Source organism: Nonomuraea sp. NPDC049421, assembly GCF_040677005.1.
In the GTDB taxonomy this organism is placed as follows: domain Bacteria; phylum Actinomycetota; class Actinomycetes; order Streptosporangiales; family Streptosporangiaceae; genus Nonomuraea; species Nonomuraea salmonea.
Genome location: NZ_JBFAQA010000039.1, coordinates 55,790 through 101,120 on the forward strand (window position 1 = coordinate 55,790; position 45,331 = coordinate 101,120).

The 45,331-nt window shown below is 71.9% G+C and carries 42 protein-coding genes and 2 pseudogenes (1 of these 44 only partly in view); 20 read left to right on the forward strand and 24 right to left on the reverse strand.

The window, feature by feature from the left end; genetic code table 11:
• Positions 1 to 2, reverse strand: a 2-nt sliver of a protein-coding gene (locus AB0K18_RS44015) for a phosphotransferase (protein WP_364927237.1). Its footprint begins 913 nt before the window's first position; a 2-nt sliver of its 915-nt coding sequence is all that appears in the window; its start codon straddles the left edge of the window (only 2 of its three bases are visible, at positions 1 to 2); the stop codon falls past the left edge of the window.
• Positions 3 to 149: 147 nt separating this feature from the next.
• Between AB0K18_RS44015 and AB0K18_RS44020 the strand changes: the two genes are divergently transcribed.
• Both AB0K18_RS44020 and AB0K18_RS44025 read left to right on the forward strand, forming a co-directional pair.
• Entirely contained in the window at positions 150 to 458 is a 309-nt protein-coding gene (locus AB0K18_RS44020) for a CPBP family intramembrane glutamic endopeptidase (RefSeq protein WP_364927138.1), read from the forward strand.
• Positions 455 to 1,447, forward strand: coding sequence for a histidine kinase (locus tag AB0K18_RS44025; RefSeq protein ID WP_364927140.1), 993 nt, complete (start codon positions 455 to 457; stop codon positions 1,445 to 1,447). Before AB0K18_RS44020 ends, AB0K18_RS44025 begins: the two co-directional genes overlap by 4 nt.
• A gap of 88 nt (positions 1,448 to 1,535) precedes the next feature.
• Here AB0K18_RS44025 and AB0K18_RS44030 read toward each other — a convergent pair whose 3' ends face one another.
• The 4 genes from AB0K18_RS44030 to AB0K18_RS44045 all read right to left on the reverse strand — a co-directional run bounded on the left by AB0K18_RS44030 (position 1,536) and on the right by AB0K18_RS44045 (position 6,586).
• Positions 1,536 to 1,715: a hypothetical protein gene (locus tag AB0K18_RS44030; protein ID WP_364927143.1), complete on the reverse strand. Its 180-nt coding sequence runs from the start codon at positions 1,713 to 1,715 to the stop codon at positions 1,536 to 1,538.
• 410 nt (positions 1,716 to 2,125) lie between these two features.
• Positions 2,126 to 2,359: a DUF6289 family protein gene (locus tag AB0K18_RS44035; protein WP_364382761.1), complete on the reverse strand. Its 234-nt coding sequence runs from the start codon at positions 2,357 to 2,359 to the stop codon at positions 2,126 to 2,128.
• A 295-nt stretch (positions 2,360 to 2,654) separates the two neighbouring features.
• A complete protein-coding gene (locus AB0K18_RS44040; protein WP_364927147.1) occupies positions 2,655 to 5,981 on the reverse strand; it encodes a family 16 glycoside hydrolase in 3,327 nt (1,108 codons plus the stop codon).
• Positions 5,982 to 6,274: 293 nt separating this feature from the next.
• The gene (locus tag AB0K18_RS44045; RefSeq protein ID WP_364927150.1) at positions 6,275 to 6,586 is read right to left on the reverse strand and encodes a helix-turn-helix domain-containing protein; all 312 of its coding nucleotides are present in this window, start codon (positions 6,584 to 6,586) and stop codon (positions 6,275 to 6,277) included.
• 199 nt (positions 6,587 to 6,785) lie between these two features.
• Here AB0K18_RS44045 and AB0K18_RS44050 point away from each other — a divergent pair, with 199 nt between their 5' ends.
• Both AB0K18_RS44050 and AB0K18_RS44055 read left to right on the forward strand, forming a co-directional pair.
• Positions 6,786 to 7,181: an STAS domain-containing protein gene (locus AB0K18_RS44050; protein WP_364927239.1), complete on the forward strand. Its 396-nt coding sequence runs from the start codon at positions 6,786 to 6,788 to the stop codon at positions 7,179 to 7,181.
• 138 nt (positions 7,182 to 7,319) lie between these two features.
• On the forward strand, positions 7,320 to 8,324 hold the full coding sequence (locus AB0K18_RS44055) for a LacI family DNA-binding transcriptional regulator (RefSeq protein WP_364927152.1): 1,005 nt from the start codon (positions 7,320 to 7,322) through the stop codon (positions 8,322 to 8,324).
• Positions 8,325 to 8,334: 10 nt separating this feature from the next.
• On the opposite strand, the gene AB0K18_RS44060 is transcribed toward AB0K18_RS44055, so the two are convergent.
• Complete coding sequence (locus AB0K18_RS44060) at positions 8,335 to 9,168, reverse strand: alpha/beta hydrolase (RefSeq protein ID WP_364927155.1); 834 nt, start codon at positions 9,166 to 9,168, stop codon at positions 8,335 to 8,337.
• A 93-nt stretch (positions 9,169 to 9,261) separates the two neighbouring features.
• Here AB0K18_RS44060 and pta point away from each other — a divergent pair, with 93 nt between their 5' ends.
• Positions 9,262 to 11,385, forward strand: a complete 2,124-nt coding sequence (pta, locus tag AB0K18_RS44065) for a phosphate acetyltransferase (protein WP_364927158.1) — start codon at positions 9,262 to 9,264, stop codon at positions 11,383 to 11,385.
• A 118-nt stretch (positions 11,386 to 11,503) separates the two neighbouring features.
• Here pta and AB0K18_RS44070 read toward each other — a convergent pair whose 3' ends face one another.
• Genes AB0K18_RS44070 through AB0K18_RS44085 form a run of 4 tightly spaced genes read right to left on the reverse strand, consistent with a single transcriptional unit; the run spans position 11,504 to position 15,735 of the window.
• On the reverse strand, positions 11,504 to 12,673 hold the full coding sequence (locus AB0K18_RS44070; RefSeq protein WP_364927161.1) for an acetate kinase: 1,170 nt from the start codon (positions 12,671 to 12,673) through the stop codon (positions 11,504 to 11,506).
• 13 nt (positions 12,674 to 12,686) lie between these two features.
• Positions 12,687 to 13,523 (reverse strand): carbohydrate ABC transporter permease, encoded by an 837-nt coding sequence (locus tag AB0K18_RS44075; protein ID WP_364927164.1) that lies wholly within the window; start codon positions 13,521 to 13,523, stop codon positions 12,687 to 12,689.
• The gene (locus AB0K18_RS44080) at positions 13,520 to 14,401 is read right to left on the reverse strand and encodes a sugar ABC transporter permease (RefSeq protein ID WP_364927167.1); all 882 of its coding nucleotides are present in this window, start codon (positions 14,399 to 14,401) and stop codon (positions 13,520 to 13,522) included. The genes AB0K18_RS44075 and AB0K18_RS44080 overlap by 4 nt, the downstream gene beginning before the upstream one ends.
• Positions 14,398 to 15,735, reverse strand: a complete 1,338-nt coding sequence (locus AB0K18_RS44085; RefSeq protein WP_364927169.1) for an extracellular solute-binding protein — start codon at positions 15,733 to 15,735, stop codon at positions 14,398 to 14,400. Before AB0K18_RS44085 ends, AB0K18_RS44080 begins: the two co-directional genes overlap by 4 nt.
• A gap of 142 nt (positions 15,736 to 15,877) precedes the next feature.
• On the opposite strand from AB0K18_RS44085, the gene AB0K18_RS44090 reads away from it, so the two are divergent.
• The 3 genes from AB0K18_RS44090 (at position 15,878) to AB0K18_RS44100 (ending at position 19,479) form a co-directional block, all read left to right on the forward strand.
• Positions 15,878 to 16,882, forward strand: coding sequence for a LacI family DNA-binding transcriptional regulator (locus AB0K18_RS44090; RefSeq protein ID WP_364927172.1), 1,005 nt, complete (start codon positions 15,878 to 15,880; stop codon positions 16,880 to 16,882).
• 224 nt (positions 16,883 to 17,106) lie between these two features.
• Positions 17,107 to 18,540: a cellulase family glycosylhydrolase gene (locus AB0K18_RS44095; RefSeq protein ID WP_364927174.1), complete on the forward strand. Its 1,434-nt coding sequence runs from the start codon at positions 17,107 to 17,109 to the stop codon at positions 18,538 to 18,540.
• 81 nt (positions 18,541 to 18,621) lie between these two features.
• A complete protein-coding gene (locus tag AB0K18_RS44100) occupies positions 18,622 to 19,479 on the forward strand; it encodes a universal stress protein (protein ID WP_364927177.1) in 858 nt (285 codons plus the stop codon).
• 9 nt (positions 19,480 to 19,488) lie between these two features.
• Here the strand turns inward: AB0K18_RS44100 and AB0K18_RS44105 are convergent, their stop codons facing one another.
• Together AB0K18_RS44105 and AB0K18_RS44110 are read right to left on the reverse strand one after the other, a co-directional pair.
• Positions 19,489 to 19,992, reverse strand: a complete 504-nt coding sequence (locus tag AB0K18_RS44105) for a sigma factor (protein ID WP_364927179.1) — start codon at positions 19,990 to 19,992, stop codon at positions 19,489 to 19,491.
• 41 nt (positions 19,993 to 20,033) lie between these two features.
• A complete protein-coding gene (locus AB0K18_RS44110; RefSeq protein WP_364927181.1) occupies positions 20,034 to 20,645 on the reverse strand; it encodes a helix-turn-helix domain-containing protein in 612 nt (203 codons plus the stop codon).
• Between the two features lie 106 nt (positions 20,646 to 20,751).
• Between AB0K18_RS44110 and AB0K18_RS44115 the strand changes: the two genes are divergently transcribed.
• Both AB0K18_RS44115 and AB0K18_RS44120 read left to right on the forward strand, forming a co-directional pair.
• Positions 20,752 to 21,180, forward strand: a complete 429-nt coding sequence (locus tag AB0K18_RS44115) for a hypothetical protein (RefSeq protein ID WP_364927184.1) — start codon at positions 20,752 to 20,754, stop codon at positions 21,178 to 21,180.
• Positions 21,177 to 21,671: a nitroreductase family deazaflavin-dependent oxidoreductase gene (locus AB0K18_RS44120; RefSeq protein ID WP_364927186.1), complete on the forward strand. Its 495-nt coding sequence runs from the start codon at positions 21,177 to 21,179 to the stop codon at positions 21,669 to 21,671. Before AB0K18_RS44115 ends, AB0K18_RS44120 begins: the two co-directional genes overlap by 4 nt.
• A 79-nt stretch (positions 21,672 to 21,750) precedes the next feature.
• Here the strand turns inward: AB0K18_RS44120 and AB0K18_RS44125 are convergent, their stop codons facing one another.
• Positions 21,751 to 22,344 carry a hypothetical protein gene (locus tag AB0K18_RS44125; protein ID WP_364927188.1) on the reverse strand — a complete coding sequence of 198 codons (594 nt, stop codon included), beginning with the start codon at positions 22,342 to 22,344 and terminating at the stop codon, positions 21,751 to 21,753.
• A gap of 115 nt (positions 22,345 to 22,459) precedes the next feature.
• Between AB0K18_RS44125 and AB0K18_RS44130 the strand changes: the two genes are divergently transcribed.
• From AB0K18_RS44130 to AB0K18_RS44150, 5 genes are all read left to right on the forward strand, one after another.
• Positions 22,460 to 23,173 carry a response regulator transcription factor gene (locus AB0K18_RS44130; protein WP_364927190.1) on the forward strand — a complete coding sequence of 238 codons (714 nt, stop codon included), beginning with the start codon at positions 22,460 to 22,462 and terminating at the stop codon, positions 23,171 to 23,173.
• On the forward strand, positions 23,163 to 24,968 hold the full coding sequence (locus AB0K18_RS44135; protein WP_364927193.1) for a HAMP domain-containing sensor histidine kinase: 1,806 nt from the start codon (positions 23,163 to 23,165) through the stop codon (positions 24,966 to 24,968). Before AB0K18_RS44130 ends, AB0K18_RS44135 begins: the two co-directional genes overlap by 11 nt.
• 70 nt (positions 24,969 to 25,038) lie before the next feature.
• Positions 25,039 to 26,712, forward strand: a complete 1,674-nt coding sequence (gene ctaD / locus AB0K18_RS44140) for a cytochrome c oxidase subunit I (protein ID WP_364927242.1) — start codon at positions 25,039 to 25,041, stop codon at positions 26,710 to 26,712.
• A 22-nt stretch (positions 26,713 to 26,734) separates the two neighbouring features.
• Positions 26,735 to 27,031 (forward strand): DUF3040 domain-containing protein, encoded by a 297-nt coding sequence (locus tag AB0K18_RS44145; RefSeq protein WP_364927196.1) that lies wholly within the window; start codon positions 26,735 to 26,737, stop codon positions 27,029 to 27,031.
• 39 nt (positions 27,032 to 27,070) lie between these two features.
• Entirely contained in the window at positions 27,071 to 27,379 is a 309-nt protein-coding gene (locus tag AB0K18_RS44150; RefSeq protein ID WP_355426191.1) for a MiAMP1 family antimicrobial peptide, read from the forward strand.
• Positions 27,380 to 27,421: 42 nt separating this feature from the next.
• Here AB0K18_RS44150 and AB0K18_RS44155 read toward each other — a convergent pair whose 3' ends face one another.
• A complete protein-coding gene (locus tag AB0K18_RS44155; RefSeq protein ID WP_364927198.1) occupies positions 27,422 to 28,633 on the reverse strand; it encodes a PP2C family protein-serine/threonine phosphatase in 1,212 nt (403 codons plus the stop codon).
• Between the two features lie 179 nt (positions 28,634 to 28,812).
• Here AB0K18_RS44155 and AB0K18_RS44160 point away from each other — a divergent pair, with 179 nt between their 5' ends.
• Positions 28,813 to 29,817: a LacI family DNA-binding transcriptional regulator gene (locus tag AB0K18_RS44160; protein WP_364927201.1), complete on the forward strand. Its 1,005-nt coding sequence runs from the start codon at positions 28,813 to 28,815 to the stop codon at positions 29,815 to 29,817.
• Between the two features lie 28 nt (positions 29,818 to 29,845).
• On the opposite strand, the gene AB0K18_RS44165 is transcribed toward AB0K18_RS44160, so the two are convergent.
• The 4 genes and pseudogenes from AB0K18_RS44165 to AB0K18_RS44180 all read right to left on the reverse strand — a co-directional run bounded on the left by AB0K18_RS44165 (position 29,846) and on the right by AB0K18_RS44180 (position 31,351).
• Positions 29,846 to 30,052 (reverse strand): hypothetical protein, encoded by a 207-nt coding sequence (locus AB0K18_RS44165; RefSeq protein ID WP_364927203.1) that lies wholly within the window; start codon positions 30,050 to 30,052, stop codon positions 29,846 to 29,848.
• 496 nt (positions 30,053 to 30,548) lie between these two features.
• Positions 30,549 to 30,615: pseudogene (locus AB0K18_RS44170) on the reverse strand (DUF664 domain-containing protein); the annotation flags it as partial.
• A gap of 12 nt (positions 30,616 to 30,627) precedes the next feature.
• Positions 30,628 to 30,789 (reverse strand): annotated as a pseudogene (locus AB0K18_RS44175) (DUF664 domain-containing protein); the annotation flags it as partial.
• 34 nt (positions 30,790 to 30,823) lie between these two features.
• Positions 30,824 to 31,351 (reverse strand): helix-turn-helix domain-containing protein, encoded by a 528-nt coding sequence (locus tag AB0K18_RS44180; RefSeq protein WP_364927205.1) that lies wholly within the window; start codon positions 31,349 to 31,351, stop codon positions 30,824 to 30,826.
• 59 nt (positions 31,352 to 31,410) lie between these two features.
• On the opposite strand from AB0K18_RS44180, the gene AB0K18_RS44185 reads away from it, so the two are divergent.
• Entirely contained in the window at positions 31,411 to 32,676 is a 1,266-nt protein-coding gene (locus AB0K18_RS44185; RefSeq protein ID WP_364927207.1) for an erythromycin esterase family protein, read from the forward strand.
• On the opposite strand, the gene AB0K18_RS44190 is transcribed toward AB0K18_RS44185, so the two are convergent.
• Positions 32,663 to 33,985 carry a DUF6596 domain-containing protein gene (locus AB0K18_RS44190; protein WP_364927210.1) on the reverse strand — a complete coding sequence of 441 codons (1,323 nt, stop codon included), beginning with the start codon at positions 33,983 to 33,985 and terminating at the stop codon, positions 32,663 to 32,665. The genes AB0K18_RS44185 and AB0K18_RS44190 overlap by 14 nt on opposite strands.
• Positions 33,982 to 34,320, reverse strand: a complete 339-nt coding sequence (locus tag AB0K18_RS44195) for a YciI family protein (RefSeq protein ID WP_364927214.1) — start codon at positions 34,318 to 34,320, stop codon at positions 33,982 to 33,984. The genes AB0K18_RS44190 and AB0K18_RS44195 overlap by 4 nt, the downstream gene beginning before the upstream one ends.
• Before the next feature lie 91 nt (positions 34,321 to 34,411).
• On the opposite strand from AB0K18_RS44195, the gene AB0K18_RS44200 reads away from it, so the two are divergent.
• A complete protein-coding gene (locus AB0K18_RS44200) occupies positions 34,412 to 35,659 on the forward strand; it encodes an acyltransferase (RefSeq protein ID WP_364927217.1) in 1,248 nt (415 codons plus the stop codon).
• Here AB0K18_RS44200 and AB0K18_RS44205 read toward each other — a convergent pair.
• The gene (locus AB0K18_RS44205; protein ID WP_364927220.1) at positions 35,577 to 36,140 is read right to left on the reverse strand and encodes a TetR family transcriptional regulator; all 564 of its coding nucleotides are present in this window, start codon (positions 36,138 to 36,140) and stop codon (positions 35,577 to 35,579) included. The two genes, AB0K18_RS44200 and AB0K18_RS44205, sit on opposite strands and share 83 nt — an antisense overlap.
• 137 nt (positions 36,141 to 36,277) lie before the next feature.
• Between AB0K18_RS44205 and AB0K18_RS44210 the strand changes: the two genes are divergently transcribed.
• On the forward strand, positions 36,278 to 37,321 hold the full coding sequence (locus AB0K18_RS44210) for an aldo/keto reductase (RefSeq protein ID WP_364927223.1): 1,044 nt from the start codon (positions 36,278 to 36,280) through the stop codon (positions 37,319 to 37,321).
• 26 nt (positions 37,322 to 37,347) lie between these two features.
• On the opposite strand, the gene AB0K18_RS44215 is transcribed toward AB0K18_RS44210, so the two are convergent.
• Positions 37,348 to 38,910: a polysaccharide lyase family 1 protein gene (locus AB0K18_RS44215; protein ID WP_364927226.1), complete on the reverse strand. Its 1,563-nt coding sequence runs from the start codon at positions 38,908 to 38,910 to the stop codon at positions 37,348 to 37,350.
• Positions 38,911 to 39,347: 437 nt separating this feature from the next.
• Here AB0K18_RS44215 and AB0K18_RS44220 point away from each other — a divergent pair, with 437 nt between their 5' ends.
• Positions 39,348 to 39,692 carry an STAS domain-containing protein gene (locus AB0K18_RS44220; RefSeq protein ID WP_364927229.1) on the forward strand — a complete coding sequence of 115 codons (345 nt, stop codon included), beginning with the start codon at positions 39,348 to 39,350 and terminating at the stop codon, positions 39,690 to 39,692.
• 68 nt (positions 39,693 to 39,760) lie between these two features.
• Here the strand turns inward: AB0K18_RS44220 and AB0K18_RS44225 are convergent, their stop codons facing one another.
• Together AB0K18_RS44225 and AB0K18_RS44230 are read right to left on the reverse strand one after the other, a co-directional pair.
• Complete coding sequence (locus tag AB0K18_RS44225; protein WP_364927231.1) at positions 39,761 to 40,273, reverse strand: hypothetical protein; 513 nt, start codon at positions 40,271 to 40,273, stop codon at positions 39,761 to 39,763.
• Complete coding sequence (locus tag AB0K18_RS44230) at positions 40,270 to 45,177, reverse strand: NUDIX domain-containing protein (RefSeq protein WP_364927234.1); 4,908 nt, start codon at positions 45,175 to 45,177, stop codon at positions 40,270 to 40,272. Before AB0K18_RS44230 ends, AB0K18_RS44225 begins: the two co-directional genes overlap by 4 nt.
• Positions 45,178 to 45,331 lie beyond the last annotated feature (154 nt).

A 45,331-nucleotide genomic window follows, 5' to 3' on the forward strand; every position in this document is an offset into this window, starting at 1 on the left:
ATAGACACGGGGAAGACTCTGCCAAAAGCGCTGTCCCCCATGCGAGCTACCCGCGAATGTCCTCCGTACGGTGACGATCGCCGCCCCTCCGATCTCTAGCGTCTTCCTCGTGGCCACAGCGGCCGCTCGGATCTCGTCAGGGAGTCATCATGCGACTGGTCAAGCAGCTCGTGGCCGTAGCGGCCGTGGCCTTCGCGGGCAAGGCGCTCGTGGGAGCGGTGTCGAGGAACGCGTTCTTCACGCTGATCTTCGGGTTCATGGCCGCGGCGGCGGTGACCGAGGAGCTGGTGTTCAGGGGAGTGCTGTTCAGAATCGTCGAGCAACGCACCGGTACGGTGACCGCGCTCGTCGTCACCGGGCTGCTGCCGACCGGCGTGTTCCTGTACGTGGCGCGCCGGCGCGGCAACCTGGTCCCGCGCCGCCGGCGTACCGACGCGACCCTTGTGCAGACCCCGTGAGCGAGGTCCGGCGCAGTCGCTCACCGTGGCGCGAGGAGATCGTGGTGCTCTGCCTGATGCTGGCCGGCGCGTGGGGGCTCAGGGGCTGGCTCCGCCCCCACCGCCCCACGGCCCACCGCCCCACCAACGACAGGCCCACCAACGACAGGCCCACCAACGACAGGCCCACCAACGACAGGCCCACCAACGACAGGTCCACCGCTGACCGCCCGACCGTCCCCGCCCAGCATCGTCCTGACGCCGAACAGCACACCGCGAACGCTCGATGCGCCGGCTCTGACACACCCCGGCCCGCCGAAGGGGCCGCATCCGTCGGCGACGGGGATCCTGAGGCCGTTCCCGCCGCCGAGCGGGCCCGCATCGTCCGCGACCTGCACGACGTCGTGACCCACAACGTGGCGGCGATGATCGTGCAGGCGGAGGCGGCCCGCTACCTGACCGGCGCCCCCGACCGCCTCGACGCCACCCTGACCACCGTCACCGACACCGGCAGGCGCGCCATCGCCGACCTCCGCCACCTGCTCCACCTCCTCACCCCCGTCCCCGGAGACCCCCAGGACCCCGCCAGGCCCGCCGCCACGGAGACGCCCTGCGCCGGTGACCTGCACGCGCTGGTCGAGGAGATGCGGCTGGCGGGGCAGCCGGTGGAGTTCGCCGAGGCGGGACAGGCGGAGCCGGCGTCCAGGGCCGCCGAGATCGTCGCGTACCGGGTCGTCCAGGCGGCCCTGACCGACGCACTGCGGCACGCGCCGGGCAGCCGTACCGTGGTCGAGGTGCGGCACGCCGAGAGCGGGATCACCGTGCAGGTGCGCACCGACGGCGCGGTCTTCCACGCCGCCACCGGCCGCGACCTCGCGGAGGTGCGGGCGCGGGTGGAGGCGCTGGGCGGCGAGTTCCACCAGGAACGCCACCAGGACGGCACCTTCCTCATCCGGACTCTCATCCCGGCCGGCGCGTTGCGCGACAGGAGCGACCCGGCCGGCGAGTGACGCGACTGCGGCGGTGCGCGACTGCGGCGGTGCGGGACTGCGGCGGTGCGGGACTGCGGCCCGCACCGCGTCGCGGTTCATCGGACGGTCACGCGATGGTGCCCGTCTGATACCGCACGTAAACGTAGTCGACATCGAGCGGGTTGGGCCCGCGCTTGTCGAGAATGACGAAACGGTAGTCGCCCCTCGGCAGCCTGCCGTGCCAGAACGCGTCGGTCGCATTGAGGCACCACATGATTTCCTCGACCACGATCCGGCCCGTGCTCACGTTCTGAATGCCGACGCGCGGATTGCTGGTGCAGCCACTGAAGTGAATGAGGCCGTCGGTGGCGTCGTCGTTCAGGTCGGTCCAGGTACGGGATGAGAACCCGTTGTTGGCGCCCTTGATGTAGCTGGTGAAACCGCCGTCCCGGGCGCCTGCGGCGGTGCTCGCGGCCGCCGCGCCCTCACCCTGTTCCGCGAGTTGGGCGACCGCAACGGGCAGGCCGCGTCCTTCGACGGGCTGGCGAGCCCGCCTCCTCGAGCGACCGCTGGCGGCAGGCCCTCGTCATCCTGGACGACCTCGCCCACCCGGACGCCGGTCATGTCCGAGCACAGCTGGCCGCCACCGCGCCGGGCGGGTTGTACTGGCCGCACCGGTGACCGGGGCCGCCGGGGTGACGGCCCCGGTCATCGGGGTCAGCAGGGGCTCTCGTAGAAGTCGATGTAGCCGCTGCGGACTCCCCACATGTCCACCGCTCCGTTGCAGTCCTCGTACTTCTCCCCGACCACGGTGGTGCGGGTGGAGTCGCTGTAGTAGATGGTGGCGCAGGCGTGGTTGATCTTGCAGGCGCGGGCTTCGGCGGGGCTCGCGGTGACGACGGTGACGGCGGCCACGGCAAGCACGGTGGCGGGCAGCAGACGGCGGATCATGATGCCTCCGGAGGGGGTGGGGAACGCTGCTTCGATGGTCGGCTCCCACAGCCGCCCGATCAAGAGCCCACCCGCCCCGACAACCCTTCGCCCGACCCCGCTCAACCCCGCCCGACCAACCCGCCCGACCAACCCGCCCGACCAACCCGCCCGACCAACCCGCCCGACCAGGTTCGCCCGACCAGGCTCGCCCGCCCCTGCCCGGTTGGGGCTGGGGGTTAGTGGGGCAGAGGGCCGCAGAAGACCTCCGCCCTGCTGAAGCCGCCCGGCCCGCTGAGGCCGGGCGGCTTTGTGGTCAGGTGATGGGTTGGAGCCAGATGTTGCGGAAGCGGGGGTTTTCGCCGGGGTCGCCGTGGTCCTGGAGGCGGATGCCGGCGGTGGCCGCGTTCTCCGGGATGCTGTCGCCGGTGCCGCCGTCGACGGCGACGTCGTCGTGCACCACCGTGCCGTTCCAGACGACCGTCACCCGCGCGTCGTCCACCTTGACGCCCGCGCTGGTGAACCGGGCCGCGCGGAACGTGATGTCGTACGTCTGCCACGTGCCGGGCGCGGTCGCCATGTTGCGGTCGGGCGCCCGCTTTGAGTAGATCGAGCCGGCTCCGTCGGCGGCCGGCGTGGTGTCGCCGGACGACTCCAGCACCTGCACCTCGTACCGCTCCTGGAGGTAGACGCCGCTGTTGCCGCGCTGCTGCCCGGTCACCTCGGGCGGATAGTCCGGCTCGTACCACTCGACGTGCAGCGTGAAGTCGCCGAACGCGCGCCGGGTGCGGATGTCGCCCCCGTACGACTCCATCGACCCGTCGGCGACCGGCCACGTCGCGGCCCCGCCTGACCGGCGCTCCCACGCCGCCAGGCTCGACCCGTCGAACAGCGTGATCCGCTCGGCCTTCGCGACCGTGACGTGGTCAAGGCCGAAACCGCCGCCGTCCCCGGCGCCGTAGCGGTAGGTGACGGTGTTCGCGCCGCGCCGCAGGGGCAGCGCGTCGGTCTGCACCTCCCAGGCGTCCCGCCCGCCGGTGGCCGCCAGCCGTACCTGACGGATCTTCTTGCCGTTGACGTGCACGCTCACCGACGTGCCAGACCCGGCCGCATAGCGCACTCCGACGTTGTACGTGCCGGCCGCCTCGGCCCGCACGGAGAACGACGTGCTCGCGCCGGGCGCGGTGTACCCGTCGACGTAACCGGTGCCGGTGAAGCCCTGGTGGGCGGTGCCGACGGTGGCGCCGCCGCGCAGCGTGGCCCGCTCCGCCTCCAGCACCGGCCGGGCGGCCACGGTGATCGCGTCGAGGTTGACGTTGCCGAGGTCGCCGGAGTCGTACCGGTAGGCGATGGTGTTGACGCCCGCCTTCAGCGCCAGCGGCTCCACCCGGCTCGCCCACAGGTCCCACGTGCCCGTGGACGGCAGCGGCACCTGCCTGACCTTGGTCCCGTTGACGTACACGCTGAGCGACTTGGCGCCGGGCGCGGGGTCGGGGCCGTTGGAGTAGCGCAGCCCCACGTGGTACGTGCCCGCCGCGTCCACCCGCACCGCGAAGCGCGTCGTGGCGCCCTGGGCCCAGTAGCCGTCCACGAACCCGGCCCCCGAGTAGGAGGGATGGTCGGTGTTCAGCTTCGCGCCGCCGCTCTGGGCCGCGCTCTCCGCCTCGTACACCGTCTCGGAGGAGGTGCCGCCGGGCAGCGAGTTGAGCGTGTACCAGGCTTCGGTGCTCCACAAGGGCTCCCCTGACGCCGAGGCGAACGGGCGCGGCGAGCGCAGGTGCACCACCCGGCCCGGCTTCAGCCCCGCGACCTTCAGCGTGACCTTCTTACCCTTCACCGTGGCCGAGGTGACGGTCAGCGGCTCCTCGTCCACCTTGGGCCCGCCGTAGGTGACGGCGGGGACGTAACGCCACTGGGTGAGCTGGTAGCGGCCCTCAAGGGAGCCGGCCGGCAGCGGCTGGGTGTACTCCAGCTCGAAGCCGCCCTCGATCGCCTTCATCTTGAGGAGGTCGAACGCCTTCTCCGCGCCCGGCGTCAGCTTCTGCAGTCCGTACGTGAGCTTGCCCGGCTGCCCCCAGTTGCCGCCCGCGCCCAGACCACCGGCGTAGACGGCCCCGTCAGGCCCGAGGCTGATCCGGTTGACCCCCGCCTCGAGCCCCTGCGTGAACCGGAACACCGCGCCCTGGTAGGCCCCGTTCACCTTCTCCAGGTACGCCCGCTGGATCCCGCCGTACGTGACGTCGCCGAACAGCAGCTGCCCCGCGTATCTGCCGCGCTTCATCAGCAGCGGCGTGCTGGGGGAGTTGGCGATCTCGTTGTGCGGCAGCCACAGCACCGGCGGGCTCACCACGCCCGCGTCGAACGGCCCCTCCGGCGTCGTGAAGTGGTTGAAGAAGCGGCCCTTCTCGACGTGCACCAGCTTCGAGGCGGGCAGCCAGCCGCCCTGGTTGTCCATGACGAACAGGTCGTCGCCCGGCCCCCACCCGATGCCGTTCGGGGTACGCAGGCCGCCCGCGAGATAGTCGAGTTTCCCCGTCCTCTTGTCGATCTTGACGGTGACGCCACGGCCGGGGGCCGGCTGCGGGACGGTGGTGGCGCCGCCGTAGTCGATGGCCACCGACAGGTTGAGGTAGAAGTGGCCGCCCCGGTAGAGCAGGCCGAAGGCGAACTCGTGGAAGTTCCCGCCGAACGGCCAGGTCGCCACCGTCCTGAGGTCGTCGGCGACGTCGTCCCCGTTCGTGTCGTTCAGCTCAACCAGGCGGGACTTCTCCGACACGTACAGCTTGCCGTCCGCGTACGCGATGCCCATGGGCTCCTGCAGCCCCTCGGCGATCTTCTTGTACGTCACCCGCGCCGGCGAGGTGGCGCCGGTCACGCCGCTCAGCAGGTACACCTCGCCGAGCCTGGTCTCCGAGCCGCCCCACGTGGTGATCGCCAGCCGGTCGTCGGGCAGCCACGCCATCGCGGTCACCTGCGGCTCGAACCCGGCAGGGCGCAGGTCGGTGAGCGTGAGGTCGGGGTGCACGTCCTGCAGCGGCAGCCCGTCGCCGGGCGAGTCGGCGCCGCTCTCGCACTCCTTGCGGCCGGGCGAGGTGACCCGGACGACGTCGGCGTCCGTGCTCAGCGCCTCGGCCGGCACCAGCGTGAACGCCTGCGCGCCCGGCGGCTTCCACTCCAGCCTGAGCTGCTGGCCGTACAGGTGCTCGAAGTGGTCGATGCGCAGCGGGTGGTGCCCGGCGGTCAGCGTGATCGTGCCGTCCACCGGGATCGGCGCGTGCCGGCCGTCGTTGACGATCACGACGGTGTCGCCGATGCGCAACCGGGAGCCGTCGTCGCTGGTCAGCCGGAACTCGTAGGTGCCGGCGGCCGGGGCCGACAGGTTGCCGGTGACCTCGGTGACGAACATGTCGGTGAGCCCGAAGTCGGCGTCCGACGTCCAGTCGATCGTCGGCATCAGCTTGTCCACGTTGGGCGTCTGGCCGGGCTTGAGCGTGCACAGCTTCGACAGCTCGATCTGGACGTCGTACGTGCGCAGCGTGACGCCGGGCACCTGCGGCGGCAGGTCGGCCCGCGCGCCCGCGGGGACGGCCAGGAAGGAGAGCGCGATGATCAGGACAGCGGATAAGAGGGGTAACCTCCGCATGACTCATCCCATCTCGAGAGGGCGCGCCCTGGTGCGGCGCCGGTGGGGGTGCGGCACCGCCGGGCCGGCCGTCGGCGGATGCCGGGTCTCGTGAGCTGGTAAGTACGGGGGGATAACGCCGTTCTGCGCCGTAATATAAGGCGAGATTTCCGACTTGCCCATACTCTTTCGCCGAAAATCGATAGAAGTCGGCCCACGGCTCGTTCGAACGGCTGGTCGGCCGTCTTGCCCGAGGCCAGGCCGAGCGCGGCGTGCAGGGTGATCGCGGCCTCCAAGCTGAGCAGCCTGCGGCGTCAGTTCGCGCCCGGGTCCGGCAGGTCGTGCTGGGTGAACATGTCGATGAGCACGCGCACCGGCAGGCCGGCCTCCGTCGGGTAGCGGAAGTGCGCGTCGAGGTTGAGCTTGTACTGGTTGCGCCGGCCCACACGCTCGATGGTGACGTATCCCGCCTGGTGCAGGTCGGAGACGATGCCCTGCACGGCGCGCTCGGTGATGCCGATCCCGGTCGCGATGTCGCGTACCCGGGCCTGGGGATCGCGGGCGATCTCCAGCAGCACGCGGGCGTGATGGGTCAGGAAGGTCCACTGGCGGCTGGACGTGTTCAAGGAAGCTTCCCTTCTGCCGGTGCGAGCCGCTCCTGGCGCGTGTGACCGAGAGCCTCCACTCATGATCACATGAATGTTGCTTCCGGTATTGCATTTCGGGCAATATACTTCAGCCAAGAGGAAGCGAACCAGCCCCCTGTCCATGTCCCTGAGGAAAGCCATGCACGTACACATCGCTTGCCTGTCTGGCGGCGGCCGGATGTCCGCCGCATCACCCCTGACTTTGGGAAGCCACACCTTGGATGAGGGCGTGCTGATCACCGCGAGTGGCGAGGTGGACATCACCAATGCCGCCCGCCTCGAGACCTATGTGCGCCGCCGGATGCTCTCGGGCAGACCGGTGGTGCTCGACCTGACCCTGCTGACGTTCATGGACAGCAACGGCCTGCGCGTCATCGAGCGCCTGCACGCCGCCTGCGCCGAGACGGGCTCCTCCTTCCACCTCGCGGGCGTGCGCGGCATCCCGGCCAGGTTGCTGCAGATCACCGGCCTGTGGGACGTGCTCGACATCCACGCCGGCGCCGCCGACGCCGTATCCGCCGCGCAGACCGGCCCGCTCACCGCGCAGCCCTGGGTCTCCGGGGCGGCCAACTGATCATCGTCTCCCTCTTTCCGGCCGCTCCATGGTCGTCCGCCTAACGCGGATGCGCCGGTGACGCTTACACCGTTACGGTGAAGGCCGCGGTATCGAGGGACCCGCGCGCACACGGGCACCGCGGAAGAGGAGACGACGATGACGAGCACGACCAGACCGGCCACCCTGGCCACCGTCGCCGCCGCGGCAGGTGTGTCCGTGGCGACGGTGTCGAAGGTGCTCAACGACCGCGGCGACGTCGCCCCGGCCACCCGCGCCATGGTGCGGCGGCTGCTGGCCGAGCACGGCTACGTGCCGCGCCAGGCCCGCGCCCGGCGGGGCGCCACGGTGGAGCTGCAGCTCGAAGGCGCGTTGTGCGCGTACTCCGCCGAGATCGTCATGGGGGCCATGCAGGAGGCCGCCGCGTCCGGCGTGGCGCTCGTCGTGACCAGCACCGACCACATGGCCGACGGCCTGTCCTGGGCCCGCGGCCTGGTCGACGCCGGCCGGCACGCCGTCATCACCCTCGTCGCCGAGCCCAGCCCCGCCCAGCTCGACGTGCTGCTGCGAGCCGGACTCCCGGTCATCGTGATCGACCCCATGAACGTGCCCGCCAGCCCCGTCACCAGCATCGGCCCGACCAACTTCGCCGGGGGCATGTCCGCCACGCAGCACCTGCTCTCCCTCGGCCACCGCCGCATCGCCTACCTCGGCGGGCCCGCGGGCGCCGCGTCCAACCAGGCCCGCATGCACGGGTATCGCGCCGCCATGGAGGCTGCGGGCGTGCCCGTGCCGCCCGACTACGTGCGCACGGCCGGCTTCTGCTACGCCGACGGGCTGCGCGAGGGCGCCGCGCTGCTCGACCTGCCCGAGCCGCCGACCGCCGTGTTCGCCGCCAGCGACGAGAGCGCGCTCGGCGCCATCCAGGTCGCCAGGGGCAGAGGGCTGCGCATCCCCGAGGACCTCAGCGTGGTCGGCTTCGACGACACGCAGATCGCCGCCATGCACGCCCCGGCGCTGACCACCGTACGCCAGCCGCTGCGCGAGATGGGCGCCGTCGCGCTGCGCACGGCCCTGCGCCTGGCGGCGGGCGAGCGCATCGAGTCCCGCCACCTCGAACTCGCCACCGAACTGGTCATTCGCGACTCCAGCCGGGCCGCCTGACCTCTCTCGGTCAGCCGCCCTTGACCGAGCAGGCCGCGGCGCCGATCACCGTGGCGACCGCCTCCGGGTGGGAGATGAGGGTCAGGTGCGAGCCACCGGAGAACGTGGTCACCTTCGACCTGGCCCGCTCGGCCATGGCCTGCTGCGACCGCGGAGTAATGATCTTGTCGCCGGTGCTGACGAAGGACCAGGACGGGATCTTCTTCCACGCCGCCGCCTTCGACGGGGTCTGGAAGGCGTTCGTCGAGGCGGCCCGCTGGGTGGCCCACAGCCGCGTCGCGATGTCCTTGGGCAGGTCGGAGGCGAACGAGCGGACGAACACGTCCTGCTTCAGATACAGGTCCTGGGCTCCCTGGGGCGCGCCCGGGTAGGCCGCCATGTCGTAGAGCGTCTCGGGAGCGGCGCCGAGCGCGGAGCCCGCCCCGCTGAGCTGCGCGGTCGTCTCGCCGACGTCGGGCGTGGCGGCGTCCACGTACACGAGGGCCTTGACGTTCGGCGCCGACGCGGCGGCGTTCGTGATGACCGAGCCGCCGTAGGAGTGGCCCACCAGCACCACCGGGCCGCGCACGGTCTTCAGGAAGTCCGCGACGGTGGCGGCGTCGCCGTCCAGGCCGCGCAGCGGGTTGGCGATCGCGCGGGCGACATGTCCGGCCTTGCGTAGCGCGTCCACCTCGCCGCTCCAGCTAGAGGTGTCGGCCCACGCGCCGTGCACGAGGACGACGGTCGGCTTGGCTCCCGCCTGGGACGGGCAGGGCGCGGGAGAACCCGCCCGCGCCTCCGCGGGCTGGAGCACGGTCGCGGCCAGCGCCGCCAGGACCGCGGCCCGGATGGTCGTGCCGTTCATCGTCCGTCCCCCTGACCTCGTCCTACGCAGGGTCCTACGCAGTGGGGGAGTCCTCCCCAGCTACCTCGGACACGCCGCCGCTAACCTCGGGACATGACACGTTCGGTGTACGTCGCGGCCGGTGAGGCGGAGAGCAACAAGGGGTCCGTCGCCTTGGGCCTGGTCGAGCTGCTGTCCCGGCAGGTGGGCACCGTGGGGGTGTTCAGGCCGGTGGTGCGGGCGGGCCGCGAGGACGGCCTGATCGCGACCGTGCGCAGCAGGTTCCAGCTCGCGATCCCGTACGAGGCGTGCGCCGGCGTCACCTACGACGAGGTGCACGCCGACGCCGAGCGCGCGGCCGGCGACATCGTGGCCCGCTACCGCGCGCTCGCCGGGCAGTGCGACGCGATCGTGGTGATCGGCACCGACTACACCGACGTGGGGGCGCCGACGGAGTTCGGGTTCAACGCCCGGCTGGCCGCCGACCTCGGCACGCCGGTGATCAACGTGGTGAGCGGCAGAGGCCGTACGGCCGCGCAGATCTCGGCCGCCGTCGAGCTGTCGTCCAGGGAGCTCGCCCACCACCACGCGGGCGAGCTGGCCGTCGTGGTCACCCGCGCCGAGCCGGGCGCACTCGCACCGGGGGGAGCGCTCGCGCCCGCCCCGCCGACGGCGGCGGGGCTCGTGCCGGACCACCCCACGCCGGTGTTCGTGCTGCCCGAAGAGCCGTCGCTGCGCGCGCCGACCGTGGCCGACCTCATGGACGCCTGCGACGGCCGGTTCTTCCTCGGAGAGCGCGACGGCCTGGGCCGCGAGGCCGGCGCGCTCATGGTGGGCGCCATGTCGCTGCCCAACATCCTGCTGCGCTGCACCGAGGGCGTCGCCGTGATCATCCCGTCCGACCGGGCCGCCGCGCTGCTGCCCGGCCTCGTCGCCGCGCACACCGCGCCCAGCTTCCCCGCGCTGTCGGCGGTGGTGCTCACCGGCGGCACCGACCTGCCCGCGCCGGTCGACCGGCTGCTGCACGACATGGCGGTCCCGCTGCCGGTGATCGCCACCGACCACGACACGTTCGACACCGCGACCCGGCTGTCGGCGGTGGAGGGGCGGTTCACGCCCGAGGCCACCGGGAAGATCGACACCGCGCTGCGGCTGTTCGCCGCGCACGTGGACGGCCGGCTGCTGCTGGAGCGGCTCGACATCGCCAAGACCGACGTCGTCACGCCGCTCATGTTCGAGTACGAGCTGCTCGACCGCGCCCGCGCCCGTCGCCGGCACATCGTGCTGCCGGAAGGGGAGGAGCCGCGCATCCTGCGCGCGGCCGACATCCTGCTGCGGCGCGGCGTGGCCGACCTCACCCTGCTCGGCGACGCCGAACGCATCCGTACGCAGGCCGCCCAGCTCGGGCTCGACCTCGACGCGGCCCACGTGCTCAGCCCGTTCGACGCGCAGCTGCGCGAGCGGTTCGCCCGCGAGTACGCCGCCGTGCGCGCCCACCGCGGCATGACCGTCGAGCTGGCCCGCGACACCGTCACCGACGTGTCCTACTTCGGCACTCTCATGGTGCACACCGGCATGGCCGACGGCATGGTGTCGGGTGCCGCGCACACCACCGCCCACACCATCAGGCCGGCGTTCGAGATCCTCCGTCTCGGGCTGGTGTCGAGCGTGTTCTTCATGTGCCTGGCCGACCGGGTGCTGGTCTACGGCGACTGCGCGGTCAACCCCGACCCGACCGCCGAGCAGCTCGCCGACATCGCGATCTCCTCGGCGGGCACGGCGGCGATGTTCGGGGTCGATCCGCGGGTCGCCATGCTGTCGTACTCGACCGGCGTCTCCGGCGCCGGCGCTGGCGTGGACAAGGTGCGCGCCGCCACCGAGCTGGTCCGCGAGCGGCGCCCCGACCTGGAGGTGGAGGGCCCGATCCAGTACGACGCCGCCGTGGACCCCGGGGTGGCGCTGGCCAAGATGCCCGGCAGCACGGTCGCCGGCCGCGCCACCGTCTTCGTCGTGCCCGACCTCAACACCGGCAACAACCTCTACAAGGCGGTGCAGCGCAGCGCGGGCGCGGTCGCGGTGGGCCCGGTGCTGCAGGGGCTGCGCAAGCCGGTCAACGACCTGTCACGCGGCGCCACGGTCGCCGACATCGTCACGACGGTCGCGGTGACGGCGGCCCAGGCCGAGGACGACCCCACCCCCCAGAACCAGGCCCCACAGAAGGCCGCGGCCCGCTCATAAGACGCCGACCACGCCAGCCACGCACCCCCCGGCCCGCACCCCCCCGGCCTGCACCCCCCGGCCCGCAGCCCCGGCCCCCAAGGGTCGGATGGGTCGGGCATGTCGCGAAATTTCGGCATCATGAAGAGGCGGTCACTGCGGTCAGGGTCTGGTGGGCGATCTCGCCTTCCTCGTCCGTCGGGATGACCAGCACCGCGACCTCGGCTCCGTCGGGTGAGACGGCGCGCTCCTCGCGGGAGGCGGCCTCGTTGCGGGCCGGGTCCAGGGTGATGCCGAGGCGGGCGAGGCCGGTCAGGGATTCGGCGCGGGTGGCGGGGTCGTTCTCGCCGACCCCGCCGGTGAAGACGACGGCGTCCACGCGGCCGAGCAGCGCGTAGTACGCGCCGACGTACTTGCGGATGCGGCGGGTGTAGACGGCGAGGGCCAGGAGCGCGTCCTCATCGCCGGACCGGGCGCGTACCTCGCGCATGTCGCTGGACCCGGCGAGGGCGAGCAGGCCGCCGCGGTGGCTGAGTGCGTGCTCCACCTGCTCGGCGTCCAGCCCCTCCGCGCGGGCGAGGTAGCCCGCCAGTGCGGGGTCCACGTCGCCCGAGCGGGTGCCCATCACCAGGCCCTCCAGCGGCGTCAGGCCCATGGAGGTGTCGACGCTGCGCCCGCCTTCGACGGCCGTGGCGCCGGCGCCGTTGCCGAGGTGCAGCACGATGAGGTTCGGGTCGTCGCGGCCGAGCAGGGCGGCGGCGCGGCGGGAGACGTACGCGCAGGAAGTGCCGTGGAAGCCGAAGCGCCGCACGCCCCACTCCCGCGGCACCGCGTACGTGTACGCCTCAGGCGGCAACGTCCGGTGGAACGCCGTGTCGAACACCGCCACCTGCGGCACCCCGGGGAACACCTTCTGGGCGAGCCGGATCCCGGTGAGGTTGACCGGATTGTGCAGCGGCGCGAGCGGCGCCAGCTCCTCGATGGCCGCGATCACCTCGTCGTCGATCAGCACGGCATCGCCGAACCGGGTGCCGCCGTGCACCACCCGATGCCCGACCGCGACGGGGTCCAGCTCAGGCCCGGCGGAGGAGAAGGCGGCCAGCACCGCCGCCAGCCCCTCGCCATGGTCGGGAAAGGGCTGCTCGCGCACGTAGGGAGGCCCGTCGCCGGCGCGGTGCGTCAGCCGCCCCCGCTCCTGCCCGATGCGCTCGACCAGCCCCCGTGCCGAGCGGGCACGGGTGCGCGGGTCGATCAGCTCGTACTTGATGGAGGATGAGCCGGTGTTGAGGACGAGAACGGGTTCGGACATGCCCACGAGCCTCTCACCCCTTCAGCCCCGACCGCGAGATGCCCTCGATCACCCACCGCTGCGCCACGAAGTACAGCACCAGCACCGGCACGCTGGCGATCACCGCGCCGGTCATCAGCAGGTCGTACCTGATGCTGTTGGCGCCCTGGAAGTTGCCCAGCCCGGCGGGCAGCGTCAGCGACTCGGGGCTGAGCAGCACGTAGATCGGCCACAGGAAGTCGTTCCAGTTGGTCAGGAACGACAGCAGGAACAGCGTGGCCAGGGCGGGCCGCGACAGCGGCAGCGCGATCGAGGTGAAGATCTGCCACCGGTTGCAGCCGTCCAGCTCGGCCGCCTCCTCCAGCTCGTCCGGCAGGGTGAGGAAGAACTGCCGCAGGAAGAACACCCCGAACGCGCCGGCCGCGCCGGGCACGATGACGGCGGGCAGGCTGTCCACCCAGGCCAGCTCGTTCACGATGAGGAAGTTGGGGATCAGCAGCACCACGGGCGGCACGAACAGCGTGGCCACCACCACGGAGAAGATCGGCGTGCGCAGGCGGAAGCGCAGCCGCGCCAGCGCGTACGCCGCCGGAGCCGCCGTCACCAGCACCAGCGCGGCGTGCCCGGTGGCGGCGAGCAGGCTGTTCAGGAACCAGGTCAGCACGGGGCTGTCGGTGCTGGTCAGCACCTCGCGGTAGGCGTCGAGCGTGAACGGGTCGGGGATCCACCGTGGCGTGGTGGACTGCGCGGCCTCCCGCGTCTTGAACGAGGTGACCAGCATGTAGAGCAGCGGGCTGAGATAGAGCGCGGCGATCACCGCCAGCACCAGATGCAGCAGCGTCCGCCTGAGCTTGCGCAGGTCCCTGGTCATCGCGCCCGCCTGTTCCTGAACGCGCCGAACACCAGCCCGCTGGCCACCATGAGGAAGGCCGCGAGGATGAAGCTCATCGCGGAGGCCGTCCCCATGTCGAACTGGCGCAGGCCGGTCTCGGCGATGAGGTAGATGGCGGTCTTCGTCTGGTCGGCCGGCGCGCCAGAGGTGATGAGGTACGCCTGCCCGAACATGTTCGCCGAGGCCAGGATCGTCGCGTTCACCACGAACACCATGACGGGCCGCAGCCCCGGCAACGTCACCGCGAGCAGCCGCCGCCAGGGACCGGCCCCGTCCACCATGGCGGCCTCGTGCAGCTCGCGCGGGATGTCCTGCAGCCCGGCCAGGAAGATGACCGCGTTGAGCCCCAGCGTCCACCACACGGTCACGCCGACCAGCGCGATCCACGCCGGCGGCACGTCCGTGGTCCACTGCACCTCCAGGCCCAGGTAGCGGTTGACCAGGCCGATGTTGCCGTCCAGCAGGAAGCGCCAGAGCAGGCCGACCACGGCGACGCCGAGCACGTACGGGGCGAAGTAGACGGCCCGGTACACCGTGCGGCCCTTGAAGCGGCCGTTCATCAGCAGCGCCACCAGCAGCGGCAGCACGATGAGGAGCGGCACGGAGGCCACCGTGAAGATGCCGGTGGCCCGCATCGCCGTCCAGAACCGGCCGCCGTCCACGCTCGCCGGGTCGAACAGCTCGGCGTAGTGCGCCAGGCCGACGAACGGCTTGGCCGGCAGGTTGATGTCCCACTCGTGCAGCGACGTCCACAGGCCGAACCCGATGGGCAGCACCATGAACACCGCGAACAGCACCAGGTACGGCGCCAGGAACGCGTACGGCGTCCACCACCGCATCCGCCGGGCGTGGCTCACTGGGCGTACTTCCGCTTGTTGTCGGCCAGCAGCTTGTCGGCCGTCGCCACGCCCTCCTTCAGCGCCTCGGCCGGGCCGCTCTGCTTCAGCACGGCCTTGGCCACGGCCAGCTCCAGCGCCTTGCTCTGCACGTCGCCGACGCCCGGCAGGGCGGGCAGGAAGTGGAAGGCGGTGAGGTCGCGCGCCAGCCCCACCTGCGGCAGCCCGGCGACCTCGGGGGCCTGCTTGGCGGAGTTGCGGGCGGGGATCATGCCGGCCTTGGCCCACTCGGTGGACTGGCGGCTCAGCGTGTCGATGAAGACCTTGGCGGCCTGCACCTTGTCCGGGTCGCGGCCGGCCTGGGAGGTGAGCACGAAGTTGTGCGAGGCGCTCCAGACGGCCGGGGTGCCGCCGATGTTCGGGATGGGCGCGAGGCCCCACTTCAGCGAAGGCGCGTTGGTCTTGAGGTCGTTGATCTGCCAGATGCCGTCCCAGGTGAGGCTCACCTTGTCGTTCTTGAAGGCGGCGTACTGGCTGTCGAGGGCGACCTTGGCCGGGCTGAAGCCCTTGTCGATCTGCTCCACCATCCAGCTCAGGGCCTGCACGCCCGGCTCGGAGCCCCACAGCGCCTTCGTGCCGTCCGCGTCGTAGAGCTCGCCGCCGAACTGCCACAACAGGCTCATGAACATCAGGTGCGCCGGCCACTTGCTGGGCATCCAGAACGGGGTGCTCGTCCCTGCCTTCTTCAGCTCGGCGAGGGCGTCCTCGTACGCGGCCCGCTCGGCCGGCGCCTCCTTGAGCCCGATCCTCTCCAGGTGCGCGGTGTTGTAGTAGTCGCCCAGGCAGTGCACGTCGAGCGGGACGCTGTAGCGCTTGCCGTCGTACAGGCCCGCCTGCCACACGGCCGGGATGAAGTCGCCCTCGGTGAGCCCCAGCGCGCCCACGACGTCGTCGATCGGGATGAGCACCTTCCTGACGGCGAACGTGCCGATCCAGTCGTTGTGGATCACCGCCACGTCGGGGCCCTTGCCCGCGGTGATGGCGGTGGGCATGGCGGGATAGAGGTCCTCCCAGCGGCGGGTGACGTTGCGCACCTCGATGCGGCCGGCGAACTGCCGGTTGAACGCGTCGAGCATGGCCCGCATGTGGGGGCCGTCGCCGCCGGTGAAGCCGTTCCAGTACTCCAGGGTGACCTTGGGGCCGGTGTAGCCGCCGCCGGTGAACGCCGGCGCGGCGGTGGCCGGGGTGTCCGAGCCCGCGCCCAGCCGGGTGCCGCCGCCGCAGGCGGTCAGCGCGGTCAGTCCGGCCGCTCCGGCGAGGCCGAGGAACGTCCGGCGGGACGGTGGATGGCTCATGGCGTACTCCTTTGCCGCGAATCGGACGACTCTCCGGCGGTTGTACAACGCTGTTCCAACGTTGTAAACCAGGAGAAAGCGCCGATACGGGGCCGAGATCGGGGCGTTACCATCGTGTCCGGCGAGGGAGAGGGGCACGGCCATGGGCGTGCGGCTGCGTGATGTGGCGCAACTGGCCGGGGTGTCGGTCAAGACCGTCTCCAACGTCGTCAACGGCTACGCCCACGTCTCCGCGGCCACCCGGGCCAAGGTGGAGCAGGCGCTGGCGCAGCTCGGCTATCAGCCCAACCTGTCGGCCCGCAACCTGCGCCGGGGCCGTACGGGGGTGATCGCGCTCGCGCTGCCCGAGCTCGACGCGCCCTACTTCGCCGAGCTGTCCAGGTTCGTCATCAGGGCCGCCGCCGAGCACCGCTGGCTGGTCGTCATCGAGCAGACCGACGGCAGCCTCGAACGCGAGCGCGCGATCCTCGACGGCGTGAGGGACCACCGGGTGGACGGGCTGCTGCTCAGTCCCATCTCCATCGGCGCCGACGAGCTGGCCGCCCGCACCGACGCCACCTCGCTCGTCCTGCTCGGCGAGCGCATCTACGACGGGCCCGCCGACCACGTGGCCATCGACAACGTACGCGCGGCCCGCGACGTCACCGAGCACCTCATCGGGCTCGGCCGCCGCCGGGTCGCCGCTCTGGGTGTGCAGCAATACTCGATCAGCGGCACCTCGCCGCTGCGGCTGGCCGGCTACCGCCAGGCGCTCGCCGCGCACGGGCTGCCCGAGCTGACCGCCGAGGTCGAGCGTTACCACCGCGCCGAGGGCGCCGCCGCCATGGCCCGGCTGCTCGGCTCGCCTGCCCGGCCTGACGCCGTCTTCTGCTTCAACGACCTGCTGGCCCTCGGCGCCATGCGCACGATCCTGTCCTCGGGGCTGCGCGTCCCGGAGGACATCGCGGTCGCCGGCCTCGACGACATCGAGGACGGCCGCTTCAGCACGCCCACCCTGACCACGGTCGCCCCCGACAAAGCCCAGCTCGCCCGCGTGGCAGTGGACCTTCTGCGGCTTCGCATGGACGGCCCCGACCGCCCGCGCCGCGAGGTGAAAGCCGACTACCACCTCATGCCCCGCGAAAGCACCCTCGGCCGTACGGTCTGACGCAACCCGCGCCCCCCGCCCGTCCGCGTCCCTGGGCACCCCCGAACCCGCCTTCGACGGGCGGGGCGGCGGCATCGCCTCCCGCCTCCTCGGGACGCCCGCCCTCGCTCTCCGGAACCCCCAGCTCTGGGGGTTTTCTGGGATTTGGGCCTTGTGTGAGGGAGGGTGTCAACTTATGCTGCGCCGCAAGTTAAGAAACTTTCCTAACCTGAACGGAGTCGTTCGTGAGGAGAAGCGCACGTGCGGGCATCGTCGCGGTCCTGGCCGCGCTGACGCTGCCGCTCTCAGCGCCGTCGGGCGCGGCGACGGCGGCCGACCCCCTGGTGTCGCAGGGCAAGACCGCGACCGCCTCCTCCGTCGAGGCCACCGGCCTGGAGCCGGGCAAGGCGGTGGACGGCAGCACCGCCACGCGGTGGGCCAGCGCCGAGGGCGCGGACCCGCAGTGGATCCGGGTCGATCTCGGTCAGGCGCACACCGTCTCCCGGGTACGCCTGGTCTGGGAGACCGCCCACGCCACCGCGTACCGGATCCAGACCTCGCCCGACGGATCCAGCTGGAGCGACGTCTACGCCACCACGACGGGCGACGGCGGGACCGACGACCTCACGGTCAGCGGCACCGGCCGCTACGTCCGCGTCTACGGCACGCAACGCGGCACCCCCTGGGGCTACTCGCTGTGGGAGCTGGAGGTGTACGGCGCGCCCACGGGCGGGGGAGGCGGCGGCACCCCGGTCCAGGCCAACGGCCAGCTGCGCGTGTGCGGCATCAAGCTCTGCAACGAGCACGGCAAGCAGATCCAGCTGCGCGGCATGAGCAGCCACGGCATCCAGTGGTACCCGCAGTGCCTGAACGACGCCTCGCTCGACGCGCTGGCCGGCGACTGGAAGGCCGACGTGCTGCGCATCTCGATGTACATCCAGGAGGACGGGTACGAGACCAACCCCCGCCTGTTCACCGACCGGGTGCATGCCCTGATCGAGTCGGCCACGGCCCGCGGCATGTACGCGATCGTCGACTGGCACATGCTCGACCCCGGCGACCCCATGTACAACCTGGGTCGCGCGAAGACGTTCTTCACGGAGATCGCCCAGCGCCACAACGGCAAGAAGAACGTGCTCTACGAGATCGCGAACGAGCCGAACGGCGACGCCGTCACCTGGAACGTCATCCGTGACTACGCCCACCAGCTCATCCCGGTGATCAGGCAGCGGGACCCGGACGCGCCGATCCTGGTCGGCACCCGCGCGTGGTCGTCGCTCGGCGTCTCGGCCGGCGCGAACGAGAGCGAGATCGTCAACAACCCGGTGAACGCGTCCAACATCATGTACACGTTCCACTTCTACGCCGCCACGCACGGCACGGACTACCTGAACACCCTGTCCCGCGCCGCTGACCGCCTGCCCATCTTCGTGACGGAGTTCGGCACGCAGAGCGCCTCCGGCGACGGGGCGAACAACTTCTCCAGGTCCCAGCAGTACCTCGACCTGCTGGCCCAGAAGAAGATCAGCTGGGTGAACTGGAATTTCTCCGACGACTTCCGTACGGGCGCGGTCTTCACCACCGGCACCTGTCCGAACGGCCCGTTCGCCGGGACGAGCAGGCTCAAGGAGGCCGGCGTCTGGATCCGCGACCGCATCCGCACCCCCGACGACTTCTGATCGGCCCTTGACCGCGGGCCGTTGGGCCCTGTCATCCCGGGCGTGATTGAGGTGCGATGGGAGGTGACCGAAGGAGGACGAATGATCATCGTTGGTGTGGACGGTTCGGTCGCCTCCCGCGCGGCCGTCGAATGGGCCGCGGACGACGCCTCCCGCAGGGGCGCACCGCTGCGGCTCGTGCACGCGGCCGACACCTCGTGGTACCTCGTCGGCGCCCGCCCTGACAAAGCGCTGTCCGAGACGGTGCTGCGCGAGGGACGGCGGGCGCTGGAGGAGGCGGCGGCCCTGGCCCGCGAACGCCGGCCGTCCGTCGAGGTGGACACGCGGGAGGCGGAGGGCAGGCCTGCCGCCGTCCTGCGCGACCAGGCCGAGGACGCGGCCGCGCTGGTCGTCGGCAGCCGCGGCCTCGGCGGGTTCTCCGGCGCGCTGCTCGGCTCGGTCAGCGACGGCCTCGCCGGGCACGTCCGCTGCCCCGTCGTCGTGGTACGCGACCATGAGCAGCGGCAGGAGCAGCGGCAGGAGCACGGCGAGGTCGTCGCAGGGGTGGACGACTCGCCGGAGTGCGAGCCCGCCCTGGCCTACGCCTTCGAGCAGGCCGCCCTGCGCGGCGCCACGCTCAGAGCCGTCCACGCCTGGCAGTTGCCCGGGCACCTCCTCGCCCCCGAGGCCACGTACGATCTGGATGAGGTGCGTACCGCGCAGCACCAGGTCGTCCGTGACCGGTTGAAGCGGCTCAAGGACGCCCACCCGCGGGTGACGGTCGTCGAGGACGTGCGCAGCGCGCATCCGGTGGACGCGCTCGTCGCCGCGTCCCGGCAGGCGGACCTGCTGGTCGTCGGCTCACTGGGCCGCGGCGCCCTCGGCTCGGCGCTGCTCGGCTCGGTCAGCAGGAGCGTGCTGCACCACGCGTCCTGCCCGGTCGCCGTCGTCCGCTCCTGACCCCGGCGTTCAGCCGGTCGAGGGGCCGTTCTCGTCGAGCGGTGCGGGGTCGTCGACGAGCGTCAGGGCTGGACAGGGGAGCCCGCCTTGGCCAGCCAGCGGCCGGTTGACGGCCAGGGCTCCGACGCCGTCCTCGACGAGCGCCCCCGACACCTCGGCGGGGTGCACGCCGCTGCGCACATAGGCCCGGTAGAGGCTCGTCTCGGTACGCCGGTGGCGGCCGATGACGTTGGAGGCGATGCCGAACAGCCAGGGGGCGGCGTCGGGGCGGGCGCGGTCGTAGTCGCCGCGCCGCTGGAAGGCGATCAGGAAGGTCCTGGCCACGACGTCCTCCGCGGCGCTCGGGCCCAGCCGGCGGACCACGTATCCATGCAGGTGAGGCGCATGGCGATCGAACAGGATGGCGAAGGTCTCGGGCTCGTCCATGGACCTCGCGATGACGGTGGCGTCGTCGGCGCCCATGTCAGGGGCGAGGTCGTGGGGATCGAGCTCCCTTTGGCGTATGCCGTTCACGCCTGGTTGCCGCGCCAGAGCGAAATGGTTCGCGGCTTTTCTCACTGATGTGAAGAAATGTCGAGTACGCCGCGCAGGGGGCGCAGGCCGTCCTCGACGTACGCGGCGATGGGGCGCTGGCCGCCGTCGAGGTACCACTGCTCCAGCGCGGCGAAGTAGCCGAACGCGAGGGCGTTGGCGATCACCCGGGCCTGGGTCTCGTTGACCCCGCCCCGCTCGGCGATGACCGGGGTGAGGCGCTGCCCGGCCCGGTCGAGGGTGGCGCAGACGGCCATGCGGACGGACGGCTCGGCGAAGAAGTAGCGGACCCGCCGCCACGGGCCCTTGCCGGCCGGCGGGCCGTCGCCCGGCGAGCCGTCTCCCTGTGGGGCCTCGTACGCGCGCACGGCCCGCACCAGGCTGCCGACCGGGTCGGCCGGGTCGAAGATCCCGGCGAGCGCCTCGGGGCTCATGGCGTCGAACTCGATGTCGGTGACCACGATGCCCTCCTTCGTGCCGAAGATCCGGTAGACCGACGACGGCGAGACCTCGGCGGCCGCGGCGATCTCCTCGATGGTGACGGCGGCGAAACCACGCTCGTCGAACAGGTCGAGGGCACGTTCCTGGATGGTGCGCATGGCCTTGAGCCGCCAGCGCTCGCGAAGCCCGCTCATGGCGACCACCGTATCAGCAAGTCACTGTCTCAAGGAATTGACTGTCTGGACGACTCTTGCCTACAGTCACTCTCTCCAGACAGTCACTTTCTGAAAGGGTCACGTCATGACCACGCCACATGGCCGGGCCGTCCCGGCGCTGCTGTACACCGGCGCGGCGCTCACCGCCGGCGCCACCCTGTTCCCGTTCGTGGACAGGGCCGTGCTCGCCGGCCACGTCAGCGCCGGCTACCCCTCCTATGCGCCCGGCGAGATCGACGCCGCCGTCAGCGCGTACCTGATCATCCTCGGCGCCGTCGGCCTCCTGGGGCTGGCGGGCTGGCTGGGCACGGTCCGGGCGATCCGCGCCGGCAAGTGGTGGGCGCCCTGGCTGGCCGGCGGGCTGCTGGTGAGCGCGATCCTCATCGCGGTCGCCGCGCTGACCATCAAGGACACCTCGGGCGACGTCGGCCTGGCGCCGCTGCTCGGCTGGCTGCTGGTGCTGCCGTGCGTACCGGGGGCCGCGGCGGTCGCGTTGTGGAGAAAGGCGCGATGACCGGTACGCCTTTGGCGCGGGCGGCCGGGGCGCTCAAGCGGGCGATGTACCGGGGCGGCCGGCCCAACGCGTTCATGCGGCTCGTGAACAGGCTGGACGCCCTCGCGTACGGGGCCGGGTGGTTGTCGCCGCGCCAGGCCGCCGTGCTGAAGGTGGCGGGGCGGCGCAGCGGGACCGTCACGTTCGTCCCCGTCGCGGTGGCCCGCCACGGCGGCGGGGAGTTCCTCGTCTCGATGCTCGGGCCCGAGGCGAGCTGGGTGCGCAACGTGCGCGCCGCCGGGGGCGTGGCCGTGCTGCGCCGCAGGGGCCGCGAGCAGCCGGTCGTCCTGCGCGAGGTGCCGGTCGGGCAGCGCGCCGAGATCCTGCGCCGGTACGTCGCCGTCGCCCCCGGCGCCCGCCCTCACGTCGGCCTGGGCCCGAGGGCTCCGCTGGCGGCCTTCCGCCGCATCGAGGAGCGCCACCCCGTCTTCCGCGTCTGCCCCCGCTCGTGAGCGGCCGCGGGGCTGCCGTCGCCGCTTCGAGCCGGCGGCCGGTTGCCCCCGCCCCTGAGGGGCGGGGGTCCGAAGGTTGTTACATGGGGGCGGGGGCGAGGTTGCGGCCGCCGCCGAACCCCTTCACGCGGCAGTCGTTCTGGATCTTCTCGATGTCCACGTCGTCGCCGGGGACGCTGCCGTACCGCCAGCCGATCGCGTTCGGGTCGGAGCCGGGGGCGGGGGTCAGGTGCACGTCGAACCCGTGGGCCTTGAGGCAGGCGACCTCCTTCCTGACGCTCTTGGCGTAGTCGGGGTTCGTCTTGGGGCTGAGCTCGGGCGGCAGCAGCGGCTCCTTGCTCTTGCACGCCTGCCGCGCGGCCCGCTCCGCCCGGTCGTTCCACGGGCCCTTGCTCGGCATGCCGTGCTCCTTGAGGCAGGTGGCGTAGGCGAGGCGATATTGACGGATCTCGGCGGCGGTGCTGTCCAGGCGGAGCTGCGGCCGCCGCTCCTTCGGGGAGGCGGCGGGGGCGGGAGCGGCACTCGCCTCGGCGGTCGCGGGAACCGGGGCGGGGGAGGGGGCGTTCGCCGGGCCGGTGGCGGCCGAAGCGGCGCCGCAGGCGGTCAGGAGGCCGCAGGAGAGCGCGGCGACGGCGAGCGCAGCCGCGTCGCGGCGATCACGGAAGGTTCTCATGCCGCAGCAGGATGGTTCCCCGATGTCAGGAACTTGTCAGGAACCTTTAGCGCTCGGATGAGGAACCGGGATCCGGTGGGCAGGCAGCCCGCCGGCCCGCCTACGATCGCCCACTATGGGTGCATACGTCCTGGTGGCTGAGGATGACGTGAAGCAGGCGGAGCTGATCCGCCGCTATCTCGAACGGGAGGGCCACGCCGTCGCCACCGTGCACGACGGCCGCGCCGCGCTGGACGAAGCCCGTACGCGCACCCCCGACCTCCTCGTGCTCGACGTGATGATGCCCAAGGTGGACGGCCTGGACGTGTGCCGCATCCTGCGCGCCGAGTCGGACGTCCCGGTCCTCATGCTGACCGCCCGCACCACCGAGGACGACCTGCTGCTCGGCCTCGACCTCGGCGCCGACGACTACATGACCAAGCCCTACAGCCCGCGCGAGCTGGTCGCCCGCGTCCGCACGCTGCTGCGGCGAGCGGCCCGCACCGGGCAGGACCGCACCCCCGTGCTGCGGGCCGGGGCGCTCGTGGTGGACCCCGCCAGGCACGAGGTCACCGTGGACGGCGCCCGCGTCGAGTGCACCCCCGGCGAGTTCCGGGTGCTGGAACTGCTGGCCGCCCACCCGGGACAGGTGTTCACCCGCGAGCAGATCCTCAGCCACCTGCACGGCTTCGACCGTTACATCACCTCCAGGACCGTGGACGTCCACGTGATGAACCTGCGCAGGAAGATCGAGCCCGCCCCGCGCCGCCCCGTACGCCTGCTCACCGTCTACGGCGTCGGTTACAAGCTGGCCGCGGAACCCACCATGGACCCGTGCGATGCGTCGTGAGGTGCCGCTGCGCCGCAGCCTGCTGGTACGGCTGCTCGCCGTGTCCGTCCTGGTCTCGATCGGCTCGATCGCGGCGACCGCCTGGCTGACCGCGCGCAGCACCACCGTGGCGATCCGGCAGGAGCAGGGCAGGGCGCTCGCCGACGACGCCCGCGTCTACGACACCCTGCTCGGCTACGCCGCCACCCACCACGGATGGGACGACGCCGGCGACCTCGTGCGCCGGCTGGCCGCCGACACCGGCCGCCGCATCACGCTCACCACCGAGCAGCGCACCCCGCTCCTGGACTCGGACGCCGAGCCGCGCGCCGCCGCCCTGCCCAGCCGCCCTTCCGCGGTCGTCGACCCGCTGTCGGCGGACGCGACGCAGGGCCACATCGACCCGCGCGCCGTGGGGCCGTACCGGCTGACCCGCAAGGAGCGGGACGACCTGCGCGCGACGGCCCAGCGGCGCGCGCTGTGCCTGCGGCGGACGTTCGGCGTGTACGCCCAGGTCACCGAGAGCCCCAACGGACGCCCGGCGCTCACCACCGGCGGCGCGCAGCCGTACCCGGAGACCCGGTGCCCCAGCCCCGTCCTGGAGCAGCCGACGACCACCGAACGCCGGGCACTCGCGGCGCTGGAGAAACTCACCGGCAGCTGCCTGAAACGCAAGGGCGAGCCCGCCGTGCGCATCAACCCGGACTTCACCTGGACCCGCGAGCCCGCCCCCGTCGCGCCCGGCGCGCCGCGCACGACGGCGAGCGCCGGCGGCACCGTCTCCACCTGCCTCGCCGCTGCCCGCCGCGAGCAGCTCGGCCCGTACGTCGCCCCGCCCGCCCTGCTCTTCATCAGCAGCCGCGGCGGCGGCGTGTCCACCGGGTTCGACCTGTCGCCCGCCAACCAGGCCCGCATCGCCGGCGTGGCCGCGCTGGTGCTGCTGTTCACGGTGACCGCCACCGTGATCGCCGGTACCAGGCTGAGCCGGCCGCTGCGCGAGCTGACCGAGGCCGTCCGCCGCACGGAGCAGGGCGGGGCGCCGCGCGTCGAGGTCAAGGGACGCGACGAGATCGCCCACCTCGCGGCCGCGTTCAACGCCATGGCCGAGCGCCGCGAGCAGCTCGAACACCTGCGCAAGGCCATGGTCAGCGACGTCGCCCACGAGCTGCGCACCCCGCTCAGCACGATCAGGGGCTGGCTGGAGGCGACGGAGGACGGCGTCGTCGCCCCCGACAGGGAGCTGATCTCCTCGCTGCTGGAGGAGGCCCTGCTGCTCCAGCACATCATCGACGACCTGCAGGACCTCGCCATGGCCGAGGCGGGCGAGCTGCGGCTGCGCCGCGAGCCCGTCGAGGTGGCCGACCTGCTGGCCCAGGTCGCCACCGCGCACCGGGCCGGGGCGGAGCAGGCGGGCGTCACGCTGCGCACCCGCGCGGACGGTGACCTCCGCGCCTTCGCCGACCCCGTACGGCTCCGCCAGGCCGCGGGCAACCTGGTGTCGAACGCCGTGCGCCACACCCCGCGCGGCGGCGCCGTCACCCTGCACGCCCGCCGCGACGGCCACCACCTCCTCGTCGACGTCGCCGACACCGGCACCGGCATCGCCCCCGACGACCTGGCCCTGGTCTTCGAGCGCTTCTGGCGGGTGGAGAAGTCGCGCAACCGCCGCACCGGCGGCAGCGGACTCGGCCTGCCCATCGCCCGCAAGCTCGTCGAGGCCCACGGCGGCACGCTCACCGCCACCAGCACGCCGGGCCGGGGCTCGATCTTCACGATCCGCCTGCCCGCCGGGGTTTGCGGCGAAGAGCAGGGGTAGGGGCGCCCTCCGTACGGCCTGCCGTCCTGGCGATACCCCCGACGCGACGACGGAGAGCGATGTGACGAGCGTGAAGCCCGGCGGCGAGCCGCTGACCTCACCGCTGGCCCCGGTCAAGGCACGGCGCACCGGCGCGGTGATCGCGGCTTGGCTGTCGACCACCGACCACAAGGTCATCGGCTACATGTATCTGATCGCCTCGTTCCTGTTCTTCGCGCTGGCCGGGGTGATGGCGCTGGTCATCAGGGCCGAGCTGATGCAGCCCGGCCTGCAGGTGGTCAGCAACGAGGCGTACAACCAGCTGTTCACCATGCACGGCACGATCATGATGCTGCTGTTCGCGACGCCGCTGTTCGCCGGGTTCGCGAACGTGATCATGCCGCTCCAGATCGGCGCGCCCGACGTCGCCTTTCCCCGGCTCAACGCGGTCAGCTTCTGGCTGTTCCTGTTCGGCGGGCTCATGGTCGTCAGCGGCTTCTTCACCAACGGCGGGGCCGCCGACTTCGGGTGGTTCGCCTACACGCCGCTCTCGCACTCGACCTACAGCCCGACGCTGGGCGGCGACCTGTGGCTGATGGGCCTCGCGCTGTCGGGTCTCGGAACGATCCTCGGCGCGGTCAACTTCTTCACCACCGTCGTGTGCATGCGGGCGCCGGGCATGACGATGTTCCGGATGCCGATCTTCACCTGGAACGTGCTGCTGACCAGCATGCTCGTGCTGATGGCCTTCCCGGTGCTGGCCGCCGCGCTGCTGGTGCTGGAGGCCGACCGCAAGCTCGGCACGCAGGTCTTCTGGGCTGAGAACGGCGGCCCCATGTTGTGGCAGCACCTGTTCTGGTTCTTCGGCCATCCCGAGGTCTACATCATCGCGCTGCCGTTCTTCGGGATCATCACCGAGGTCATCCCGGTCTTCAGCCGCAAACCGGTCTTCGGGTACGTCGGCCTCGTGGGCGCGACCATCGCCATCGCGGGCCTGTCGATGACGGTGTGGGCGCACCACATGTTCGGCACCGGGCAGGTCCTGCTGCCGTTCTTCGCGTTCATGACGTTCCTCATCGCGGTGCCGACAGGCGTGAAGTTCTTCAACTGGATCGGCACGATGTGGCGGGGGCACCTGTCGTTCGAGTCGCCGATGTTGTTCGCGATCGGGTTTCTCATCACGTTCCTGCTGGGCGGGCTGACCGGGATGATCCTCGGCTCGCCGCCGCTCGACTTCCACGTCACCGACACGTACTTCGTGGTCGCGCACTTCCACTACGTCGTCTTCGGCACGGTGGTGTTCGCGATGTTCGCCGGCTTCTACTTCTGGTGGCCCAAGATGACCGGCCGCATGCTGGACGACCGGCTCGGCAAGTGGCACTTCTGGACGTTGTTCGTCGGCTTCCACGCCACGTTCCTCGTCCAGCACTGGCTGGGGGTGGCGGGCATGCCGCGCAGGTACGCCGACTACAGCGCCGCCGACGGCTTCACCGACCTGCACCTGGTCTCGTCGCTCGGCGCGTTCCTGCTCGGCGCCTCCACATTGCCCTTCCTCTACAACGTCTGGCATACCGCCCGAAAGGGCATGAAAGTCTCTGTGGATGATCCGTGGGGCTTCGGCAACTCACTCGAATGGGCCACCTCGTGCCCGCCGCCCCGGCACAACTTCGTCCGCCTGCCGCCCATCCGTTCCGAGCGGCCGGCGTTCGACCTGCACTATCCCCACACCTCCGGCGGCGAGCGCGGCCCCGCCGAAGACGACTGACCACGCAGGGCGGTGATGAGCGATGCACCTGTCGGACCGGGAACGCCGGATCCTCGCCGAGATCGAGCTCGACCTGCGCAGGAGCGATCCCGCCTTCGCCCGCCGCATCGACGCGCTCAGCGCCGCCACCCGCCGCAAGGGCCTCCGCGCGGGCGGCAGCCGCAGGGAGATCGCGGGCCTGCTGGCCGCGGTCGCCGTGCTGACCACGGTCATGGTGTTCGTGGTGATCCTCGCCGGGCATGCCGCGCCCCCGCCCCCCGGGCCGCAGCTGCCGCCCGTGTCCCAGGTGGAAAACCCCTTGGACGAACACAGACAGTAGTCTTACTCTTACTTTCGGTAGTCGAAAGGAAGGGTTTCCATGAGGAAGTTCATCGTCACCTCCGCGTTCACCGCCGCCATCGTCGTGGGCGGCGCGGGCGCCGCCTACGCCTCCCAGTACGTCGCCTACGAGGGCCCCGGCTTCACCGGCAGGAGCGTCGTCATCGACCGGTGCGGCGTCTCCAACATCCCCTACCACGGCTCGTACAAGTGGTACGGCGACGGCCAGAGCGGCCGCATGTACAACCAGCCCAACGCCCAGGGCGTCGCCCACTTCACGCTCGCCTCCAACAGGAACGCCGAGCAGCGCACCCCGGTGGGCTGGAAGAGCATCTTCATCGTCTGCTGACGCCCCGCTCCCCGCGATGAGCCCGGCCCGCCCCTGCCGGGCTCATCGGCGTTCCGTACGGACGTCGGCGCCGGCGTGCGTGTGCCGGGCCTGGTCTTCAGGGCCGTGCCAGTCGAGGCACATGACGCTCGCGTCGTCCTTCAGATGCCCGTCGCAGAGCTCGGACACCGTGGCGGCCAGCGTCCGCACCACCTCGCGCGGATGGTCGTCGGCCGTGGCGCGGATGAGCGCGGGCAGGTCGAGCTTCTCCGCCGCGCGTTCCTGCATGCCGTCGGTGTGCAGCACCAGGCGGTCGCCGGGACGCAGCGCGAGGTCCTGAAGGCGATGCTCGACGGGAAAGGGGAAGCCGAACGGCGGGTCGATCTCCAGCGTCGTCTCCTCCACCTCGCCGTCGCGCAGCAGCAGCGGCCACGGGTGGCCGGCGTTGACGAGTCGCAGCCGGCCGTCGTCCAGCGACAGACGCAGCAACTGGCCGGTGGTGAGGGCGCCCGGCATGTGCTCCAGCAGGGCCTCGTGCGTGTGGCGGGCCTGCTCGCCCAGGCCGAGGGAGGCACGGCGCGCCTTGCGGGAGGCGCTGACGACCAGCGTGGCCATGAGCGCCGAATCCACCTCGTGGCCCATGGCATCGGTGATCGACAGGTGCAGCGTGTCGTGGTCGAGCGTGTAGTCGTAGCTGTCGCCGCCCACGCTGTCGGCCGGCACCAGCACGGCGGCCAGCACGAACTGCGCCGCCTCGCAGGTGGGGGAGGACGGCAGGAGCTGCTGCTGGATCTCCGCGGCCAGGTTGACCGCCCTGGTGCGCTGGCCCCATAGGTAGAGGTCGGTGAAGCGGCGGTCGGTGACGACGATGTAGGCCAGCGCGTGGGCGGCCTGGCTGATCTGCTCCAGGACCTCGGGCCCGGCCTCGGGCAGGGTCAGCTCCAGCAGGCCGATGGCGTCGCCGCGGTTGGTGACGGGCGCGATCACCCGGTACGCGTCGTCCTCAGGGATCAGCGTCAGCCGCTGGGTGCGCAGCGCCTCCTCGTACGGGCTGCCCGCCAGGGGGATGTGCTCGGCGCCGCGGCCCCGGCGCGCGGCGGTGGTCTCGGTGATGCGCACCACCTGCCGGCCCACCAGGTCGAGGAAGAGGAACGACACGCTCGACGCCGTGAACCGCTCACGCAGGTCCGCGGCCACTACGGCGATCGACTCGACGGGAGCGGCGTTCTCCGCTGCCGTGAGGACCTCCGCCAGGGGGAGCGGTACCTGCGCCATGAATGCCTCCTTGATCTGTACACCGTCCTTCCCGCCCACGGGATGGGCACCCCAAGGGATCGGCTCGCTTGCCGGAAAAATCCGCTAATACGGATTATTACTGGGGTATCACCTCTTGACGTGGTGATCAGTGAGGTCCCAGACTCGGCGCTCATGGGCATGACCCGAGGAGTACGACCGTGGCCCGCCGCCTGACCCAGCAGGACATCGCCCGCATGGCGGGCGTGAGCCAGACCACCGTGTCACTGGTGCTCAACAACCGCGCGGGCAACGGGGTGCGCCTCTCGCTCGAGACCCGCGAGCGGGTGCTGCGGGTGATCAGGGAGACCGGCTACATCGCCGATCCCGCCGCCCGCCGGCTCGCCGAAGGACGCAACCGCATCCTCGGCGTCTTCACCTACGAGGCGGTCTTCCCCGCCGCCGGCGCCGACTTCTACCACCCGTTCCTCGTCGGCATCGAGGAGTGCGCCGAGGAGGCCGGCTGTGACCTGCTGCTCTTCACCAGCGCCCGGGTCTCCGGCCGGCGGCGCATCTTCCATGAGGACAGCCGGGTCCGGCTCGCCGACGGGTGCGTGCTGCTCGGCCGTACGGTCGACCGCGACGACCTGGCCAGGCTCATCGCCGACCAGATCCCGTTCGTGTCCGTCGGCCGCCGCGGCGACGCGGGCGGGCCGGTGCCGTACGTCGGCGCCGACTACCCGTCGGCCACCCGCGCCCTGGTGCGGAGGGCCGCCCACCTCGGCCACCGCACACTCGTCTACGTCGGCACGGGCGGGGACGCCGAATCGACCGCCGACCGCTTCACCGGCTTCGTTCAGGCGACCACCGACCTGGGCCTCGCCTTCTCCCACCTGCCCCCCGACCACCCCGACCTCTTGGGGACCGTACGCGCCACCGGGGCCACCGCCGCCTTCTTCGAAGAACAGGCCGACGCCGTACCGTTCCTCCAAGCAGCGGCCGAACGAGACCTCGCCATCCCCGACGACGTGTCCGTGATCACCCTCGGCTCAGCCACCCGCCCCGTCCACACGGACACCGACTTCACCGGCTTCCGCATCCCCCGCCGCGAAATGGGCCACAGAGCCGTCGAACTCCTGACCAAGGTGTTAGAAACCGGCACCACCCCCCAGGAGCTGCTGCCCTGCGAAGTGCTCGAAGGCTCCACCCTTGCGACGCCGCCGTGACGAGCGGCACTCCTAAGCAGAACAGGTCCTATGCAAGCTCAGCAAGCCACGACCGAAAATCATCATCGTCATAAAGATATGTTTCCGGAGCGGTTCTGATATCTACTCCGGTCATAGCCATCAAGAAGTCCCACGCCATTTCGTCGCTGAACTGTACATCCTCCAGCGCCAGCATGGTGCACGCCGCCCAGGATGCGATCTCCTCCCGGGGCCGACGTCCTTCGATCAGGTCCATGAGTGCAGTCCGCACCTCATCCCGAGTAGGCTCCATGCTCCCTGCTTTCGGTCAGGTCGTTCAGCCTTCGCACTAGGAGGTGCTCTTCCGCTTCCCCAGAGGAAGAGCATGCTCCATGTCCAACGGTTCTCAGGAAAAGCCTTAAGTATATGAACGAGTTCGACACGGGACAGGGAGGCTCCAGCCATAGGGATCACGACTTCGTGCATCACACTGGATCCGCTCGCACGAGGATCATCGCCCCGCATCAAGATTCTCCTCGGCGAAGTCCAGCTTGGTCGGGGTCAGGACTCCTCCATCAGGCGGGATCACAAGTTGCAGGTCGGCAAGGGTGGTCATGGCCCGCTCTTCTCAGAGGCTTCGGGGGCCCGGTTGCGGCAACTCGTGCCCAGGCGGGAGCGCCAGGTTAGGGGAGAAGGGCGTTGAGGTGCCAGAGAGTTTCCACCGGATGAGTGGCGCGCATACGTAAGAGCTTGGCGCTGGATCGCGGCGGGTCTTACGGGCCGGTGGAGCCGTCGATCAGTTCGCGCAGGATGTCGGCGTGTCCGGCGTGCTGTGCGGTCTCCCCCCAGGGTCGTCATGGACGGCACGAGCCGCCGCCGCGCGTCCTCCTCCGAGACGCCTCGCACCTTCGCCACGACCTGCCGCCGCTGGCAGTCGAGGAACGCCTCCAGCACCTCGCGTTCGCTGCCGGTGCTCACCTGCTCTTCGGGCCACAGCGTTACGGACACGCGCACACCTCCGTCATGAGTGAACGCGCCAGGATGGCGATCAACGCGTCCCTTCGTCGGACGGGAAGAAGACCGGGCTGATCAGGTACGGCCTTCGCCCTCCGCCCGGGCCGTTCCCTGCGCGTGCCACGAGTGCCCGTCGTACCTCGTCCGCCAAGTCGGTCATCTCGTCCGGGGTGAGCCACAGCGTCGCATGGCGGTAGCCGACCCCGTCCGTGGCCGGGTCGGCTCCGGGGCGGGAGAGGTAGGCGCCGAACTCGGCGATGAGCGCGCCCATCGCCGCGGCGAACCCGTGGCGGTGGTCCTCCAAGGACATCGCGTCCGCGTCGATACGGGTGGCGTCTTGGCGCAGGCGGTAGTGGCGTTCGACGGTGCCGCGTACGCGCTGCTCGCCGGCGACCTCCAGCAGGCCGGCGTCGGCGAGCAGGGCGATGTGCCGGTAGAGGGTGGTCTTGGGTACGTCGGGCAGGCTTTCGCACAGGTCGGACGTGGTGCGGGTGCGCCCGCCCGACAGGGCCCACATGATGCGCAGCCGTACGGGATGCAGGATCAACTCGAGCGTGTCCACCGGCCAATGTTCCCATAGTCGATAATGTTCCCAAAAATGGGAATGGAAGGTGCTTGGTTGTGATCCCCCTGCGCACGCTGGACCCCCGCGCCCCGCTCGACGACCTGACCTGGCTGGACGACGCCATCGGCGACGCCCGTGTCGTCGCCGTCGGCGAGAGCTCCCACTACACCCGCGAGTTCGCCCAGTTGCGCCACCGGCTCGCCCGCTATCTGGTCGAGCGGCACGGGTTCACCGCGTACGCCATGGAGACCGGGTTCACCGAGAGCCGGCGGGCCGACGCGTGGGTGCGCGGCGCCGGGGACAGGCCGGCCGAGGTCATGGCGTACGGCCTCACCTCGCTCATGGGTCTGTGGCGGGAGACGCGCGCCCACCTGGAGTGGCTGCGCCGCCACAACGCCACCGCCGCCCGCCCCGCCGGCTTCTACGGCATCGACCTGAGCGGCCACAACGCCTCCCTGCTGCCCGCGCTCGACGCGGTGCTCGCCTACCTCGCCCTGGCCGATCCCGGCTTCCGTCCCGATCCGGCACTTAGGAGAACGGCCGCGGAATTCGCGGCGGCGTCCGCGTTCAGCGCGCCCGCCGCCATGGCCGCCTACGCGCGGCTCACACCCGAGACGAAGGACGCGCTGACCGCCGGCCTGGCCGCACTCGCCTCAAGGGTGGGGAGCCGGCGCCTGGAGCATGTGCGCCGCACCACCGCCGGGGCGTACACGTGCGCTCGCCAGTCCATGCACCACCTGCTCGCTCTTGACCAGGTCTTCCGCGGCATGACCGCGGGCGACCAGCAGAGCGTGGTGGACGTACGTGACGCCGCCGTCGCCGAGACCGTCGAGTGGATCCTGCGCAGGGAGGACCGGATCGTGCTGGCAGCCCACAACTCCCACGTCCAGCGCGGCCCGGTCGTCCTGCCCGGCATGGAGCCGGCCACCCCGCTCGGCCTGCACCTGGCCGACCGGCTGGGCGCCGGTTACCTGGTCGTCGGCACCACCTCGGGCACCGGGCAGACGCTCAACCCCGACGGCGCGGCGTTCCTGGCGGGCGAGCTGTTCGCGCCGCTGGAGGCGCCGGAGCCGGGCAGCCTGGACGCCGTCATGCACGCCGCCCACGACGGCCCCCACGTCACCGACCTGCGCCGCCTCCCGCCGTCGGACGCGCTCCTGGCCGCGCGGACCCAGCGCATGGGCACCGCGTACGTCCCCGTGAACCCCCTCGCCGCGTACGACCTCCTCGTCCACCTGCCCCAGGCCACCGCCGCCACCCTCGACCGGGAGGCCGTGGCCTGCTCACCGCGGGAGGTGCGTGACGCCGTCAGTCCCAGGTGAGCCGCTGTTCCAGGAGGGCCTGCTGGGCGGGGTTGGTGGTCAGGCGCAGGGCTTGCTCGTCGGCGTCCCTGGCCTCGGTGCGCTGGCCGGTGGCGCGGAGGAGTTCCGCCCGTGTCGCGTGGAAGAGCGGGTAGCGGTCCAGGGGGCCGGTCAGGTTCTTCAGTTCCTCAAGCGCCGCTTGCGGGCCGTGGACATGGCGTACGGCGACCGCCCGGTGCAGGCGGGTGACGGGGGAGGGGGACAGGTGCAGGAGCAGGTCGTAGAGGACGAGGATCTGGGGCCAGTCGGTGTCGGCGAAGGTCGCGGCCTCGGCGTGGCAGGCCACGATCGCGGCCTGCACCTGGTACGGGCCCGGCCGCCGGTGCGCGCGGGCCGCCCGCGTCAGGAGGCTGGTGGCCTCGGCGATGGCGGTGTGGTCCCAGAGCGAGCGGTCCTGGTCGGGGAGCAGGACCAGGTTGCCCCGGTCGTCGAACCTGGCCGCGCCGCGCGCCCGGTGCAGGCGGATCAGCGCCAGCAGGCCGGCCGCCTCCGGCTCCTTCGGCATCAGGCCCACCAGCAGCGCCGCCAGCCACTCGGCCTCCGCCACCAGGTCGGCCGCCTGCGCCCGGTCGGCGGTGCTGGTCAGGTAGCCCTCGTTGAACAGCAGGTAGATCACCGCCAGCACGTCGTCGAGGCGGTGGGGCAGCCCTTCTGCCGAGGGCATCCGGTACGGGATGCCGGCCTCGCCGATCTTGCGCTTGGCGCGGGTGACGCGCTGCGCCACCGTGGGCTCCGGCACCAGGAACGCCGCCGCGATCTGCGCCATCGACAGCCCGCACACCACCCGCAGCGTCAGCGCGATCTGCGCGGCCCGCGACAGGGCCGGGTGGCAGCAGGTGAAGATCAGCCGTAGCCGGTCGTCGCCCGGCGCGGGGTCGGGCCAGGTGAGGCGGGCCAGCTTGGACCGCAGGTTCGACTCGCGGCGCAGCACGTCCAGGCCGCGTCGCCGGGCGACCGTGAACAGCCACGCCTCCGGCCGTTCCGGTACGCCCTCCTCGGGCCAGCGGCGCAGCGCGGTCTCCACCGCGTCCTGCACCAGGTCCTCGGCGGCGGAGAAGTCGCCGAGCAGCGACACCAGCGAGGCGGCCAGCCGGCCGGCATGCTCACGCACGACCCCGGCCAGCACCTCCCGGCTCGCCTCGGCAGCCGGCTCCTGCCGGTCCCGCTCCGCGCTCGTCACCTGCCGGTCCTGCTGGGCGGCCGGCCCCTGTCGGTTCGTTGCCGCGGCCGTCACCTGCCGCGCGGCCGGCTCCTGGAGGTGCGGGTTCATGTGAGGGGGCGGATCTCGACGATCGGGCAGGCGGGCCACGCGCGGGCCAGCTCCAGCGCCTCGTCCAGGTCCGCCACCTCGACCTCCGCGAACCCGCTCACGACCTCCTTCCCCTCCACGAACGGCCCGTCCGTGATCACGGGCTCGGGGCGGTCCACCCGTACGGTGGTCGCGGTGTGGGCGGGCGCCAGGTGCGCGTGGTGGGTGATCTTGTCGGCGTGCTCGGCGAACCACCGCCCCACCGCCTCGTACGCGGCCCGCTGCTCCAGCTCGCCCATGGCCTCCAGCTCCTTGGCGAACTCCTCGGTCTCCACGAACATCAGCACATACTTCACGATCCATCCTCCTGTCGTCAGGGATTCACCAACAAGACGATCGGGACGACGCCGCATACGACAGAGCGGCGGTTCCGATACTTTGATCCTCATGTCCCCTGCTTTATCCATCACCTCTCGTACCGCGTCAGCGGCCCCCGCCCGGCTCGCCTGGCTGGACGCCCTGCGCGGGCTCGGCGCTCTCGCGGTGGTGGGGGAGCACCTGTGCGCCTGGGCCATGCCGTGGCTGCGGCCCACCGCGTTCAATCTCGGCGTCTACGGCGTGCTGGTGTTCTTCCTGGTCAGCGGCTACATCATCCCCGCCTCGCTGGAGCGGCACGGTGACGTGCGGGCCTTCTGGATCGGCCGGTTCTTCCGCCTCTACCCGCTCTACCTGGCGATGATCGCGCTGGTGCTCGTGCTCGCCTGGTGGATCCCCGTACGGGCCGAGGTGCCGCGCGACCTGTCCTCCGTGGCCGCGCACGCCACCATGCTCATGGACGCCGTGGGCACCGCGGGCGTGCTGAACACCATGTGGACGCTGTCGTACGAGATGGTGTTCTACCTGCTGGCCGCCGCGCTGTTCACGGCGGGCGTGCGGGACAGGTGGGGGTTGCTGCCGGGCCTGTTCGCGGTGCTCGGGCTGGTCGCGGGGCTCGCGATGATCGCGCCGCCGCTGTCGGGCGGGTGGCTGTCCTGGGTGACGTTCGGGCTGTTCGCGGTCGGGCTCGCGTGCGTGGTGTCGGGGCGCGGCCGTACGGTGGCGGCCTGCGCGCTGGGCGTGATGGCGCTCGCGCTGGTGCTGCTGAGCAGCCGCGTCCCCTGGTTCGGTGCGGCGATCCTGGCGGTGATGTTCGCCGGCACGGCCGTGCACCGGTGGGAGCGCGGCGCAGGCCCGCTCTGGCCGGTCGCCGCCACCGGCCTGCTGGTGGCGGCGCTGCCGCTGTGGGCGCGCAACGCCGGCTGGTGGTGGGTGCAGCCGAAGGTGTGGGGCCTGACGATCCTGCTGGCCGTGCTCACGTTCGCCGCCGCCATGGCCTGCCGGTCCCGTACGCTGCCCGCAACGCTCACCTGGCTCGGCACGATCAGCTACTCCCTCTACCTCGTGCACCTGCCGCTGCTGCTGATCCTCATGCGGGTGGTGGGCGAGCTGCGCGGCGCGCCGGCGGCCGCCCAGATCGGCGCGGGCGTGCTCTTCCTGGCGCTGCTGCTGCCGCTCAGCTGGCTCAGCCACCGCTGCATCGAGCTCCCCATGCAGCTCGTCGGCCGCCGCCTGGTCAAGGGGCGAGACCGTCCATCAGCAGGTCCAGCAGGCGCTCCGCCTGTTCCCGCTGACGAGGGTCGCCGGCCGCGAGGGTGACGCCGGCCAGCGCCATGAGGATGTCGCCCGCCGGTACGTCCTCCCGCAGCACCCCCTGATCGGTCGCGGCGCGGCGCAACTCCTCGACCGCGGCCGTGAGCTGCTCGCGGGTCTGCGAGCCGAGCTCCGCGTCGCCGCGCAGCAGCGTCTTGAGCGTGTCGGCCATGCCCTGCTTGGTGACCAGGTGGTCGAGGACCTCCGACATCCACGCCCGCAGGGCACGGTCGGCCGGCAGTTCGGCGAGCAGGGCGGTGGGGCGGTCGGCGAGCCTGGCCGTCTCATAGCGGTAGGTGGCGTCGACCAGCAGTTCGCGGGTGGGGAAACGCCGGTAGAGGGTGGCGATCCCGACGCCGGCGTCCCTCGCGATCTGCTTCAGGGTGGCGGCGGCGCCGTCGCGCGCGAAGGCCGAGGCCGCCGCGGCGAGCAGCTTGTCCTCGTTGGCCCGCGCGTCGGCCCGCATCGGCCGGCCGGACTCAGGCATGGAGTCGTCCTTCTTCCGAGTTGCTATGTGGAGCCGGGTCCGCTTAGTCTCCGGATAAGCGGACCTGACTCCGCTTATCCGCGACGGTAGCAGACGCCCCGCCGTGCCATCACTCGACCAAGAAAGGCGGTCCCGCCATGCGCTACCGCACGCTCGGAAGCACAGGAGTCCAGGTCAGTACGTTGTGCCTGGGCGCGATGATGTTCGGTCGCTGGGGCAACCCCGACCACGACGCCTCGATCGGCGTCATCCGTACGGCACTCGACGCCGGCGTCAACCTCATCGACACCGCCGACGTCTACTCCGACGGCGAGTCCGAGGTCATCGTCGGCAAGGCGATCGCCGGGCGGCGCGACGACGTCGTCCTGGCGACCAAGGTGTCCAGCCCCATGGGCCCGGGACGCAACGAGCGCGGCGCGTCCCGGCGCTGGATCATCCGGGCCTGCGAGGAGAGCCTGCGCCGTCTCGGCACCGACCACATCGACCTCTACCAGGTGCACCGGCCCGACCCGGCCACCGACATCGACGAGACGCTCGGCGCGCTCACCGACCTCGTCCGTGCCGGCAAGATCCGCTACGCCGGATCGTCGACGTTCACGCCATCGGCCGTCGTCGAGGCGCAGTGGACGGCCGAGCGGCGGGGCCGTGAGCGGTTCGTCTGCGAGCAGCCGCCGTACTCGCTGCTCGTCCGCGGCGTCGAGGCCGACGTGCTGCCGACCTGCGAGACGTACCGGATGGGGGTGCTCGCCTGGAGCCCGCTGGCCGGAGGCTGGCTGACCGGGCGGTGGCGGCGGGACGCGGCGCAGGCGTCCAGTCACCGCACCCGGACGATGCCGTTCGGTCACACCCTGGCCCACTACGACCTGTCCGTCCCCGCCAACCAGGCCAAGCTCGACGCCGCCACCGCGCTGGCCGGCATCGCCGGCGAGGCCGGCCTGACGCTGATCCAGCTCGCCCTGGCGTTCGTCACCACGCACCCGGCGGTCACCGCGGCGATCATCGGCCCGCGTACCGCGGAGCATCTGCACGATCAGCTCCAGGCCGCGGACGTCGTGCTGACGTCCGACGTGCTCGACAGGATCGACCAGGCCGTGGCGCCCGGCACCGACGTCAACCCGCACGACGCGAGCTACGGCGCCGCCGTCCTCGCCGATCCCCGGCGTCGCCGCCGCGCCGCCTGACCAAGGGGCGGCGCGGCGGCTCCCGGTCAGGAGGCGTAGGTCTCGTACTCGGCGACCCTGGGGGTGCCGTTCGAGCCGGTGATCCGGAACGTCACCTTCTTCAGCGACGTCGGCGTGAAGCTGATCGTGCCCGCCCCGGTGCCGGACTTCAGCACTGCCCCGTCGTCGGCGTTGAGCAGCTGCCACGACCCGATCGCGCCCGTCGCGCCGGACGCCTCGCGGATCACGACCCGGCCGACCCTCGTCGCCGAACCCCACTTGATCGAGATGTCGCCGGTCGAGCCGGACGGCGACCAGTACGTGCTCATGTTCCCGTCACGCACGTCGCCGTAGCTCGTGCCGCTGGCCTTGCTGGAGCCGTCGGAGCCCGCGCCGAGGCTCAGGTTCGTGCCGCTGGGCGGATCGGTGGGGTCGGTGGGCGGATCCGTGGGGTCGGTGGGCGGGTCGGTCGGGTCCGTCGGCGGGTTGGTCGGGGTGCAGTTGCCGTTCGACACCTGCAGGCCCTTGTTGGCGCCCGCCGTCCTGTTCACGATGTCGGGCACGCAGTTCGCGCCGTCGAGGGCGTAGGAGTAGGGGACGCTCACGCTGGTGTTGGACTGCGGGTTGGGGCCGGCCGGGTTGTGCTCGTCGTCGCGGCCGCCCCAGGTCACGTTGTCGAAGATGTTGCCGCTGACCTGCCAGTAACCGGCCTCGGCGGTGTAGAAGGTGCCGAGAACGTCCTTGGAGTCCTCGAAGTAGTTGTTGTCCACCTTCGCCCGGGCGCCGGCCCGCGAGTTGATGCCGGACTCGTGCAGGTTCCGGTAGTGGTTGTTGTACATGTGGGCGATGCCGCCGCGCAGCAGGGGCGTACGCGAGTCGATGTTGCTGTACAGGTTGTGGTGGAAGGTGACGTTCCCGTTGGAGCGGTCGCTCTCGCTGGAGCCGATCAGCCCGCCGCGGCCGGAGTTGCGCAGGATGCTGTACGACAGCGTCACGTACTGCGTGTTGTTCTTCATGTCGAACAGGCCGTCGAAGCCCTCCGACTCGCCGCCCGACGCCTCCAGCGTGACGTGGTCGACCCACACGTTGCGGACGTCGCTCTCCATGCCGATCGCGTCGCCGCCGTTGGAGGTGGGCGAGCCCGACTTCTTGACGTTCCTGACCGTGACGTTCTGGATGATGATGTTGCTCGCCTCGCGGATGTGGATGCCGAGCTGGTCGAAGACGGCGCCGTTGCCGACCCCGATGATCGTGACGTTGCTGATCTGCTTGAGCTCGATCACGCCGGCCGCGGTGTTGCAGCTGTTGCCGGACACCTTGCTGGTGTTGCCGTGGTTGATCGTGCCCTCGACCTGGATGGTGATCGGGGTGCTGCTGCTGACCCGGCCGCAGAGGGCCTGGTGGATCGCGGTGCCCGTGGTGGCGCGTACGGTCTGGCCGCCCGCGCCGCCGGTGGTCCCGCCGTTGGCGGAGGCGAAGCCGGTGGCGTTGCCGGCCGCAGCGGCCGGTGCGGCCGACGCCTGCAACATCGGCACGGCCGCCCCGACCGCCGCGGCCGTGACCGCCGCGGCGAGTGCCGCGCCGACGCGTAACACGACTGCTCGTCTCATGCTCGTCCCATCTTCTTCGTCGGATGCCGGGCTGCTGTCGGCAGCCGGGTCCTTGCTGGTCCGGCGCGTACGGGAGGACCCGCACGCCGGATTCCCCCCAGCGAGTGCGCACCGCTCACATGAGTGACCACGTCCGTGTCCGTGAGTAGCGCCACCGTAGGAAAGCGCTTTCCCCGTGTCAATGCGCCGTGAAACTTTCATCCAGCCGGTACGGGCGGCGTAACACCCGTTCCGGCCAGCCCTTTCGTCAAATTTCCTGCATGCTATCCGCCTCGTTTTCTTGGCGGGAACGGCATGGGGAAAGCAGCGGGATACATTGGGATGACCGAGGACTTTCGGGCGCCGGCGCCTCCCGCCGGCGTCGCCCCAGTCCGACTCACCGGTGGCGCTGACCAGGGGCGACGCCCATGTCCTGGCCGGCCGAGGGGGGAGTTCTCATGAAGGTCATCGACACCGCCCCGCTCGGCGTGGCGGGCCCCGGGCAGCCGACCGTCCTGCGCCTCTACGGCGAGATCGACCTGTTCACCAGCGCGGACCTGCGCGAGCAGCTGCTGAGCGCGCTGCACTACAGCACCAGCCTGCTCGTGCTCGACCTGTCCGAGGTGTCGTTCTGCGACGCCGCCGGGCTGGCCGTCCTGGTCGACGTGCAGCAGCGCGCCCGACCGATGGGCATCACCCTGGCCCTCGCGTCGCCCCGGCCGTTCATGTCCCGGCTGCTGCGCATCACCGGCCTCGACCGGGCCCTGCCCATGGTGGCCGGCACCCCGCCGAACGCCGCCTGACCTCTTCGGGCCGGCCGCGCCCGTTCCGCCTTGGTCGCCGGCGCTCAGCGCGCCGATCCCGCCCTCGGTCAGGTCGCCGAGCGCGCCCCCACCTTGATCACGCCCGCCGCGTGCAGGCTGGAGAGCAGCGTCCAGTCGTCGGCCGGGTCGAGCCAGACCTGCAGCTCCTCCGGGCCCGACGGCCGCGGCAACGTCCCCTCCGGCACGTAGAAGGACGTCACCAGCACCAGCGGCACCGGAGCCGTCCACTCCGCGGGCGCGGGCGGCTCGTGCCGGCCGCCCAGCAGCACCGCGCGTTCCTCCGGCCCGCACTCGCCCAGCCGCCCCGCCGCCAGCTCCGCCTGCAACCGCACCTGCGCGTCCAGCGCGAGACGGATCCGCGCCACCGCCCGCTCGCCGTCGTCGCCCAGCTCGCCGTAACCGTGGACGAGCATGGCGACCAGCTCGGCCGGCTCGTCCGCATAGCCCCGCAGGGCGTCGCCGGCGTGGATCATCTCATAGCGGTACGGCCTGCCGTCGGGGTGGCGCGGCGCGGCGGGCAGGTGCCGCGCGACGGCGACGTTCCGCACGACCACGCTCATACCCGGACCTCCGGCAGCGGTGCCGGCTCCCAGCGCTCGGGCCAGCGCGTGGCCGCGAACAGGGCGGCGAGCTGCTCCTTGTCGGCGGCCCGCCAGAAGATCTCGTCCATCAGCATGCGGAAGGACAGGCTGCCCGCCTCGGTGAGGTCGGGTGCGGAGCCCATGGAGCGCAGCCCGGCGTGGGTCCCGGGCTCCTCGCGCACGCCCGCGTTCGGCGGCAGGTCCAGCGCCGCCGTGCGGAACGCGGCCTCCACCACGGCAAGCGACACCTTCACCTGCGCCTGGATGACGGCGGGGTCGAGCGAGCCGTCCCACATGCGGAACTCGATATGGCCCTTCGCGTCCTCAGTCATCCCGCGCATGCTCACGGCCGAGTGGTGGACGTGATCCTGGCGCACCGCGCCGATCGAGGTGTAGCCGTGGGCAGGCAGTGAGTCGAACCGGCACCACGCCTGGCCCCGGTGGCTCTCCGCCGCCGGGTTGTGTCCGAGCCGGTAGAGCGTGTCGCCATGGTTTTTGACGTATTCGGCCACGCTTACGTAGTTCGCCAGGTGGTGATCGTAATCACGGGTGCTCACGTGCACGTGCCCGCCGGTGTTGACCGTGGCGCTGCCGCCCCAGCCGCGGATGATCTCGCAAGCGAGGAGGATGTTCATCCACGTCGCGGGCTCGTCGTACAGGATCGGTGAGACCAGCTCGCCGGACACCGACCTGTCCAGCTCCAGCCGCCACAGACCGCGCCCGCCCCGCTCACCCGAGTGGTATCCAGCCCGGGAGGACGCGTGATACGGGTGCACATCGCCGTCAACGGTCAGACCGGCGGCGTGCAGGTCCCGGGCGATGTTCTTCAGATCGGCCCGGCTGCTGAAGCCGGGCAGCTCGAACTCGATCTCCAACCCGAACCCGCGCCCGCCGCCGCGGGCACCCAGCCCTGCGGTGGCGTCGTCGTACATGAAAGGGATCACCGGTTCGTCGCCGCCCGCGCGCCGCACCGCCGCCTCGTACGCCCGCAGGAAAGCGGGGAAATCCTGGGTGAACGACACCTCCGGCGCATCCGGCCAGCGCCGCCACGCCTCGACCCGGGCCTGCAGCGACTCGACGTACTCCCGGACCGTCGGAGTGAGCGCCCGGTCCAGGTCGGAGCCCGGCTCTATGTAGCCGCGCATCCCGTGATCGCCGAGATAATCCCCATATGCCCGCGCGTGCTGGGCCGCCGCGGCGTTCCTGACCTCCCGTACGTCCGCGGGTGACATGCCGTGCAGGCCGGGTGCGTCCGCACGGGGCTCGGGCGGGGTGAGCGGCTCCGGCCGGCTCAGTGCGTCGACCACGTCACGGCGGTCGACCGGGCCGAACAGGTCGAACCCGTTCCGCGCGCCCTCGGCCGCGCGGGCCGCCAGGTCCGCCACGTCGTATCCGGAACCGGTCTCGTCGGCCAGCCGGCGCAGCGGGTCGAAGCGCCAGATAGGCGTCGTCGGTGGCGGGCCCGCGAGCTCCGCGAGCCTGGCCGCGGCGCGGACCTCGCCGTCCCGCGTGAGCGGCAGGCCGTGCTCGGTGACGAGCCGCAGGCCGTCCCAAAGGTAGGGGTCGCGCTGCCGATGCGTTGTCAGCATCTCGGTCAGGTCGGTGACGTCCGACGTGCCGGCCACGTCAGCGCCGTGCTCCTGCGCGTCCAGAGCCAGGCGGAGCAGATGCTCGACCGAGCCGGCCTGGTCGGTCCGGCGGGCCAGCTCCCGCAGCGGCATCGTCTCTGCCCGCGATCCATGGGGCGCGTGCGGGGCGAGACCGATCAGGGTGCCGAGCATGCGGCTCGCGGGGCCGTCCAAGTGCGGCAGGTCATACCTCACCTGGCCCTGCAGGCCATACCACCGCGCAGGGTCCTCCTGGTGGAACCGGCGTAGAGCGTCGTGGAAGCCCCCGGGCCCGGGCGTCGCCGGCGGCAGGAGGCCCTCGGCCTGTGCGGCCCGCACGATCGGATACAGCTCCTCGAGATCGCTCATGCCGTATCTCTGGCGCACGGGGTCGATGAACGCCCTGTTGACGGCTCCGTTCTCGGGCGTTCCCATCATCTCGGCCAGGAGCCCGGCCGCGCGTGCCTGCTCCGGCGTCGCGGACGGCATCAGGTAGTCGTACTGGTGCCCGAGCCAGCGGTGACGGTCGGCGGGGTAGGCGCGGTCGAGCACGTCGGCCAGCTCGGCCTCGTCGCGGGCCGTCTCGGGTGCCATGCCCTGCCGCTGGGCGTCCCGGTAGAGCGCGACCAGCGGATCGACGGCCAGGATGCTGTCGAAGAATTGTTCAGCCAGGCCCTGGATGGCCCGGTTCGGCGCGTCCGTTCCGAGAATCCTCCCCATCGCGCCTACGGCCGCCGCCGTCGCGTCGTCCTGGGTCTCGACGTACATTCGCCGTATGAGCTCCCGGCCGCTTGCGATCAGGGCGGGATCCAGGGGGGCGGGGGTGTCATCGGCCTGGCCGTTGAGCAGCCGCTCGACGCGCGAAGGGGCGTCGAGCGGGTCGCCCGGGACGCCGCGCGTGCCGTCCGGGTTCCAGCGATGCACGATGGCCGCCGCCTCGGCGAAGTTGCGCGGGCGCGGGTCGGCGATCGGGGAGAACCCGTCGCTGAGCTCCGGGGCCCAGGCGCCGTGCGGCGGCGCGGGCGCGGGTCCCGGCTGCGGCCTGCCCGCCGCAGGAGCGGCCGCGGCGGAGGCCGGGGCGTCCTCGGCGGCGACGCGCTCCAGCGCCGTACGGACCTCGGCGTCCTCGGCGGCGACGCGCTCCAGCGCCGTACGGACCTCCGGCCAGGACGGGGCGAAGTCTTGGTGCAGGTTCAGCTGCCCCACCTCGCGCAACGGCACCCACCGCACGTCGATGGACTCGGGGGAGGCCGGCCACGCCTCGGCCCTGTGGGGCAGCTCGGCGATCACCGTGTCGTACGCCCAGCCGCCGTGGTCGTCGTGGTGGACCGAGCGCACCCGGACGTCGTCCAGGTTCAGCCGCACCTCCTCGCCCGCCTTGCGCAACGCGGCCGCGACGGGCGCCTCGCCGCTGTTGCGCGCCCCGTCGACCGGCCCCCACTGCCCGCCGTGGTGCGTCTCCGGCGAGCGCAGCCGCATGAGCACGTGCACCTCGCCGCCTGGCCCGCGGTGGTACGGCAGCAGCCCGGTCGCCTCCTTGGTGCCCCAGTGCCGGTGCCCCTGGGCGCACTCCGTGTACGCGTCGCCCGCCCACCTCGTACCCAGGCCGCGCGGCAGGTCGGCGAGCGCCGGGTCGGCCGGGACGACGTGCGTCGGCCGCAGCACCGTGACGTCGCCCGGCCCCGCCATCACCACGAACTCGTGCAGCGGCAGCTGGCCCAGCCCCGTCCACGGGGTCGCCAGCACCCGGGACGCCGGGACCACGGCCGCCATGACGGCACCGTCGCCCAGGCCCGTGTACCGCTTGGCCACGCCCGGCAGCGCCGTCCACGACTGCAGCGGCAGGCCGGGCGGAACCGGCACCACGTCCCCGGTCGAGGCCGCCGCCAAGGCCGGCATGCGGTGCGCCTCCTCGAAGGCCACGCCGCGATAGAGCACGAGCTCCTCGATGCCGTGCCGGCTCAGCTCGGCCTGGGTCTGCTCGTACTGGGTGCGCAGGAAGTCGCGCAGCGCCTCGCCGTGGCGGGCGTAGTCCCTGGCGCCCGTCTGGCTCCTGGAGGTCCCGCCGTACGCCTCGAGGTCGAGGACCCCTTGCAGGCCGAACGCGTCCACCGCGGCCAGGTTCATCGCCAGCCGGGCCGGGAGCAGCTGGCCCCCGCCGCGGCCCCAGGACATCATCAGCTCCTCGACGCCCAGCCCGCGGACGATGGCGACCGCCTCAGGCGACGTGGCCGGCACCTCGCGCAGGATCCGGCGCCCGGTCATCACGCCCTTGCCCCGCGTGAACGCCGGCAGGTCGTCGCCGGGGAGGAAGTCCCAGTTTCGTCCCTTCCTGCCTGGAATGTGGAGCTCGTAGTGCACCAGGACCATCTGGGGGTCGCCGAGACCCTCCGCCAGGTGCGGCCTGCGGGCCGCGGCCAGCAGGTCCTTCGTCGGCGTGGTCATCGTGTCCGTCAGCCGGCGTACGACCGCCTGATCGGCGCTCGACCAGGCGTGGAGGCTGATCGGCTCGTACGCGCCGTCCTGGCTGAGCAGGTTCGTCACCCGCTCGGACGGCCCCGCCACACCCAGCTCAGGCCCGGCCGGCACCGGCCGTACCCGCGCGGCCGCGTCCTGCCGGGGTGCGTGCCCGTTCTGGGCGGGGACGCGCTCGGGTTGCGCGGGCAGGTGGGCGTCCGGGGTCTGCGTGCGGGGACTCTCGGTCCTCGGCGCGGGCGCGTGGTCCTGGGCGGGGAGTCCCGGCAGGTCGTGCGGCCGGGCAGGCGGGACGATCACGTCGGCCGGGCGGTCGCCGTTGACCTGGCGGGCGGGGGGTGGCGCGGTCGTGTCCGTACGGGGCGGGGCGGCGACCGTCTGCTCGGTGGTCGTGGGGGCGTCCGGGTCCTGCTGGATCCTCGGCGCCGTGTGCGGGGGGTCGGGGGCGGTGGTCTGCCGGGCGATCGGCGAGGAGCCGGCGGTGACGTCGCGGACGGTGCTGTCCGGCGTGGTGTCGCGAACCGTGCTGTCCGGCGTGGTGTCGCGGACGGTGGGGCGCTGAGCAGGGGCCGCGCCGGCCTGATCGGTGCGGGTCTCGGCCGTGCGCTGCTCGGCGGTGACCTGTTCGGCCGATTCCACGGGATGGACGGCCGCGGCGACGGCCGGGACGGTCGCGGGCAGCGCCGAACCGGCGGGCAGAGCACCGGGGATGGCGGCGGTGTCGTGCTTGCCGGCGACCCCGTTCGCCGGGCTTTGGTCCGCGGGCGCGACGGCGTGCGACGCTCCCCGCTCGGCAGGCATGGCGACAGGGGAGACGGGGCGCTCGGCCGGGAGGGCGCGGTTGAGGGGCGCGGGGTCGGCGAGAGGGTGGGCAGGGCCCGGGTTGTGCACTGGGGTCGGGTTGTGCACTGGGGTCGGGGTATGGACTGGGGTCGGGGTGTGGACTGGGGGCCGG

Excerpts from the sequence above, each read along its gene's own strand:
- AB0K18_RS44020 (WP_364927138.1), top strand. The coding sequence starts at position 150 with ATGCGACTGGTCAAGCAGCTCGTGGCCGTAGCGGCCGTGGCCTTCGCG.
- AB0K18_RS44035 (WP_364382761.1), bottom strand. The coding sequence starts at position 2,359 with ATGATCCGCCGTCTGCTGCCCGCCACCGTGCTTGCCGTGGCCGCCGTC.
- AB0K18_RS44040 (WP_364927147.1), bottom strand. The coding sequence starts at position 5,981 with ATGCGGAGGTTACCCCTCTTATCCGCTGTCCTGATCATCGCGCTCTCC.
- AB0K18_RS44050 (WP_364927239.1), top strand. The coding sequence starts at position 6,786 with ATGTCCGCCGCATCACCCCTGACTTTGGGAAGCCACACCTTGGATGAG.
- AB0K18_RS44055 (WP_364927152.1), top strand. The coding sequence starts at position 7,320 with ATGACGAGCACGACCAGACCGGCCACCCTGGCCACCGTCGCCGCCGCG.
- AB0K18_RS44060 (WP_364927155.1), bottom strand. The coding sequence starts at position 9,168 with ATGAACGGCACGACCATCCGGGCCGCGGTCCTGGCGGCGCTGGCCGCG.
- pta (WP_364927158.1), top strand. The coding sequence starts at position 9,262 with ATGACACGTTCGGTGTACGTCGCGGCCGGTGAGGCGGAGAGCAACAAG.
- AB0K18_RS44070 (WP_364927161.1), bottom strand. The coding sequence starts at position 12,673 with ATGTCCGAACCCGTTCTCGTCCTCAACACCGGCTCATCCTCCATCAAG.
- AB0K18_RS44075 (WP_364927164.1), bottom strand. The coding sequence starts at position 13,523 with ATGACCAGGGACCTGCGCAAGCTCAGGCGGACGCTGCTGCATCTGGTG.
- AB0K18_RS44085 (WP_364927169.1), bottom strand. The coding sequence starts at position 15,735 with ATGAGCCATCCACCGTCCCGCCGGACGTTCCTCGGCCTCGCCGGAGCG.
- AB0K18_RS44090 (WP_364927172.1), top strand. The coding sequence starts at position 15,878 with ATGGGCGTGCGGCTGCGTGATGTGGCGCAACTGGCCGGGGTGTCGGTC.
- AB0K18_RS44100 (WP_364927177.1), top strand. The coding sequence starts at position 18,622 with ATGATCATCGTTGGTGTGGACGGTTCGGTCGCCTCCCGCGCGGCCGTC.
- AB0K18_RS44110 (WP_364927181.1), bottom strand. The coding sequence starts at position 20,645 with ATGAGCGGGCTTCGCGAGCGCTGGCGGCTCAAGGCCATGCGCACCATC.
- AB0K18_RS44115 (WP_364927184.1), top strand. The coding sequence starts at position 20,752 with ATGACCACGCCACATGGCCGGGCCGTCCCGGCGCTGCTGTACACCGGC.
- AB0K18_RS44120 (WP_364927186.1), top strand. The coding sequence starts at position 21,177 with ATGACCGGTACGCCTTTGGCGCGGGCGGCCGGGGCGCTCAAGCGGGCG.
- AB0K18_RS44125 (WP_364927188.1), bottom strand. The coding sequence starts at position 22,344 with ATGAGAACCTTCCGTGATCGCCGCGACGCGGCTGCGCTCGCCGTCGCC.
- AB0K18_RS44130 (WP_364927190.1), top strand. The coding sequence starts at position 22,460 with ATGGGTGCATACGTCCTGGTGGCTGAGGATGACGTGAAGCAGGCGGAG.
- AB0K18_RS44135 (WP_364927193.1), top strand. The coding sequence starts at position 23,163 with ATGCGTCGTGAGGTGCCGCTGCGCCGCAGCCTGCTGGTACGGCTGCTC.
- AB0K18_RS44145 (WP_364927196.1), top strand. The coding sequence starts at position 26,735 with ATGCACCTGTCGGACCGGGAACGCCGGATCCTCGCCGAGATCGAGCTC.
- AB0K18_RS44150 (WP_355426191.1), top strand. The coding sequence starts at position 27,071 with ATGAGGAAGTTCATCGTCACCTCCGCGTTCACCGCCGCCATCGTCGTG.
- AB0K18_RS44155 (WP_364927198.1), bottom strand. The coding sequence starts at position 28,633 with ATGGCGCAGGTACCGCTCCCCCTGGCGGAGGTCCTCACGGCAGCGGAG.
- AB0K18_RS44165 (WP_364927203.1), bottom strand. The coding sequence starts at position 30,052 with ATGGACCTGATCGAAGGACGTCGGCCCCGGGAGGAGATCGCATCCTGG.
- AB0K18_RS44190 (WP_364927210.1), bottom strand. The coding sequence starts at position 33,985 with ATGAACCCGCACCTCCAGGAGCCGGCCGCGCGGCAGGTGACGGCCGCG.
- AB0K18_RS44200 (WP_364927217.1), top strand. The coding sequence starts at position 34,412 with ATGTCCCCTGCTTTATCCATCACCTCTCGTACCGCGTCAGCGGCCCCC.
- AB0K18_RS44205 (WP_364927220.1), bottom strand. The coding sequence starts at position 36,140 with ATGCCTGAGTCCGGCCGGCCGATGCGGGCCGACGCGCGGGCCAACGAG.
- AB0K18_RS44210 (WP_364927223.1), top strand. The coding sequence starts at position 36,278 with ATGCGCTACCGCACGCTCGGAAGCACAGGAGTCCAGGTCAGTACGTTG.
- AB0K18_RS44215 (WP_364927226.1), bottom strand. The coding sequence starts at position 38,910 with ATGAGACGAGCAGTCGTGTTACGCGTCGGCGCGGCACTCGCCGCGGCG.
- AB0K18_RS44220 (WP_364927229.1), top strand. The coding sequence starts at position 39,348 with ATGAAGGTCATCGACACCGCCCCGCTCGGCGTGGCGGGCCCCGGGCAG.
- AB0K18_RS44225 (WP_364927231.1), bottom strand. The coding sequence starts at position 40,273 with ATGAGCGTGGTCGTGCGGAACGTCGCCGTCGCGCGGCACCTGCCCGCC.
- AB0K18_RS44230 (WP_364927234.1), bottom strand. The coding sequence starts at position 45,177 with ATGCCTGCCGAGCGGGGAGCGTCGCACGCCGTCGCGCCCGCGGACCAA.